Source organism: Paraburkholderia phytofirmans OLGA172, assembly GCF_001634365.1.
Classification (GTDB): Bacteria; Pseudomonadota; Gammaproteobacteria; order Burkholderiales; family Burkholderiaceae; genus Paraburkholderia.
This window is the reverse complement of sequence record NZ_CP014579.1, coordinates 287,987-345,657: the sequence shown is the minus strand read 5'-3', so window position 1 is coordinate 345,657 and position 57,671 is coordinate 287,987. Positions and strand designations below refer to the sequence as shown.

Sequence of the window (57,671 nt, the reverse complement as noted above, 5' to 3'; positions counted from 1 at the left end):
GGCAAAGGTCGCCGCGACGCGCTGCGGCGGCAAAGGCGGCCTCGCACCGCCCGAGGTCGATGCAGCCGCTGTATCGGTGCTCGTGGCAGCCGCACTCCTCTCAGCCGCCTGGCGCAGCGCGGTCACGCTGCGCGCCACGGTCGCCGCCGCCATCGCGGGCGTGAGCGGCACAGCCGCGTCACGTGTCGACGCCGCCGGCTTCTCTTCCGCCGACGCCTCCGCGTCTGCCTTCACATCTCCAAAAGCCAGCTCGCCAGCAGGTGATGCAGCCTCCACGGCCTCCGTCTCCAGCCCGCTCAATTGCGCATTCACCGGCGCGGGTTCATCGGACTTCGTCGCACGAGGCGCGCGGCGCGCGGCCCTTGCCTCCAGCGCCACACCGTCGGCATCGATCGCGCCAACCGCTGCCAGCACGACATCGGGTAATTCAAAGCCATGCAGCGTGCCTTGCCGGATGTCGATGTTCATCGCTTCCAGCGTGGCGCGGGTGGGATCGTCAGGGAACAGGTCGAGCGTGCTGTCGTCGCGTGAGGCATCGCTCAATTGCGCGAGACGTTGTGCCGAGCGCGCGGCGCGCGCCAGCTTGTTTTCAGTTTCGGTCGAGACGGTGGCCTGACGCCGCTTCTTCGAAGCGGCGCGCTGCGGCCGGGACTGCGTAGATGCTGCGGAATCTGCCATAGAGAAAAAAGCGGCCGTCGCCGGAAAGCGGGCGCCGAGCACCGCTCGTCAATGCCATTGGAATTTTTCGAGACCGCATTGTCGCATGGCCGCCCGCCCCTGCCGAAGCCATTCGCCGACGTTTTTCCGTTTTTTAGACGACGCCTCGTCGTGCCGGAACTGCCTGCGTATTCCGCACCTGTGGCAGAGTGCCAGCGGCAGCCGTTTGCTTTATGCTTGGCCGCACGCCGGCGCACCCCAAGCGACAAGCCGAGTCCGCAGGCGTTTCGAATGACCGCGTTTAACCAGCCGAACTATGCAGAGCATGACCCCTACCGCTTCGACCATCACTCTCGCCACCACACTGCGTGATCACTTCACTCGTGTGGTGCTGCCGCTGTGGCGTGGGCCCGGTTTCAATACCGTGTTGAAGCTGCCGTACGAAGCGGTCAGCGCCGAGGGTCCGGCACCGTTGCCCGCAGAACGCTACCGGGCGATGGCGTGCGCGCGACAATTGTTCGTGTTCTCGCAAGCGGGCGATGCGGCTCATGCCCAGGTGCTATTCGACTCGCTGATGCACACCTTTCAGGACACGCGCCACGGCGGATGGTTCTATAGCGTGGATGCGCAGGGCGCGCCGCTCGACACCACCAAAGACTTGTACACGCACGCATTCGTCGTGTTCGCCTGTGCGGAATATGGCGGCCGTTCCGGCAACCGCGACGCGCTGGAAGTCGTGCATCGCACGTCGGCGCTGATTCACTCGCACTTTGCAGCCGATGGCGATCTGTTCAACGCCGCGCTCACGGCGGATTTCGGCCTCGTGACCGGCACGCCGATCCAGAATCCCCTGATGCACCTGACCGAAGCCTGGCTGGCCGCCCGCGACGCCACGCGCGACAACACCTTCGACGCCGCGTTGCGCCGTCTTGCCGGCGCCGTCGCGCGTCACTTCGTGCATGCGCCGACCGGCTGCATCGCCGAATTGCCGATTGGCACCGATGACAACCGTCTGGAACCGGGGCATCAGTTCGAATGGCTCTGGCTGGTCAAGCAGGCGGGCACATTGTTAGAGGCCTCGGGTCTCAAAGAATCGCTGACGCGCGCATTCAGCTTCGCGCAGCAATATGGCGTGGACCCGCGAACAGGCGGCGTATGCGCCTCGCTCGACGAAACCGGGCGAATCAAGGACGCCACCCAGCGGATCTGGGCCCAGACGGAATATCTGCGCGCACTGGCGAGCCATGGCGACCCCGCTGTGCTCGCCGCGCTGCCGCGGCAAATCGAGCTTTTCCGGCAACGTTTCTTGCGCCCGCAAGGCTGGTTCGAATGCAAAACGGCCGCCGGTGACGTGGCGCGTGCCGACATGCCGTCGACCACTCCCTATCACCTCGCGACCGCCTATGACGCGTTGCCGGGCTAAACGCCGGCCGCCGACTTCCGGACATCGGTGTTAAAAGCCGACTGGCCGGTCAATCAATATTCTTCGCGTTGCCAAGGTCCCCAATCGGCGTCGGCAGTTTTAAATCGCGTGTAGGTCGCGCTTTGTCCGGTGGGGGTATCCGATGTTTCGCCGTGCGGCTTTTTGTCGGTGGTATGAAGGGCAAAAGCCTGATGGTCTTCGGTATTGACCGTGATGCGGCCGACCGGGTCCGGGGCGCCTTCTTGAGGTGATTCCGACTCCAATATCGCGAGATAAGGGGTCAAACGACTCCAGAATGAGGTGAGTTCATCTTGCAAATAATGTGTCAATGTTTTTCCTGGAAGAGTAATACAAGCAGTTTACCCTACCGGCTGGAGCACCCTGCAAAATGCTTTCCGGGCCTCAAAAGGGCCCAATCAGGGGAATACCCGAATACTGGTTGATTGGCGTCCATCATAAAGACGTGATACAACTCTCACTTCGCGCTCGATCTCACGTTGAGAAATAGCGGTCGCGAATGCAACACACAACATTTATTGGATCAAAAATGGCAACAGGTACTGTGAAGTGGTTTAACGATGCAAAGGGCTTTGGCTTCATCACGCCGGACGACGGCGGTGAAGATCTCTTCGCGCACTTTTCGGAAGTTCAAGGCAGCGGCTTCAAGTCCCTGCAGGAAAACCAGAAGGTGACGTTCGAAGTTAAGCAAGGCCCGAAGGGCAAGCAGGCTGCGAACATCCAGCCGGCCTAAGTACCTTCCGGTACTTGAAGCACCCTTAGGCGCTCGCGCCTAATGCAAAATGGCCCGCTTTCGCGGGCCATTTTCTTTTGCAGATGCCTTCTTTTAGAGCGCTCGCGTGGCTCAAATCGCCCGCATCCCCGACAGCGCAAACGCCGCCGTCTGGCCGCCCGCTTCCCCAAATTGTTGCGTCCGCAACACAGTTTCAGAAATTTCGAACACGGAAACGGCCTGCTTCAATTGCTGCGTCTGCTGATGCAGCGAGGCTGCCGCCGCGGCTGCTTCCTCGACGAGCGCCGCGTTCTGCTGCGTCATCTCGTCCATCTGCACCACCGCCTGGTTGACCTGCTCGATGCCCGTGCTCTGTTCGAGCGACGACGCGCTGATCTCGGCCATCATCTGCGTGACGCGCGAGATCGACGCCGAAACGTTGCGCATCGCTTCGCCCGCATGTTCGACCAGCGCCGAACCGCCCTGAATCTCGGCGACCGACTCGCTGATCAACGTCTTGATTTCCTTGGCCGACTGCGCGCTGCGCTGGGCCAAGCCACGCACCTCGCCCGCCACCACGGCAAAGCCACGACCCTGCTCGCCGGCGCGGGCCGCTTCGACGGCCGCGTTCAGCGCGAGGATATTGGTCTGGAACGCGATGCCGTCGATCACCGAAATGATCTCGGCGATCTTGTCCGAGCTTTGCGCGATGCCGCGCATCTTGTCGACCACCTCGTTGACCACTTCGCTGCCGCGCGAGGTCGCGTCAAGCGCGGTTTCGGCGAGCGCATTGGCTTCGCGGGCATGATCGGCGTTCTGGCGCACCGTGGCGGTCAATTCCTCCATGCTCGACGCGGTTTCTTCGAGCGACGCCGCCTGGTTTTCCGTGCGTGCCGACAGATCGGCGTTACCGGTGGCGATTTCGTCCGCGCCGAGGTGAATCGAGTCGGCGGATTCGCGCACGGTTTGCACGGTGCGCGCCACACTGGCCTGCATTTTCGCGAGGCTCGAGAACAGGCGGCCGATCTCATTGGTGCCGCGCGAGGCGATCGGCTGGTCGAGACGCCCTTGCGCGATGCGGTCGAAGTGACGGCCGGCTTCTTCCAGTGGCGCCACTACGCCCTTGCGGAGCGCCGCGTACACACCGAACGTGCCCGTCACCAGTAGTACCAGGATCGCGATGCTGACGGCGCGGAACGTCGCCATGCGGGTGTCGATCGAATCGATCGATGCATGGCTCGCAGCGGTGCCGAACTGCACGAAATTATGCGACTCGGCGAGATAGGCGTCCTGCAAGCCTTGGGTCGGCTGGTCCAGAAACGCTTGAATATTGTTCGAGTCGAGAAACTGCACCAGTTCCGAAAGCGCGTCGTGCAGCTTTTTGTAGCGCTCGGCCAGCGCGGTGGCGCGCGCGGTGTTTTCGTCGCTGGTCTTTTGCGCGCTCATGAACGCGGTGAAGGACTGATCGGCGGCCGTCAATTGTTCGCGGGCGTGCTGCACGATGTCGGCCGGCTCGGCGCCGCCGCGCACCATGCGCGTGCCGGCGCGCGACAGGTTGATGCGCGCATCCATCAGACGCTGGGTCGTTTCATTGACCGCGTCCACCTGCTTCAAGGCGATGTTCGACAGATCGCCCACGTCGTCGTGCGTGCGCGTGAGCGACCAGAACCCCAAACCCACCGTGACCAGCTGGAAAACGCAGAACGCGGCCAGGACACACAACAGGCCGGATGCGACCTTGATCTTGCTGAACATCGTGAACACCTAAAGCAAAGAATGACAGGAGCTACGTCAGGGTTAACGGCAAGGCCGAACTTTGCTTGAGATCAATGTCATCAAAAATCGTCTTATGTCCCCTTTTCATCGGTCAACTCCGCAATTCCAATCATTTTTCACAACAATGTCGCGCAGATATTTTGGATTCACCTTGACGCGATGCATCGGCGCTTCCTAGAGTGGGTAGGGACTGCACAACGCACGCCGGTGCAGATGCCACTGCGGGCGACGCCCGAAGGAATCACGATGACCGACATCCTCGACCGGGCGCGCGGCGCACTGCATGCCCAGCCGTTCAGCATGCTGCTAGGCGCGGAGCTGATGCACACGGGCACCAACGAACTGACGCTCTGCCTGCCGATCCGCGACGAGTTGCGGCAACAGCATGGCTTCGTGCATGGCGGCGTTATCAGCTATCTCGCCGACAATGCGCTGACGTTCGCCGGCGCGCTGTCGCTGGGTCCGAAAGTCGTGACCGGCGAGTACAAGATCAACTATCTGCGGCCGGTGGTGAACGGCACGCTGATCGCGCGGGCGAAGGTCGTCTACGCGGGCCAGCTTCAGGCAACCTGCCAGTGCAACGTGTATGTGATGGACGGTGGCCGCGAGAAGCTCGTCGCTGTTGCACAAGGCACGATTAATCGCATCAGCGAGAACGGCGAGCACGAACCGGCGGGCTGAACGACAAAAGGCCGTTCCAGCGTCGCTGAACTGCACCCCAAATCGTTGGACAGGTGTCCAACTTTGCGGGGTCAGTTCACACGCGGGAACGGCCTCTTCACTTTTCGCATCGGCAACGCTTTCCAACAGGCGGGCGAATCACTCCGCCGCGTAAGTCTTCTGCGTCTGCTCGCCGAGACCTTCAACACCGAGACGTATCGTCTGGCCGGGCTTCAGGTACACCGGATTCGGCTTCACACCCATGCCGACGCCCGGCGGCGTGCCGGTCGAAATCACGTCGCCCGGTTGCAGGCTCATGCACTGCGACACATACGACACCAGCTTCGCCACGCCGAACACCATCGTCTTCGTATTGCCGTTCTGATAGCGGTGGCCGTCCACTTCGAGCCACAGATTCAGATTCTGCGGATCGGCCACTTCATCGCGCGTGACGACCCACGGACCGATCGGGCCGAACGTATCGAAGCCCTTGCCCTTGTCCCATGTGCCGCCGCGTTCGGCCTGCCATTCGCGTTCCGACACGTCGTTAATCACGCAGTAACCAGCGACATAGTCGAGCGCGTTCGCTTCGTCGATATATTTCGCCGGCTTGCCGATCACCACGCCGAGTTCGACCTCCCAGTCACACTTTTTCGAGCCGCGCGGAATTTCGACGCCGTCGTTCGGGCCGCAGATCGCGCTCGTCCATTTGTTGAAAATCACCGGCTCCGAGGGCACCGGCAGATTCGATTCGGCCGCGTGGTCCGCGTAGTTCAGCCCGATGCAGACGAACTTGCCGATCTTGCCGACGCACGGCCCGATGCGCGGATTGCCTTCCACGACCGGCAGCGAAGCCGGATCGAGCGCGCGCAGTTTGGCGAGGCCTTCGTCAGTCAGCGCGGCGCCGTCGATATCGCCAACCACCTTCGACAGATCGCGAATCTTGCCCTGCGCGTCGAGCAGGCCTGGCTTTTCCTGGCCTTTCGGCCCATAACGAAGCAGTTTCATCGTTGCACTTCCCTTTATGTTCAGTGATGTTCGGTTCGTGTGTACCGGTTTGCAGTGAGCAGCCGTGTGCGTCAGTTCGACCAGCCGCCGTCGATCACGTGCGCATGACCGGTGGTGAACGACGATTCGTCAGACGCGAGATACAGCGCCAACGCGGCGATCTCTTCCGGCTTGCCGATGCGGCCCATTGGCTGACGCGCGACAAAGGCCGCCTGCACGGCCTCGAGCGTCGCGCCTTGCGCTTTGGCCTGCTCGACGATCCGTTGTTCGAGCGACGGTGAAGCCACCGTGCCCGGGCAGATCGCGTTACAGCGTACACCACGCGTGATGAAGTCTGCAGCGACGGACTTGGTCAGCCCGATCACCGCGGCTTTCGACGCGCTGTACGCAAAGCGGTTGGGCACGCCCTTCACGCTCGATGCCGCCGACGACATATTGATGATCGACCCGCCGCCCTTCTCAAGCATGGCGGGTAAAAACGCGCGGATCATGCGATACATCGCCTTCGCATTCAGGTCGAAGGCAAAGTCCCAATCTGCTTCGCTGCATTCGAGGATCGAACCGGCGTGCACGAAGCCCGCGCAGTTGAACAGCACGTCGATCGCGCCAAGTTCGGCCGCCAGCGCCTTGATCGCCGCGTCGTCGCGCACGTCGAGTTTGCGCGCTTCGACCGGCTTGCCGGCGAGTCCGTCGATGCGGATATCGGTGGCGATCACGCGCGCGCCTTCGCGCGCGAACAGCTCCGCGGTGGCGAGGCCGATGCCTTGTCCTGCCGCGGTGATCAGGGCCGTCTTGCCGGCCAGTCTTTGTGTCATCTACGACTCCAGTTGAATGGGCTTTCGCTTGTTTTCGTAACTTGTTTTCGTCACGCGCGTATCACATCAAAGGCGATAAAACGCGGCGGCGTTGCCGCCAAAAACTACCTCGCGCTCGTCGTCGCTCAAGGACGCAAGCAAAGTATTCGCCACCGAGTGCCAGAGCAAATAGTCGCCGTTCAGATCGAGCACCGGCCAGTCGCTGCCCCACATCAAACGCGTGGGACCGAATGACTTCAGTAGATGCTCGACATAGGGGTGAAGCGTTTCTTCGGTCCAGCCCGGCGACGCTTCGGTGACGAGACCGGAGAGCTTGCAATGCATTTGCGGCAGTTGCGCAAGCCGCGTAATCGCGTCCGCCCATGTTTGCCAACCCGCGCGGCCGTAGCGGATCGGCGGCTTCGCGCCGTGATCGATAACGATGCGCAACGCGGGAAAACGTGCAGCGAACGTTTCGAAAGGCTCGACGTGCCGCGCGTAAATCAACGCGTCGAACGCGAGGTTGTGTGCAATCAGCGCTTCGATCGCGGGCGCAAGATCCGGGTTTGCAATCCACGTATCGTCCGGTAAGTCCTGCAGCATCGGTCGCACGCCTTTGAATTTCGGCTCCTGCGCCAGCGCTTCGATCACCGCCGGCGCTGTCGGCAGCAGCAACGGCACCCAGCCGACCACACCGGCGATCGACGGCTCATGCCGCGCGATGTCCAGCAAGTAACGTGTTTCGTCGAGAGTCGGCGCAGCCTGCACCACCACTGTCCGCTCGATGCCCGCTCTTTCGCGCAGCGGTTTGAGATCGGCGGGACCGAATGTCCGGTACAGGATTTTCAGCTCCGGCGTGAGCCACTCGTAGTCGCCGCGAGCGGGGTCCCAATAGTGCTGGTGCGCATCGATATGCATCGTCAAATCAATCCTCTGGCGCGGGCGCGCGGCTGTCGAGCAAGCCCTTGTCACGCAACGCGGACCACAAGTCCGCGGGAATCGGCTGCTCGAACGAAGCGGCGTTCTCACGCAATTCGTCGGCACTGCGCGCGCCGGTCAACACGGTCGCGACCGCCGGATGCGCATACGGAAACTGCAAGGCCGCCGCAGCAAGCGGCACGCCATGCACCCGGCACACCGCTTCCAGCCGCGCGACGCGCTCGACGACTTCGCTCGGCGCGTCGCCGTAATTGAATTTCAGATCGCCTTCGACGCCGCGCGCCAGAATGCCCGAATTGAACGCGCCGCCTAACAGGATGCTGACGCCGCGTTGTTCACATGCTGGGAGCAGATCGTCGAGCGTGGTCTGTTCGAGCAGCGTATAACGGCCCGCGAGCAACGCGCAATCGATATCGAATTCAGCCATTGCATCGAGTATTACCGCGCCTTCATTGACGCCGAGCCCAAGCGCCTTGACCGCGCCCGAGGAGCGCAGATTATCGAGCGCACGAAAGCCGCCGCCTTCGGTGAGTTGCCGCCAGTAATGGGGGTTCTTGTCGCCATGCGTGAAGCGGCCGATATCGTGTATCAGAAGAATGTCGATATCGACGATGCCGAGGCGCTGCTGGCTGTCTTCGAAGGAACGCAGAATGCCGTCGTGTGTGTAGTCGTAGATCGCCTGGAACGGCAGCGGGTCTTGCCAGCCTTCGCTGCCATCGTAGGGCGTGGTGCGCGGTACGAAACGGCGCCCGACTTTGGTGGACAGCACGTATTCACTGCGCGGATATCCGCGCAACGCATCGCCCAGACGGTGCTCAGCTTTCGTGTGACCGTAGTGCGGTGCGGTATCGAAGTAACGCACGCCGGCGTCCCACGCAGCGGCGATGGTCGCGTGCGCTTCTTCTTCGGACAGGTCGCGATAGAGGCCGCCCAAGGGCGCCGTACCGAGCCCCAATCCGGTTACCTGCAATGCACGGCGACCGATGTTGCGCCGCTGTTTGATCTTCGAACCGACCTTTACCGTCATGGACCACGCCTCCTTTTTAATACGTGCTGACGATGTTGCCCGCCGCGCCGATGGCAACGCAATTGACGCCCTGATCGCTGCACCGATGGCCGCCGAATCGATCGCGGATTGACCGATGATAGACCGCTCAGTGCGGCTCGATCGCAACAATCCGATGCGGCGGTATAACGCCCGACGGCAAACAAGCCGGGCCCACCGGTTCGAAAGTCTTGTACGTCAGGATAAACTCCTGATGACCGAGCGATTCCGATTTCGACGCCGCACCGAGCGACACCGCCACAGTTTGCTCGAACACTTCGCGGCCGACTTCGTCGAGCGTGCCGCGGCCTTCGAGAATGCGGCCTGCATCGACGTCCATGTCGCCGGCGAGATTGCGATACGTCGCGGGATTCGCGCACACCTTGATAACCGGCGAAATTGCCGAGCCGACCACCGATCCGCGTCCGGTCGTGAACAGAATCACATGCGCCCCGCAGGCGATCAGTTCGCCGATTTCCGCGTTGTCGCTGATGTTCGGAAAGCCGAAGCGCGGTTCGCCGTCTGGTACGACGTCGAGGAGATAGAGGCCGCGTGTCGGCGGAACGTCGCCGGGTTTGACGATGCCGACAATCGGCGATGCACCGCTTTTTGCATACGCACCTAACGATTTTTCCTCTTGCGTGGTGAGGCCGCCATCCGCATTTCCAACCGCAAAGCTGCCGTGCCCAAGAATCGAGTAGTAACGTGCCGCCTTCGCCACGCACGCGACAATTTCATCCCCGAGTTCCGGCCTCGCGGCGCGCGTTTTCATATGAAACTCGCAGCCCACCAGCTCGCCAGTTTCTTCGAATATGCACGTCGCGCCCGCGTCGATCAGATGATCGAACGCGCGGCCCACCGCTGGATTCGCCGTAATGCCGCTGGTGCCGTCCGAACCGCCGCAAATCGTGCCGATCACCAGTTCGCTCAGGGCCATCGGCACTTTCTGCTGCGCGGCGAGTTGCTTGCGTGCGCCGCGAATCCAGTCGATGCCGTATTGAATCGTGCTGCGTGTGCCGCCTTTTTCCTGGATCGTCAGGACTTCGACGGGACGGCCACTCGCACGCACGACGTCCACGAGGTAGTGCTTGTTCATGCTCTCGCATCCGAGCGAGACGAACAGCACCGCGCCCACGTTGGGATGCGTGGTGAGCTGCTCGAGCATCTTTTCGGCGTACCCATTCGGATAACAACCTGGAAAGCCGACCAGATGCACCGGGGGTTCGCGCTCGGCTGAAGGATCGTCGAATGCATCGAGCGGTTCGCGAAACTGCGTGACGATCTCGCGCGCGACGTGATGCGCGCACTCGACCAGATACGCTACCGCGACCACATTGCGGATGCCTTTGCGGCCATCGCTGCGCAGATAACCTTGCAGCGTGGGCCGCTGCAAGGCGGCGGATGCTACGGCAGTGTCAGTCATGGTCATTCCAGCGCGGCACGAGGCCACTTCTTTGTGCTCAACTCAGTGAGGGACGAACTCGTGACCCGCGTCGTGCGTATAAATGGGCAGGTAATCGCTTTCGAGGTTGTGTGTATGCAGATGCGCACCGCGCGCTACCACCTCAGTCACGTGCCCGATCACCGCGCCGTAACGCAGCACCTTGTCGTCCTTCGCGAGTTCATGGCGCGCCACCTTGTGGCCGAGGTCGATCGTTTTAGAGAGCGTCACGCGCTCGCCTTCGATCTCGACTTGCGTGCCCGCATCGAGACGCGCTGCCGCGATCAGGCAGTTATCCATGGGACTGAGCAGGATCAGGCGCGGGTCGGTTTGCAATGTTTGCGACGGTTGCAACGGGCGGCTGGTCAAATGAGTTCTCCGCGATGCGTGCGCATCAGTTGTGGCCTTCGCCACTGGCGAGCCGTGCCACCATCAGCGAGCCGAGGATGATCGCGCCATAGATTGCCTGAACCCAGAACGACGGCACCTGGGCCAGCGTCAGCAGGTTCTGCACGACGCCGAGCAGCAATACGCCGGTGAGCGCACCGAGCATAGTGCCCTTGCCGCCGTCGAGCGAAATGCCGCCAATCACCGCCGCCGCGAACACCGTGAAAATCATGCCGTTGCCCTGATTCGCGTTGATCGCGCCGACATATCCAGTGACGATCAAACCACCCACCGAGGCCAGCATGCTGCCGAGCACGAATACGCCCCACGTTATGCGCTCGACGCGAATCCCCGCCGCGCGCGCCGCTTCCGGATTGCCGCCGATCGCGTATAACGCGCGGCCCAGGCGGTGATAGCGCAGCACGAACGCAGCGATCGCGAATGCGACCGCCGCGAGCCACACGGACAACGGCAAGCCCAACACGATGGTGGTGGCGAGCGAGAAGAACGAAGGCGGCATATCGAACAGCGTGCCGCCTTTGGTCGCACCGACCAGCATGCCGCGCAACACGATCAGCATCGCCAGCGTGACGATGAAGGCGTTCAGCCGCAGACGCACCACAAGAAAACCATTGACGAATCCGATCACCGCGCCGACCACGAGGATGCTCAGCAAGCCCGCAGCCGCTGGCCACTGCATTCCGAAACCCGCGGACGCCGCCGGCATCACCAGCATCGCACCGATGGCGGGCGCAATACCCACCGTCGATTCGAGCGACAGATCGAACTTGCCGGTCAACACGATCAGCGATTCGGCGAGCACGACCAACGCCAATGCCGCGGACGCACCCAGCACGCTGATCAGATTCGCCTTCGTCAGAAAGCTTGGGCTGACAAACGCGCCGATCACGAGCAACAACGCCAGCGCAGGCAGCAACGCCAGGTCGCGCAGCCGCGCGAGTTCGATGCGAGCACGTTTGCCACGCGTCGCCTGAGCGATGGGCTGCAGCTGCGCTTGACCTTGTGCGGTGCCGAATGCAGGGCTGGGCGCACTATTCTTCATGGAGACTGACTCCTTCAACGGATGCGATCAGGTCGTGGTCCTGCCAACCCGCCGGAAATTCGCCCGCGACACGGCCACGGAACATGACAAGCACGCGGTCACAAGTGCGCAGATCGTCGAGTTCGCCGGACACGACCAGCACGGCTTTACCGTCTTCGCGCACACGATCCACGACTGACAGCAACGCTTCTTTCGATTTCACATCGACGCCTGCTGTCGGGTCGATTAGTACGAGTACATTGGGATCGGTGGCGAGCGCGCGCGCCATCACGACCTTCTGCTGATTGCCGCCCGATAGACCTGACACGACATGCGCGGGACCTTGCGCGACGATGCCGAGCGCATCGATCATCTTTTGACCGAAGGCGTTTTTCTTCGCCGGTGACGCAATGCCGAATTTGCCGAGAAGACGCGTAATCGTCATCGAGGCGTTTTCAGCAACCGATTGCGTGAGAACCAGGCCTTCGTGATGGCGATCCTTCGGCACGCAGCCGATGCCGTGCGCAAGCGCAGCAGGGACATCGCCTTGCGGCAGCGTTATGCCATCCACGCTGATCGCACCGCTCCGGGCCGCGCGCAGACCAGCAATCGCTTCAGCCACGCTCGTGCGGCCGCTGCTCGTTGCGCCGGTCAGCCCGACCACTTCGCCACGCTTCACCGTGAACGACACACCTTCGTAATCGGCACCGACCAGATCTTTGACCTCCAGCGCAACAGCCGTATCCGCAGGCAAGGCAGCGCGCGCCGCCGCATCGGCGACGGCAAGACCGCCACGCTCGCCGGTCATCGCTTCGATCAATTGCTCGCGCGGCAACGCGCAAACCGGTGCGCTGACGATATGCCGCGCGTCGCGCAGCACTGTCACGGCCTGGCAGATTTCATAGACCTCTTGCAGATGATGCGAGATGAACAGGAACGTCACGCCTTCGCGCTGCAACTCGCTGATGCGTCGGAACAGGCGCTTGATCTCGTCGCCGTCGAGCTGCGCGGTCGGTTCGTCGAGGATGATGAAGCGCGCGCCGTACGACAGCGCCCGGGCGATCTCCACCAGTTGACGCGCTTCTACACTCAGATCCCCGGCGCGCGCATCTTCGCCTACGTCGATCTTCCAGTGATCGAGCAACGCCCGCGCGTCGCGGCGCATCGCGTGCCAATCGATCACACCGCCGCGCAACGGCTGCCGATTGATGAACAGATTCTCCGCGACGCTCAAATCGCGGATGATCGTGGAATGCTGATAAACGCAGGCGACGCGCTCACGCCACGTATCGCGATCCGCAATCGAAGGGGCTGGCGCGCCGTTGAAACATACCTCGCCGGTATCGGGCTTGCGCAGGCCCGTGAGGATCGACACCAGTGTCGATTTGCCCGCACCGTTGCGCCCGACAAGTGCATGCGACTCGCCGGGCATCACCCGGATGCTGACGTCTTTCAGCGCGGCCGTGGAACCGAAGCGTTTGGTGACCTCAAACGCTTCGGCGACCGGAGGAAGCCCCTGCGCCCCGAAGGAAGTCCCCTTGGGGGACGCCCCGAAGGAAGCCCCATCGGAGGGTGGGACGACCGGCACGGAGGGCGTCGGCTCGCTCATTTAACGGTATTGCCCCACAACGCTTTGTCGTCGACATTCGCTTTCGTGACGAGCGGCGCGGGCAATTGATCTTCGAGAATGCCTGGCGCCAACTGGATGATGTTGCTGCCGTGATCCGTCGGGCCCGGCTTGAAGGTCTGCCCGGCCAACGCGGCCTTGATATAGAAGAGACCGTATTTCGCGTAGGAATCGGCGGGCTGGGAAACAGTAGCGTCGATATCACCGCGACGGATTGCGTCGAACTCCTGAGGAATGCCGTCATTACTGACAATCACGACATGCTTCGCATCGCCGGCCGGAAACAGCATCTGCTTGCGGCGCAGGGTCTGCAGCGTGGGCGACAGATAGACGCCGCCCGCCTGCATATAGATCGCCTTCACGTCAGGATTCGCAGTGAGCAGACTGTCGAGCGCGGTGGCCGCGACATCGCCCTTCCAGCTTGCCGGAATCTCCAGCAACGACAAACCCGGAAAGCCCTTCAAACACGAGCGGAATGCCTCAGACCGGTCACGCCCATTCACCGAAGCCAGGTCACCCATGATCTGCACGACTTTGCCCGACTTCACGTGCTCGCCGATGTACTTGCACGCCTTCTCGCCGTAGGCATGGTTGTCGGCGCGCACCACCATCGCGACCTTGCCTTGCGTCGGCGCGACGTCGACGGCGACCACCGGCACGTTCTTCGCGGCGGCTGCATCGAGTGCGCGGCTGATCGCCGCCGAATCCAGCGGGCCGACCACAATGCCCTTCGCACCGAGGTTCAGCAGGTTGTTCATGTCGGTAATCTGCTGCGCGGGATCGCCGTTCGAATTGACCGGCGCGAGGATATCGATGCCCATGTCCTTCGCGTACTTCGGCAGATAGTTGTTGTACGACTGCCAGAACGGCGACGTGAGGAGCGGCAGACCGAGGCCGATCTTGCCGCCGTCGGCGGCTTGTGCCGCACCACTGACGGCGAGACCGGCGACGCAAGCTGCCGCTGCAACGGCAAATAGCGAACGCTGGAACAGACGGCGAGCCGCGTGCGGCCCTTTTGCGAACGACATGGTGTTGTCTCCTTTGTCGGTCCGGAGTTAGCGCTTTAGCTGTCGATCGGAGTTCGCGTGCCGGCTGGAGTAAGCGCTTTAGCGCTTACTCCAGCCCCATAGCGCGCTACTCCGATTCCATGCAAAGCACTTACTCCGGCCCCATGCAAGGTAAGGCGTTATTGAACTGCGTGAACCTGCCATGCGAGTGGCGGGCACTTCGTCCTGCGCTTTCTTATCGTGTTCGTGTATTGGTGCGATTCAATTCACCAATGAACTCATTATTCATATACAAACTTTACGAAGTCAAGGAATGTGCACTGCACCATGCGTCAGTGTTTCCCCTGGACCCGCGCCATCTCGCACTAGATTCACCCCGCACTTACACTCATGCGCCAGATAATGAGAACAACACTCGGAACCTCGCCCACGATGGACGCAGAAGACAAAGACGACGACCGTTACCGCGCCCCCGCGCTGGACAAAGGCCTCGACATCCTCGAACTGCTCGCCGAGCAGAAGGAAGGGCTGACGCGCGCCGAAATCACCAAGCTGCTGGGACGCAATGCGAGCGAGATGTACCGGATGCTAGAGCGACTGGTCGCGCGGCAGTACGTCGTGCGCTCGGCGGCAGGCGACCGTTTTTCGCTGAGTCTGAAGCTCTATGCACTCGGGCATCGTCATCCGCCGATGAACCGGCTGATTTCCGAGGCGCTGCCGCTGATGCAGCGCTTTGCCGATACAGCCGAGCAATCCTGTCATCTGGTGGTGTACGACCGCGGCAATTTGCTCGTGATCGCGCAGGTGGATGGACCGGGCACGTGGGGTATGTCGGTGCGGCTCGGTTCACGGGTGGGCCTGATCGATACGGGTTCGGGCCGCGTGATGCTGGCGTTCCAAAGCTTCGAGCAGCGCGAACGGATGCTGGCCGAGCACACCAAGGTGAAGGGCGAAGTCACGATCGACCGTGATGCGTTGGAACAGGCCTGCGAGCGGATTCGTGCGGCGGGTTTTTCGCAGAAGGACAGTCAGCAGACGTTCGGCGTGACCGACGTCACGGTTCCGATCCAGGGACCGTCCGGTCAGGCCATTGCGGTGCTGACCTGCCCGTACTTGCGGCGCATCGACGAATACGTCGCGCCGACGTTGGAAGCGGCGACGGCGTTGCTGCGCGAGACGGTGCAGGCGCTGTCGATGTTTCGGGAAGAGGCTGTCTAGCGCACATGGTTTAGAATGGCGACCCCCTCAAAAATCACGCCGCATGGGTCCCCTCATGCGCGCCCATCGATAAGCAATGGCGAAACTTCTGACCGATTCCGAATTCCAGCGTTTTTCCGAACTCCAGCAGAAGCAGTCGAGCTTCACGATCACGCCTGAAGAAGCCGACGAACTGCGCGACATCGTCGCTCATGCGCAAAAGCGCCGCGACGACCGCGCTGCGGCGATGCAAAGCATCGAGACCTTCATTCAGCAATTCGACATCAGCCCGGACGAGCTGTTTTCGGCCGAGCAGATCGGCGACGCCGCGCGCACCTTCGGCCTGATTCCGGCCGCGAAGAAAGAGCGCGTGCTGCCGCCGTCGTTCACGTACAACGGCAAGCCGTATCAATGGACGGCGCGTCCGCTGCCGGACGACATTCGCGTGCCGCTGTTCGACGCTTTCAAGGCGGGTGAATCGGTGAAGTCGTTCATCGCGACGCTGAAGGACGCGAACCGTTGCGCCGCGACGATTGCACGTCTGGAACGCGAGACTGGCGCTGTCTACGCTGAAGCGTTGCTGGAAGAGTTGTCCGTGACCCGCACGCAGGTGGATGAAGCCGCGGCGAAGCTTCCGGCCTGAGGCTCAGGTCCTGGCATCGAGGTCCGCGAATCGCCGCGGACACTCGTCGGCGCGGATGGCCTTGCATTCGGCTGCGGCTCATACCCACGAAGGCTGAACGTGGCAGCAAGGGGCAATTCACCGTTTACCCCTGCGCCGGTTCATCCAGCGCCATTCTGAAACCGACCACGCCCGGATCTTCCGTCGGCGTGATGGTGAAGCCGCAAGATCTGGCTAGCGCGATCATGGGCGCGTTTTCCCGCAACGCCTCGCCGACCAGCCAATGGGTGCCGCGCGCCCGCACGTACTTGATGATGCGATCCATCAGCAATTGCCCAAGGCGCCGGCCTTTCTGGTCGGAGCGCACCGCGGCGGCGAACTCTGCGGTCTCGTTGTCCGGATCGGCCACGGCGCGCACCACGCCGAGCGTACGCGTAAAACCGTCTTCGCTCGTCACTGTCGCGATCAGTGCCATTTCGCGGTCATAGTCGATTTGCGTCATGCGCGCGAGCTGCGAATGATCGAAGCTGCCGACCGCGCCGAAAAAACGCAGCCGCAAATCTTCCGGCGTCATTGATTCGACGAAATCGTGATGCGCGGCTTCGTCTTCCGGACGGATCGGCCGGACCGTCACACGTATGCCCTGCCAGTCGAGCGTCTCCTCGAAGCGGCGCGGATAGGGCACGATCGCAAGACGGCTACGCGTGGGCGCAATGCTCAGGGTCGGCTCGACCACCACGACGTGATCGCTGAACAGGCGCAGCGTCAGCGTGAGCGCGACCAGTTCCTTGACGTCGCAGACTGCTTGCGACAACGCCGTCAAAGCGGCCAATGCCGGCTCCGGCGCGGCCAGCCGCGCGTAGCGCGAGCGCGTGACGATGTCGCGCGCCAGCATTGGGTTGAGCGGCGGCAGGCCGTAGACGCGCAGCGGGTCGGACACGCCGTCCGCGGACGGCGTGGTGAAGCGGAAGACCGGGCCGAAGTTGTCGTCGTCGTGAAGCTCGACGGCGATGTCGACAACCGGCTTACGCGACTGCGCGGCAGCCAGCTCCGCGCAATCTGCTGGGGTCAGCGCTGGCGTTGACTTCAGCGTCGATCCTTGCGCGGCGCCTTGTGCTGGAGCTTCCGTCAACCTTTGCGCAACGCCTTGCGCCGACGATCCTTTCGCCAGATCCCCCCCTTGCGTTTCAACACGCAGTCCAAAACGCTCAAGAAACTGTGCGGCCGCTTCGCCGGTTAGTTGGTGCTCACCTGCGGCGATGGCGGCGCGCGCTTGCGCCTGAGCGGCGTCGATCGCTTCCGGAATCTGTGACGGCAAGCCCTCCGGGGTTTGCATCAGCAACTCGCGCCCCATCCGGTAGTCGACCAGACGCGCAAAGGCGCGCGCAAGCCGCTGCGGCGTCGTATGGACCGGAATGCCTTGCGCATGCAGCGCGTCGCGCGTGGCCGCATCCACGCCGCCGAAAAAGCACGCCAGCAGCCCGCGATACGCGAAGCGCTGATTCGCGATCAATGCCTGCGCGACCTCGCCGACCGGCGCGCCATGCGTCGACGCGTGAACCACGAACGCCGTACCCGTGCTGCGATGCTCAGCGAGCAGCTTGAGCGCGGTGCCGAAATGCTCGGGACGGGCATCGTCGCCGAGCCTTAGCGGGTTGCCGGCCACTGCGTGCGGCAGCGCTTCGCTTAGCGCCGCATCCGCTTCGGCGGGCCACGGCGCGAGCGTGTCGCCAGCGGCGGCGAAGGCGTCGCAGGCGAGCGTGGCGAGGCCGCTGTCGCTGGTGATCAGCGTCGCCATCGCGCCCGCCGCCACCCGGCCCACGCCTAGCGTTTCGATTTCATCGAGCAGATCGTCGAGCGAATCGACGCGCACCATGCCCGCGCGACGAAACGCAGCGGTGTAGAGCGCGTCGGCCGGATCTGCGCGGCCCGAGCGTAATGCCAGCACCGGTTTGTTGCGCGCCGCAGCGCGAGCCGCCGACATGAACTTGCGCGCCGCGCGCACCGTATCCAGCTCCAGAAGGATCGCGCGCGTGCCGGGATCGCTCGCCAGATAGTCGAGCACGTCGCCGGCATCCACGTCGGCTTCGCCGCCTAACGCCACCGCGTGCGAGAAGCCAAGCCCGCGCGCGTGCGCCCACCCGAGCACCGCATTGGTCAGCGCATTCGATTGCGACACCCATGCCACGCCACCCGCCTTTACCGTGCACGACGGCGCGCCGAAATGCGCATGCAGCGCCGGCGACACCACGCCGAGACTGCCCGGCCCGACAATGCGCAGCAAATGCGGCCGCGCCGCCGAGAGCGCGTGCCGGAGCTGCAAGCGGTCCTCATCGCACCGCACCTCGCCGACGATGATCGCCGCGCGCGTGCCCAAGCCGCCGAGTTTATGGATGATGCCGGGCCAGGTATCGGGCGGCGTGCAGATCAGCGCGACGGTAGGCGCTTGCGGCAAATCGCCGACATCGCCGATGACCTTGCGTCCGCCGAGCGTCTCGTATTTCGGATTGACCGGCCAGATGGGGCCGTCGAAGCCGCCTTCCAGCACGCGCGCCCACACCATTGCGCCGGTGCTGCCGGGCCGCTCGGAGGCGCCGATCACGGCGACGGATTTGGGGCGGAACAAGGCGTCTAGGTTGCGAACGGTCACGGGCGCTCCGCAGAGTGGGGAAAGCGCACAGGCGGCGAGGTGCGCGTCTTCGTCAGGATAGGCGAAGTCGAGGGCTTGCGCGGCGGTTCCGAATCTGCGGCGTGACGTAGGCGAGTTTCCACTTGATCCGAGCCAACGCGTTTCGGAATTTTTTTAGCGCACTTAAGCAAAATAACGAGCCGAAATGCGACAATCCTACCGGTGCCGAACAGCCCGTTTGCCTTGAAATGAACGGGCTGATGAAGGTCGGCACGGCGCGTCGGAGACACAACGCGTGCTACGAACTTGGGTTCCGCGTGCGCGCGACAGCCGTCGCACTTGCTCCGGATGAACAGAGAGACAGAAGGTGATTTATGCGGCGCCTGCCCTCGCTGATCGCGTTGCGCTTCTTCGAAGAAACCGCCCGCCACATGAGCTTCAATCGCGCCGCCACTGCGTTATGTGTGACGCAAGGCGCGGTGAGCCGGCAAATCAAGCTGCTCGAGGAATCGCTCGGCGCGAAGCTGTTCGAGCGCGATCACAAAGGTATCCGTTTGACGCAGGCCGGCCTGCAATTCCTGCCCTGCCTCTCTGAAGCCTTCGACACGATCGAGCGCGGCTTCCGTCAGATCAATGCGGCCAAAGGGCGGCGACGTCTCGTCGTCGCCGTGCCGCCCACCTTTGCGACGCAGTGGTTCTCTCCGCGGCTCGGTTCGCTCGGTGACGAATTGCCCGATGTTGAACTGTCGGTTCGCACCTCGCCCACGGAAGACTGTCACTGCAACATCCGTTTCGGCCGCGACGCGCTGGCGAGCGGGCATTCCGAATTGCTGATGACCGAGCGCCACGTACTGGTCGGCGCACCCCATTTGCTCAGCGAATCACTCGACATGCTGCTCGAGCATATGCCCGCGCTGCATGTGCTGCATAACGATGCTCGGCTGGACCTGTGGCCGAACTGGCTGGCGAAGGCGCGCCTGCCCGCACGCTACGCGGAAAACGGCATCGAATTTTCTACGCTGGAGCAGGCGATCCGCGCCGCGCGCAAAGGCGCGGGGCTGGCGGTGGTCGATCGGAACATGATCGTCGAGGAACTGGCGGATGGGAGCCTGGCGCGGTTCGCGGAGATCGAAGTAACCGGGCCCTTCGGGTACTGGCTCGACATCCCGCAGCAGCATGTGGGGCTTGAATATGTGCAGGCGTTTGCCGGGTGGATGCGGGAAGAGGTTTTGCTCCCACAGGTCTCGCACTCGGCTAGCGCTAAGTCATCGCAGTCGAAGGTCGTAACTTCGTCGTCCGGCCTGGAATAATCTCTTGGTCCCGTGGCATGCGTGTCAGCTACGGGTACTCGACAAGGCCGCAGTGGCGCTTACTCACGCAAGTTCAATGCGCGCAAGAGCGCCTCGACCTGCCCAAAAGCGTCCCGTTGCCATTGCTCTGGCGTGCGATCACCGAGGATTTGAGAGTCTTCGACGAATCGCCGGACCGAGGTAGGTCCAAAACCATCGAGGACATCAAACTTCGCTGCGATATACCCGAACCCAACCGCACCGCTTGCGTGGTCGAGAAGAGGGTAACAGGCATCTGCCAAGGCCTCCACGCCTCCCGGATAGTTTCGCACGCAGAAGTAGACGTCATAGGCGTCTTTTTGTTTGAGCCGTCCGTTCAGGGCATACCCCTTCATAGCCAGCAAGGCGGGAATAGAACACACCGCGATTTCGACTTTGTTGGTACCGCCGTTTGGCATCGGACCTGAAATCGCCACCATTTGATAGAAACGCGTCGCGAGGTCGGCGCCGTCTGCGCGCTGGACCGCGAAGTTGTCAATCAGCGGCGGAATGTTCTTTTCGATATCGGCCTGACGCGGCATGAGGAAGTCGACAATGACATCGATCGCCGGACCTTCGTCCGTGGGCGGGACCTGACGAACGAGCTGGAAGCGCCTGAGTCCGTCGCGTTGTTGATACCCGTGACCCATCAGCGCTGCGACGAGGGTGGCGTATTCCTTATCGGCAAGGGCCTCGGCGTTCAGGCTCAAATCGACGTCAATCGTGCCGACGTGTCGCATCTCTTCGCTGTCGAGCAGCAGCCAAGGCACCGCGCCGCCAATGACCGCGAACTTGCCTCTAAAGCTGCCAAGTACCTGGCCAATCTCCACCAGCACGGATTTCACGGCATGGGTGGTGCGATCGTCGTAATCAGCCGCCGACTGCGGCTCCTGTGGAACTAATTCGGCCATGTCATCCTTTCCTGGCGGAGATATTGAGCGGCCTCTTCGCCACGCTCACCGGCAATGCTCAGATCAAGATAGGTCTGAACCGGGCTGGTGCAGATGGCGCCGGGTGCCGGTTCGACGGTGTCCGACAGCACGCCTTCGTCTTTAGGGAGCGTGATCATAACGTTCTCTCCCTTCGCCGAAGGCTCCAGTTTCAGAGCCGTCTTGAGCTTCTCCAGCCCTGCGTGGTTTGCATAGAAGTAGTGGGTACTGGTTCGCGCATAGGGTGCCAACCACTTGGCAGCGGAAAATGAAGCGAAGGCCGCCCAAAGATCCTTCTCGCCATTCCCACTCAGCACGTTGCGCGCGGCATCCTCAAGGGCACTGCCGTGAAGTGTCGTGTAGAAACGCTTGTGCTCGCCGGCTGGCGCTTCATAGCTATCACGCCATGCGTCCAGCAAGAGGTCGGGCTGTGACAAGTAAAGTCCATCGCTGCTCGCCGTGGCCCATTCACGATCCAGCAATCCTGTCCGCACATTGCTGACGTGGCCCAGACTGACGCCCGAGGCTTGCGCAAGCTCGGCAACGCGCCAGATACGTGCAGGCGCGCGCAACATCACTCGAAGCACTTGCGCCGACCGAGGCCTGAATAGGGACTTGAGTTCGCGACGTTCAACGACGGGTTTGACGGAAACTTGACGGTCAATGAAGACACTCCCGAAGGAAATCCGCGCATTGCCCTCCAGGTCGAGATAGCCCACATGGTTTTGTTGACAGGCCTCCCTCGTTGCTGGCGAGAAATAGGGGGCAATGAGAATCGGCACAACCTCTGGTCCGCCCCGGGTTACTTCCTCACGCATCTTCAGTAAGGCGTGGTTGACATATCGCGGCTGCCCGCTGGGCAGGATGTCACAGAACAACTGGTAGGGTTGCTCTGCAGTTTGCAGATGCACGATGAGGTCGACTTCGTGACTGGCGAGCGGGAACTCCCATTGCACGTCACGGATGCCGATGACGGGTATTTGCGAGAGCAAGCTCTCCAAGGCCTCACGACCCTGAAGTTCGGTCCTGTTCATCAATTTGTCCACTTTCAGCATTTGTTGAAACTAGCCTAAATACTGAAATCTGGCAAATTTTTCAATAAAAATGACATTTTCAGCAAATGTTGAAATTGATTATTTTACTGAAAATTTGTGCGAGCATTTGCCGGGCGGCTTTCAGCCCCCCCGCCCCGCCAATACAACCGCTGGGTCACAGGCTTTCTCGCTCATGGGTTCGCTGCGCGGGGTTCCCCCATCCTTGAGCGGCCGAATCTTGCTTAATAGCTCATAGATAGGCTGTTAAGCCGCTTAGTGGCCCATATGAGGGACATTAGACGCATCATCTAACGCGCCACGATCGAACGCCAACGAGCGCAAAAGCAACCGACGTCTGCGACCCTTTCCGAGTGCCATCCAGCCGCTGATTCGACCAAAAAACACTTATAAGAAGCACATAAGCCATCCATCGCCTTATCGTGCTACATCTATGAGGCACAAGGAGTTGCCTCATGGATTGCACCCTGCAGATATTCCTGGACGATCGTTGGGTCGACTGCGCGCAGATCGAACGCCTACCCGACATAATGGAGGCACAGGGCGTCGATCACGACATCATCGAGTTCCTGACGCAGTCCATTGATACGCAGGTCCGACAACTGAAAGCCCTTCAACCACAAGAGGCGCATCATGCCCCGTCGGATTCGACCCACCCGTGAAGAGCAGAACGCCCTGCGCCGCGCTTTCTACGAAAGGATCGCCCGGGGTGATATGAACATTCCTGAAGCCATGAAAGCGATGCGCAAGATGACGGGCCTGACCCAGGCGGAATTCGCCGCGCACCGGGGCGTCAGCCGCCGAGTCATCCAGGACATCGAGCGCGGGACCGGGAATCCGACCATCGACTCGCTCAACAGCGTTGCGAAGCTTTTCGGCCTGCAGGTCGGATTCGTCCCAATCAGGCGAAACGAACCCGCTTCACCGACCTCAAGCTAGCCGTTATCAATGTCGCATTTATTGCGGCGCCCTACGACGTCGATTGAGACACCTACCTTATCCGAATGGCCAAAGTCGACGATTTAGCCCGAACAGGCGACAGTCGCCACGCTGCGCTGATTTATAATCATCAAGCTGTCGGGAAACACCCGGCGGTCAGGGTTGGAAGCCTGCTAGCTAAATCCGCACACCCGCTCACGCGGGTCGTGCGTCTACCTCTGCACGTCTATATTCCAATGGGCGGGTCGTGGTGGGGGAGCCGCAAGGCTCGCCGGTTTGGTTTAGCGCCGGTCTTCCAATCCCGCTTCGTGCCCGCTCACCCACTTTGCAAGCGAGTGTCGGGCGATCCAAGCTGTACCAGGGAGGTCGCACCATGAGCAGCAAACCTAAAAAACAATCTCAACCCGATTCACGCCCGCCAGTCGACGCACTCCAGTACGAAAAACTTGCGCTGTCCGCCTTCAATCTTTGCGACCGGCAGTTGAGCCATCTCAACACATTGATAACACTTGCGTCCTCAATGTGTAGGAATCCTGCCGTTACGAGCGACGAAAGACGGCGTCAACAGACCATGCTTGAACTGCTTGTCGACACGGCAGAACAATATCAGCATGAGCTCGAGTGCGACCGTGAGTTGTACCAGGTGATCGCGCTCGATGCGAAGGGCATCCCTCAAAGCCGCATCACCGCGAGCCGTGCGGCGCGCCTTCTTGCAGAGGCTGCAAAGATCAAGGGGCAAGCTTCTACGACGGCCGCAGAGCGGGAACAAGCCCGGACTGAAAGCGCGACAGACCTGGACGCAGATGCAGAGGAAATGCCAGTGGTGCGACACTAATTCATCAAAGGGCTCTGCCGTTGAGCTGTATAAGGGGTGCATCGCTTCACCCTAGGTCGGACCAGCACTCAAGCAAGGCGCCGCAGGGCGCCTTGTCATATTCATAGCGCGATGCCGCCGTTCGCAACTCATCATGCTCGTAAAATCAAGGATTATCAACTTAATGCTCGATTTAAAGTACATTTATCAATGACTGGCAGTTTGACGTCCGATGCCCAGTGGCCTAATATGCTCGATATATCGAGCATTAAGCTCATAATGAGCGTTTTAACGAACATGAAAGTGACCCAAGCTTCCGCCCTTGCGCCGCCCCTCCTCGAGCAAAGCAGGCACCTCGGAGAACTGCTGGCACGACTGCGCATTGCGCGCGGCGTCAAGCAGACCGACGCGGCGTTGCGTGCCGGTCTGTCGCGCAACACCGTCTACCGCCTCGAACACGGGGACCCGGGCCTCGCCATCGGACAGGTTCTGCGGTATCTGGATGCCATCGCACCCGGCACATCACTCGAAAACCTGTATTCGGAAAGAGACCCGGCGTTGGCGGCGTTGGCGGCGCGCGAGCGCAGGTCCCGGGTTCGCGAAATGAGCGCAGCCGAACGTGACGAACTGAATTTCTAATCGTCCGCTTTACCCAACCCAGCTGAAAAAAGGATCTCGATGGCGACTCGCGAATCAAGACTGATAGCTTTCGCCAACATTGGCGCGCAATGGGCGCCATGCGGACAACTCGTCTTGACTGAGGAGGGCTCGAATCTTGTCGCATCGAGCTTCGCCTATGGTCTGAACTACCTCAAGCGCGACGACGCACTGGAGGTGGACCCGGTCAGCCTGAGCATTGCGGAGCGGACATTCATCTCAGGCAAATACCTGCTGCCGGTCAATGCCCTTCATTTCTTTGGTGGCATCCGCGATGCAGCGCCTGACTCTTGGGGGCGGCGCGTTATCGAGGCCAAGCTCAAAGCGCCACCGAACAGCCTCGCTGAATCGGAGTATCTCCTGCACGCGGGAAGTGAACGCGTGGGGGCGCTCGACATCCGTTCCAGCCGAACGGAATTGCCAGCGGCGGGCGTGAGCAACTGGCACACCCTGAACCACCTGATGGAGGCTGCAGAGCGCATCGAGGACGGCCTGCCCGTTCCGGCCCATCTGGAAGCCATTTTCGTAGAGGGCACCGCTCTGGGTGGCGCGCGCCCAAAGGCCTCCGTCCGCGACGATCAAGAGGTGCTGTGGCTCGCCAAGTTCGCGAGCCGCCATGACCGGTTTGATATTCCGGGCATCGAGTACGCCGCGCTCAGGATGGCAGAGAAAGCAGGGTTGACAGTGCCACCCGTGAAAACGCTATTGCTTGGCGACCGCCGCATCATGCTCATCCGCCGATTCGACCGCTACTGGATGACGCCGGGCGGCGCGCCGGCGCAGCACGCCGATCTCCTGAAACTCGGGTCTGGCGATGGGCGGGTTGAACATCGCTCAGGGTTTGTCAGCGGCCTTACGCTTGTGGCCTGCGATGAGGCTGAGTCGCGCGACAAGTCATATGCAGACCTGGCCGACGCCATTCGAAAATATTGCCACCCGAGCGTAATTCGCGAGAACAACGCGGAGCTCTTCAAGCGCATGGTCTATAACATCTTCGTTAGCAACGACGATGACCACCTGCGCAATCACGGCTTCATCTGGGATGCCGCGTTACACGGCTGGCGGTTGAGCCCGCTTTACGATGTTCTGCCTCGCGCCAGCAATGCCACCGAGCGCTATCTTCACCTGAGCATAGGCAATGACGGAAGGCTGGCTACCTTGGACAACGCTCTCAGTTGGCACGACAAGTTCACGCTATCCCAGCGCGCAGCCAGCCAGTTGATTGCAGACATCTGGCGCGTGGTGCGGGAGTGGCGCATCTACTTCGAGGAGTTCGGTGTCGACGCGGCGGAGATGGATAAAGCCGCACCAGCATTTCGCCACATTGACGACATCTCGACGCCGGAGATGCGCAAGCTGTTGCCGTGAAGTGAAAGACTGCTGTGGCGAAAGTACTCGCACGGACCGGGTCACCCGTGTCCGCGCGACATACATACGCTCACATCGCCTTCTTGAACGGCGCGCCGGAATGCTCGCGCAATTCGTTAAAGACAATCTTCGGCCACGCCTTCTGCGCGACTTCGATCTCCGACACATGCGATGCCAGATACGTCGGTGCATCCGATGCATCGAGCGCGATCCGCGCCGCGTACGAATCGGTGAAACGGCGCAATTCGGCCGCATCGTCGCAGGTGACCCAACGCGACATCCGATAGCGCGCCGGCGCCATCCGCACGTCAACCTTGTATTCCGTCGACAAGCGGTGCGACACCACTTCGAACTGCAGTTGGCCAACCGCGCCGAGAATAATCAAACCGCCCACTTCCGGACGGAACACCTGAATCGCGCCTTCTTCGCCGAGCTGCTTCAGCGCCTCGCCGAGTTGCTTCGCGCGCATCGGATCGACCACTTCCACCGTCTGGAAAATTTCCGGCGCGAAGAACGGCAAGCCGACGAACTGCAACAACTCGCCTTCGGTCAGCGTATCGCCGAGGCTTAGCGTGCCGTGATTCGGGATACCGATGATGTCGCCCGGATACGCCTCGCTGACCGTCTCACGACGCTGCGACAGGAACGTCACCACGTTATTCGCGCGAAACGTCTTGTTCGTGCGCGTCACCTTCACTGCCATGCCGCGTTCGAAATGCCCCGAACACACGCGAATGAACGCCACGCGGTCGCGGTGCGCCAGATCCATGTTCGCCTGCACCTTGAACACCACGCCAGTGAACTTCGGCTCGTCCGGCATCACCGGACGTTGCACCGTCATGCGCATCGATGGCGGCGGCGCCAGATCGACCAGCGCGTCGAGAATTTCCTTCACGCCGAAGTTGTTGATCGCCGAGCCGAACAGCACCGGCGATTGCTGACCCGCGAGGAACTGTTCGCGATCGAAATCCGGCGACGCGCCGGTGATCAGGTCGATTTCTTCTTTCGCCTTAACCCAGCTATGGCCGAAGCGGCGTTCGCCTTCTTCGTCGCTGAGCGCTTGCAGCGTTTCGACCGCGCCGCCCGCCTTATCCTGCCCGGCGCGGAACAGGCGCACCTGGTCGTGCTGGATGTCGTAGACGCCCTGGAAGTCCTTGCCCATACCGATCGGCCACGTGAACGGCACGGCGGCGACGCCCAGATGCTGCTCGATTTCGTCGAGCAGTTCGAGAGGCTCGCGCACTTCGCGGTCGAGTTTGTTGATGAAGGTAACGATCGGCGTCTTGCGGCTGCGGCAGACTTCGAGCAGCTTCAGCGTTTGCGCTTCGACGCCGTTGGCGCCGTCGATCACCATCACGGCGGCGTCGACCGCCGTCAGCACACGGTAGGTATCTTCGGAGAAGTCTTCGTGGCCCGGCGTGTCGAGCAGGTTGATGACGGCGTCGCCGTACTCGAACTGCATGACCGAACTGGCGACGGAAATGCCGCGCTGCTTTTCGATCTCCATCCAGTCCGAGGTCGCGTAGCGATTGCTCTTGCGGCCCTTCACGGTACCGGCGATCTGAATCGCGCCCGAGAACAGCAGCAGCTTTTCAGTGAGCGTGGTTTTGCCCGCGTCCGGGTGGGAAATGACCGCGAACGTGCGGCGGCGTTTGAGTTCGGAAACTGACATCGGGTCTGGCGGTCACGGATAGAGGTTCGGGCGGTGTCCGGAAGCTTGTGGCCTCGGGTCTGCCACGTCTGGCGCGGCGGCGGTGGGCTGCGGGAGTTGGGTCGGAGACCCGCGTCACAATGGCAACTCCGCCGCACCGCAACCAACCAGGTTACGAACGAACGTTTGAAAATACGGGAATTGCCGGCACAGAACAGCGCAGGGAACGAATGATACACGTCATGGGGGCGGGCCGCCGCAAACGGCGACGATATCGGGCGCCTTAAAGCGTCGACGGTTGCTCAGCAAAGTCAGCAGCAACCGTTTGCGCCGGACGGTGCGCTATCGCCGTGCAACACCAGCCATACAAACGAAAACGCCGTCCAGTGCCAACTGAACGGCATGAGCAACAACATGCAATCTTATCTGGGCGCGACCATGCCGTTCGCTCTCTCGCAACTCGTGCGCCCCCTGCTACTGGTAGGTCATCGTGATAGTCAGTGTCCCGTTCGCTGAGCCCGCGGTTACGGCTTTCCCGGTCTGATAGTACGAAGCCTTCAACGGAATCGTGTACGAACCACCGGTGGATTTGTTGTAGCTGCTCAAAGTGTAATTCGTGTTGTACTTCAGCGCGTTACCAGAATTATCCTTGAGCTGCAGACCGATACCCGTCGCAGTAGAATTGCTTGACAATGCAATCACACCGGCGGTTGCATTAATCACGCCACTCGGGGCGTCGAATGAATACTGGATCCCATTTAATCCCGCCGGACAGCTATTGACGGCCACGCTGAAATCGATTGGGTTGGACGACGAATTCGGACCCGTGAAGGTGGAAGCCTTGTATGATCCCATCGATACGGGCATATCTGGAATAGTGCAAGACCCAACAGTAAAACTTATCGAATCCACTTTAAACGACTTGCGCATTCCGCTCACGAGAGTGGCTCCCGTACTGAACGGTCCTACGACTGCAGCAGCTTCAAAAAGGACACCTCCACTGGCCGTACCAGGCGTAATTGGGCCGGTTTTAACAAAAGCAATCTGCGCCTGACCACCGACATTCGCGGGTCCGCTACCCACGGTACAGCCATTGGTAAAGACCCAAGGCGCGGGTACTAGAGTAATGCCACTGTTTGGAGTTCCGAGATCTCGAAATGCACTCGTGCTACAAGCACTGATTCCAGACACACCTACAGCGATACCGACTCCGGCAACGCTAGTATTGAAGACCGTGTATCTAACCCCGCCACTGGAAATGGTTAGTCCCGAGGGCGTCTGTAACAGCGGCTCAAATGCAACCCCCGCCATATCGCTGCCGCTGGTCCCAGTGCATTGGTACCAGTTGGAGTCAGCAGTTGACGCTATCCAGCTGGTGAGCAGAGTGCCCACTACGGCATCCCGGGGGATGGCGATTGCTGCCGGCGGGGTCAAAGTAATGGTACTCGCGCGCCCCGAACAACTTGAAGCCCAAGCAGCAGTAGAGCACGCCAGTACAACCATCCCCAACAACCCGCGGCGCCAATGCGACTTCACGGCACCTGTCAGCGCTTTCAGTATCTTCATCATTTCGTTCATTCCTGTATCTGCAAATGCCGCAGTCAGCGGCCCCTCTGCCCACAAAAGTAGGGGCGGACTCGTCCTCACCCCTGCCGGGTCGGCTCGTAGCAAATACTCCGATCAGTTCCCGCAAACCGAGTCCACTACGCTCCATGCGACGGTCTTGCCGTTCTAAAAATCAGTTCGATGTGTTTGTTCTGTTTGGCGAACGGCTGTGCTCTATTGGCCGAGCGTCGCGTCGCCGGCAATGACGCCGCCGTAGTCACTGATCGCGGTGTAGTGAACCTTTGCGCCTGCTGCCACTGCATTCATCTTTTCGACCGGCAGCACTTCTGTCGCGTGCGGCGCAACCATGCCACCCCGTTCGTTCTTGAACGTGTGACCACCGCTCTCGACATCGACTTCGCTGAACGACACGTAGTACGGCGTCGGATTCGATACGCTCACCGCCTGACCCTTGCCATCCGGCGACGCGGCGACCTTCCAACTCAACTGTGCCGGGGCGTCTTCGGCCTTGCCCGGCAGTTTGGCCGGACGCACGAACACCTTGATGCGGGTGCGGTAGGCAAGCTGCAGCACGTTGGCGTCGGGCGCTGCGTCGGCCTTCGGCGGAATGTCCAACACATTGAGCCAGTACACCGATTCGCGATCCTGCGGCAACGCTTCGCCGCTATACATCACGCGCAGCGTCTGCGCTTTCTTTGGATCCATGCGGAAGATCGGCGGCGTAATCACAAACGGCACCTTGATATCCCCTGGTTTCGCCTCCGCGTTGCCATCGTCCATCCATACCTGCACGAGCGATGGGCTGTTGCTGTCGTTATCCAGCTTGACTGTGACTTCGCGCTGCTCGAGCGGATACACCACTCGCGTACCGCCGATCGTCACGCTTGCCTGTGCGCTGCCAGCAAGCAGCGCACAGGCAAAACCGATTCCCGACGTCATTTTTTTGAGCAGTTTCATCACTATCACCTTTAAATTTAATTTTGAAAAATAACCGTTAAAAAGTCGTTCACCCGATTTAACGCCTCCGGTCAACGATTACTGATACTGCGTCGTTCATTGTACTAAGCAATAGTAAAAATTCAGTACAATCTGTTCACCATAGAATGTGGAGAGCGCCTAAATTTTTGTATGCAAGGCAGATAAAAACCTACCGTCTGGCAGATCATCAAATGCACTCTACAAACGAATCCTAATAAAGCAATCTTCGTAGAGGATCGCGAACTGGTTCAGTTAGACTTCGGTGAACGGTGTGGTTTCGTATTCGCTGTCGGTCCGCCTAAACACAGCATAGAAATGACGGGCACGGCACGAAACAACCGCACCGGGTCATGCGGAATGTCGTAAACGCCCTGGAATTCCTTGCCCATGACGATCGGCGTCTTGCGGCTGCGGCAGACTTCGAGCAGCTTCAGCGTTCGCGTCGTCGATCACCATCACGGCGGCGTCGACCGCCGTCAGCACACGGTAGGTATCTTCGGAGAAGTCCTCGTGGCCCGGGATGTCGAGCAGTTGATGACGGCGTCGCCGTACTCGAACTGCATCACCGAACTGGCGACGGAAATGCCGCGCTGCTTTTCGATCTCCATCCAGTCCGAGGTCGCGTAGCGATTGCTCTTGCGGCCCTTCACGGCACCGGCGATCTGAATCGCGCCCGAGAACAGCAGCAGCTTTTCAGTGAGCGTGGTCTTGGCCGCGTCCGGGTGGGAAATGACCGCGAACGTGCGGCGGCGCTTGAGTCCGGAGACTGACATCGGGTCTGGCGGTCACGGATAGAGGTTCGGGCGGTGTCCGGAAGCTTGTGGCCTCGGGTCTGCCACGTCTGGCGCGGCGGCGTCGAGCTGCGGGAGTTGGATCTGAGACCCGCGTCACAATGGCGACTCCGCCGCGTCGCAACCAGGTTACGAACGAGCGTTTGGAAATGCGGGAATTGCCGGCACAGAACAGCGCAGGGAACGAATGATACACGTCATGGGGGCGGCCGGCGGGAAATGAGGATTCAGGGGCAGATGCTGTACCGCCGCAATGATTCCCGGGCAGATACGAAGGGCGGCAGATTGCCGCCCTGTCAGAAACTATTGATATGACATCGTAAAGGTTGCGACGCCGTTGACGGTACCAGCCTTGACTTTGGTGGCCGTCTGGACGTATCTCGCTGTGAGCGGGATGGTCATCGGACCTTCGGAAGAGGTGCCCACCAGCCACTGATTCTTGTTGCCGGGTGCCGCTGAATCCGGTCCGAACGCGACCGGCGTACCTGCGTTGAGCACCTGGAGCCCGACGCCACTCGCGGTTGAGCCTGATTTCAGAGAAAGCGTGGTGCTTGTATTGGCTGGGTTAGCGTTATCCGTCAAAGTAATATAGACCTTAGTTTCGGCACTCGGGCAATTGAGCTTGATTGGAAAAGACTTCTCGCCGGCAGTAGAATCAACCCCCGTCAGCGCGCTCGTACTGATGGCGTCCAACGGGACGTTGGGCGAAGGCGTTGTCACGGTGCACGCCGCTGAACTAACGGACGAGACGTTGCTGAGCATCGTCACCGTGAACACTATGCTACCGCCGTCGCCTGCGAAAAAAACTCCAGCACGACCGGGAGTGCCAGTTCCGCTAGGGTTCAGCGAAAGCTTGCCGGGCGTGATGGGCCCGGTCTTGACTAGATTGACCGTGACATACAACTGAGAGGTGAACTTAGGCATACCAAGTCCGCCAGGAATATTTGCCGCGTTGAGTTTGGTATCCATATTAATGTCGTCACTGAAACCTCCGCCCGATAGTGAAGTCGTATAGCCTATTCCTGGTACAGACGTTGTGCCAATCCGATCGGCGACAACCGGCCCAGCGGCTATCGCCCAATAGAGACTGCCACTTCCAGTACAGTTCGCGTATTGCGTGTTGGCTGTTGCCCCTGTCACAGCAACAGCTCCTGTAGTAGCGAGTACAGTACCATTGGCGGCATCGGGCGGTACATAAATTGTCGCCGGGAAGCTGACCTGCGTGGTGCCGAGCGACCCTTTCGCAGAGCAATCAGCGTGCGCCTCGGGTCCCACTAGAAGCAACGCGAGACATGCGAGCAGCAGCCCCAACCGCCCCATTCCCTGACGGTCCGCTATGATGAATCGCGTTAGTTTACTTGCCATTCCAGATTCGAATTTCATGATGTCCATTCCTTGCGGTGTAAGATTTACTTTTCCTACGGTCCTGCAATTGTCCCGATACTCGAAACACAACGATATTTGACAGTGAGCACGAGTACCTCCTGGCAAGGCCTTCCACCAGGCACTTGCCGTTCTAAAAGTCAGTTCAATGTGCTTGTTCTACTGCATGGTCAGGATTCGACCCGGCAACGTGACTCTGCTCTTCGCGACCCGTCGCGGATGCCGCCTGAAGCGATTCCCCTGTGCCAAGGCAATGTCCCTGCACTGACGTGTATGCAGCACCCGCCTTGCCCGTCGACTTCGGCAGCACATAATCAATCTGGCACTGCTCAGACGCTGCCGCGCCCCACTTCACGAACAGCGAGCCTTTGTCTTCCAGACCTCGCGCAAAAATCCGGCTGTCCTGAGCCACCACACCCACTGTGTGTCCATTGCCATCCACCACATCCACGCCAAACGGCAACGCCCTGTCACCGAGTTGCGGCGCGCGAATCAACGCTGCACGTCCATTCACCGTCTTGTACTTGAGCATCACTACAGAGCCAAGCCGCGGCACGGCCTGCTCTGAAGTCGATTGGAACTCGACATCGGTCGACGTGCCCTTCGGGTCGATATCGACCGTGTTCATCCCGTAAGGCGTCAGGTACGGCACCACCGCATAACCCCGGCTGTTGATCTTGACACCCGACGCACTCGACACGCTTGCACCTTCTGCACCCGGCGCTTCGACAATCCCGAAGGTATCGCCAACCGTCTGCGACAACGTCACGCCACCAGGATGCGCGACGATTGATCCGCTGATACCGGCCGACACCTGGCGTGAACCCGAGCCCGCACTTGCCGAGGCGGTCATCTGCGCATACGGCGCGCGGTACGTGCCGCTCACACCCGTATTGGACGAACTACTGCCGTTACCAGCCCCATACGTACCGTACGCGTTGTACGAATACTGGTTGTTATCACCCAGCGAGCCACTCACGTTGGCCTGCATACTGGTGCTGCCACCCGAGCTCGACAGGCTTGTCGACATCAGCGGCGCATGCTGACTATGACCCAGCGGGATCGTCGTGCTGACCATGTACTGGTTCGACATCGAGCCGTCCGAGTTTCGCGTGCGACCTGCGGTCACGCTGTAGGTGCCGTATTTGTAGCTGTTCGTGTAGCCGGCCTGATAGAACGTATCGCTGCCGCTGTGGTTCCAGTACTGCTGCGCGGATGCGCTCAGAAACACGCTGCCGTGATCCTTGAAATTCTGGTTAACCGTGAGCTGAAAACGGTTCTTCTGCCGATAGACCGAATTGATATCGCCACCCCGCATTGCCTGATCGCGCACCGATGCGGCATCCGACAGATTCATGAAGCCAGCCGTCGAATAGCGGTACGCTGCAACCGCAATATTCGTATCGGTCGAGTCAACGAATTTGTTGTAACCGATACGCAGGCTCGTGCCGCGCATCGTGCTCTGGTTCGGAACCTGAGTCTGAGAGCCCGTCACGTCGGCGGAAACCGCACCGAATTTCGTGTTGAGCGCCACGCCGATGTCGGCCGACACGTAACCATTCGCCGCTATGCCGCCGCCGTAGGCCGTCAGCATGTTCGTCAAACCGCGCTGCAACGTGAACTGCGCGAAGTTCGGCTTGTTTTCAAGGCTGTCGTTACGCAACTGCCCGGCCGTCACCGAGAAGCGCGTGGTGCCCGGCCGCAGTGACTGCGCCACCGAGGCATAAGGCACGGTAAAGGTCTTGGTACGTCCATCGGCTTCGGTGACGGTCACATCGAGATTGCCGCCGTAACCGGTCGCATACAGATCCTTGATCTCGAACGGCCCCGGTGAAACGCTGGTTTCGTAGATCACCTGATTGTTCTGCTTGACGGTCACACGTGCATTCGATTCGGCCGTTCCGCGCACAACCGGCGCATAGCCGCGCAGCGAGTCGGGCAGCATGCGGTCATCGGTGGCAATCTGCGCACCACGGAACTGCACGCTGTCGAACACATCACCCGTCGTGCTACCGTCGCCCAACGTCACCTGCGACTTCAGCGCCGTGAGGTCGTGCTGCACATACGTAGCGATATTGTTGAATTGTGTGCCCTGGCCGGTCGCCTGCGAGACAGACGACTGATGGCGGAAATGCCATGCGCCAATATTCACACCAGCGTTCAGGCCCAGATAGCTCTGGGTCGAATCCATGCCCGAGCCGGCGGTATGGTAGGTGTTCGCGTTGTAACTCACGAAACCCGCGTTCACACCGTTTTGCCACATCTCAGGCGGCACATAGCCACGTGCGGCGTTGCGCATGTACTTCTGCGGCACGCTCAGCATCAGCTTCTGCTCTGAAAAATCAAAGTCGACCGTCGCTTGCGGCACCAGGGCGGCAAGATCGACACATTCGTCTGCATGGGCAACGGCCGAATCGCCGGCTTGCTTGCTATCCGCTCCATGAGCATCGGCGCCCGTGTCAGCAGGCACATGCGCTGCCGCCTTGACGCTGCTATCCGCATTCACCTTGGCAAAATCGACCCCAAGCTTTTCCAGCATCTGCCGGCTGAGACATGCATGCGCACCTTGTCCTTCGCTTGCAGCCACGAAACGCACGTCCTGGTGTGCGACACGCATATCGTTCATGAAGACATCGACGGGATAAACGCCGGGGGACACCGCGTTGCCTTGCGAGAATCGCGAGACGTCCACGGTCTGCGTCGGGTCGGTGCGCAAAAATGTCGTGTCGAACTGGACGGCAGGGGCGGAAGTCGTCTCTGCGGCATTCACGTTCGCCGACTGGACGCCTCCCAGGACCGCGAACACCGACATGACAACCGCGGCGATAGGGTGCAAGCCGAGCGGATCGGGAACTTCACGGGCGCAAACTTGCGATTGATGGCGAGGTGAGTGCTTCATGATTTGACCGACTTCCGATGTCTTCCAACAGGCGTGCGTCATCCCTGTGCGTTGCCTGTGCAACGCACGCCGTATGCGAGAAAGGTTGAGTTGTGGGCGGAAGGCTGCCGCCCGGCGGGCAAGGCTGCGGTCTATTGACCGAGCGTCGCGTCGCCTTCGATGGCGCCGCCGTAGTCACTGATCGCGCTGTAGTGAACCTTCGCGCCTGCTGCCACTGCATTCATCTTTTCGACGGGTAGCACTTCAGTCGCGTGCGGCGCAACCATGCCGCCCCGTCCGTTCTTGAACGTGTGACCGCCGCTCTCGACATCGACTTCGCTGAACGACACGTAGTACGGTGTCGGGTTAGATACGCTCACCGCCTGGCCCTTGCCATTCGGCGACGCGGCGACCTTCCAGCTCAACTGTGCCGGGGCGTCTTCGGCCTTGCCCGGCAGTTTGGCCGGACGCACGAACACCTTGATGCGGGTGCGGTAGGCAAGCTGCAGCACGTTGGCGTCGGGCGCTGCGTCGGCCTTCGGCGGGATATCCAGCACGTTGAGCCAGTAAACCGATTCGCGATCCTGCGGCAGCGCTTCGCCGCTGTACGTCACGCGCAGCGTCTGCGCTTTCTTCGCATCCATGCGGAAGATCGGCGGCGTAATCACAAACGGCACCTTGATGTCCCCCGGTTTCGCTTCCGCGTTGCCATCGTCCATCCATACCTGCACGAGCGATGGGCTGTTGCTGTCGTTATCCAGCTTGACTGTGACTTCGCGCTGCTCGAGCGGATACACCACTCGCGTACCACCGATCGTCACGCTTGCCTGTGCGCTGCCAGCAAGCAGCGCACAGGCAAAACCGATTCCCATCGTCATTTTTTTGAGCAGTTTCATCACCATCACCTTTAAATTTAATCTTGAAAAAGAACCGTTAAAAAGGCGCTCACCCGCGTGAACGCCTCCGGTCAGCGCTTACTGATACTGAATCGTGTATTGCACTGACGTGTTCACGGAACCGGCCTCGGCCTTGCCCGTGGCGAAGTAACGCGCGAAGTATTGCAGGGTGGCATCACCGCCAGTGATCGCCACGCCGTCATCCGCCAGCTTGTTGTTCGAGTTGGTCGTGATATTGATCGGGTTCATGCCCGCGTTCAGCAACTGGATCTGCACGTTCTTTGCGGTGCCGCCAGTGTTTTTCAGGTTGCCGCTGACCGGGTCGACCGTGGTGTCGTTTTCGAAGTTGGCGATTGCCTTCGTTGCGCCGCCCGTGCAGCCGGTCAGCGTGAATGCCAGGTCGGTGGGGATCGACGTGCCGGCAGTTGCGCCCATGGTAGACAACGAACTGGCCGTCATGGGCTGCAGCACGATCTTCTTGCTGGCTTCGCCGCCATTGATCGAGCACGTGGTGTCGGTAATGCTACCGTTAATGGTAATCGTGCCGTCTGCGGCGCTCGCGCCGAACGATGCGAGACCCAACAGGCCGCCGATTGCGAGTGCGGGGAGGATTGCTTTCATGTTTACTGCTCCAGTGAGTTAAGAAATTTTGCGATTCAACGGCGAATCGAAATTGGACAAGACTCGCCATTAGCCCCCGGGCGCTCCAATGTTCTAAGCCAGAAAGTGGCGGTATGTGTTTCGAACTATTGGCCTATCGTTCAGGCGCAAACCAATATTAAGATTCCGCTTTGTCGAAGTACCTAAGACGATTCTTAAAGTCCTAGGACTACCCTTAGGATTGAGTCAAATACATCTGACAGACATGATCTTTACCCTGATCGGCGATTAAGACTTTTCCGAAAAATACCTGGGGAAACTCCGCTCGGCTCTCGCGCAACAAATAAAAAAAACCCCGCCGCATCGTTGCCAATGCGGCGGGGTTTCTAAACAGCGCTAACTGCGGACTACGCGCCGCTGGCTTCGTTCAAGGTCAGATGCTTCGTTTCAGGCGCCCATGCAATCGACACTACCATGCCGATCAGCAGTACAACAGCCAGCACCATCATCGTCGCGTGAAAGCCCAGGTGGAGGATGCCGAGCGGCAACAAAAACGTACCGACCGCCGAACCAAGACGGCTGCACGCAATCGCCAACCCGACGCCGCACGCGCGCACCTCGGTCGGAAAACACTCCGGAGGGAACACGCCAACAAGGTTCGAGAACGCGGACATCGTCAGCGTGAAGATCGCGAATGCGACGATCATCGCGAGCGTTGCGGACTCCGGCAGCAAGCTCAACGCAACCAGCGACATACATGTCACTGCGAACGAGCCAATCAGAAACGCACGGCGCGATAACTTAATGGTGAGCCAGATGCCGATCAGCGCACCAAGCACGAGGAATCCGTTCAACAGAAAATCCGTGCTGGAGTTGTTGTCCAAATGGATCGCTTTAAGAATGGTGGGCAAAAACGTGTAGATCGCGAAATAGGGAATCACGAGGCACACAAAGAACGCGCAATTGAAGATCGTTCTGCGGATCAGGTCTTTCTTGAACAGGCGCATGAAGCCACCAGGCATGTGCGCGTGTTCATCGTTGCCGTCGTTCAGTGTCACGTTGGGGCCGAAGTGTTTGAGAACGATCGCTTTGGCTTCAGCAACGCGTCCCTTGCCATGCAGCCAGCGCGGCGATTCAGGCGTGCCCATACGCAAAATCAGCACGATCAGCGCCGGAATGCCGGCCGACGCAAGCAGCCACCGCCATGCATCGGGCGACGCGTCCGCATACTGCATGCCGAGCACGTTGGCCACCACATAGCCGATGGTCCACACCACGCTGAACGACCCGAGCAAGGTGCCGCGATGTTTGCGTGGCGAGAATTCGGCGAGGATCGCATGCCCGACCGCGAAATCGCCGCCCATGCCGAAGCCGATCAACACCCGCAACAGACACAACTCGAATGGCGAACTCACGTAGAACTGCGCAAACGCCGCCGCGGCGATGATCAGGAAGCTCAGCAGAAAGATCTTCTGTCGTCCCAGGCGATCCGACAGCCAGCCGAACACCAGGCTGCCGACAAAGATGCCCATCAGCGCGGAACTGCCGATCATGCCCATCCAGAACGCGTCGAGCGGCATCTGGCGATTCAGCGACGCCAGCGCATAGCCGATCGTGCCGAGTGCGAATCCTTCAGTAAAGTGGGCACCGAACGTCAGCCCGGCGATCTTGACGTGGAACGCGTTCAGCGGAACGTCGTCGAGAGGAATGGGGCCGTGCACGGCCGACGCTGCGGCGGACGGCAAAGTGGGGGCGAGGTCGAGAGTGGCCGCCTGGCTATCCTGATTGCTCACGCTGTCTCCTTGTAGGTATGTGTCGGTACGCGCAGCACCGGCGTGATGCCAGTGCCGCGCCAAACCGGGCAGTTCGGCTCGTTATTCGCTTCGCTGTTTATCTGGTCGTTCGCCTCGCTGTTCGCCGCATGCCTCGACATGCGATACGCCAGGCGAACGCGTGAGATGAACGCGTGGGACGAAATCAGCGCCCGAGCCCGCCCATCATCATGTACTTCAGTTCCGTGTATTCATCGAGCCCATACTTCGAACCTTCACGGCCGAGGCCCGATTGCTTGACGCCGCCGAACGGCGCGACTTCGGTCGACAGAATCCCTTCGTTAATGCCGACCATGCCGCTCTCCAGCGCTTCCGCAACGCGCCATGCACGCGCCAAATCACGCGTATAGAAATAGGCGGAGAGGCCGAACGGTGTGTCGTTGGCTGCCGCGACGGCTTCGTTTTCAGTCTTGAAGCGAAAGCACGCCGCCACCGGGCCGAAGGTTTCTTCCGCGGCGATCAGCATCGACTTCGACGCATCGATCAGCACGGTCGGCTCATAGAATGTGCCGCCGAGTGCGTGCGGTTTGCCGCCGGTCAGCACCTTCGCGCCTTTCTGCAACGCGTCGGCGACGTGCGCCCCCACCTTCTTCAGCGCCGCCTGGTTGATCAGCGGGCCTTGCTCAACCTCGCCTTGCAGCGCGTTGCCGATTCGCATCTTCCGCACGGCTTGTGTCAGCTCCTGCGTGAACGCGTCGTAGACGCCGTCCTGCACGTAGAAGCGGTTCACGCACACGCAGGTCTGCCCGGTGTTGCGGAATTTCGACGCCATCGCGCCCTGCACGGCGGCGTCGATATCTGCATCGTCGAATACGATGAAGGGCGCATTGCCGCCAAGCTCCAAAGACAGCTTCTTCAGCGTATCCGCCGACTGCTTTGCGAGCAGTTTGCCGACGCGCGTCGAGCCGGTGAACGACAGCTTGCGCACCACCTCCGACTCAGTCAGCACGCCGCCGATCGCGACTGCATCGCCGGAAACGATGTTGAACACGCCGGGTGGAATGCCGGCCTTCTCTGCCAGTGCCGCCAGCGCCAAGGCGGACAACGGCGTTTCTTCAGAAGGCTTGAGCACCATCGTGCAGCCTGCCGCGAGCGCCGGGCCGGCCTTGCGCGTAATCATCGCGAGCGGGAAATTCCACGGCGTGATCGCCGCGACCACGCCGACCGGTTCGCGTGTCACGATGATCTTCGCGTTCGGATTCGGGCTCGGGATCACGTCGCCATAACTGCGCTTGGCTTCCTCGGCGAACCATTCGAGGAAGCTCGCCGCATAGCCGACTTCGCCACGTGCTTCGGCGAGCGGTTTGCCTTGTTCGCGGGTCAGCAGTTCGGCGAGCGCGCCGCGGTTTTCGAGCATCAACTCGCCCCAGCGTCTGACACGCGCGCCACGTTCTTTGGCTGTTATCGAGCGCCATACCGGAAAGGCTCGCTCCGCCGCGGCGACGGCTTGCATCGTTTCCGGGGCGCCGCCCTTGGCGACTTGAGCGATCACCTCGCCCGTTGCAGGATTCAGAACGGGATACGTGCTCGCGCTTTCGTACCACTCGCCATCTATGTAATGCCCGGTTCGAAGAAATTCGTTCACGCTGCCTTCTCCAGGTTCTCGACAAACACGCCTTGCGCAAGCCGCGCTTCGCGAGCGATGCGTTTTCCCGCGGTGTAGTCGTTAATCAGATCGCACGGTGTGTAATTGCGTTCGAGTTCGAACAGTTCGTCGGCGGAGAGCTTCGTACCCAGCGCGGCCAGCGCGCTGTCGAATTGCGCCGGCGTATCCGCGCCGACCAGCATGCTGGCGACGCCACCATGATTGAGCACCCACGCTTGCGCAATCTGCGCCGCCGACACACCGCGCCGCGCCGCCACGCGCGCCACCGACGCGGCAATCTCAAGCGATGCCGGATCGCCGTACATTTGCGCGGTGAAGAAATCGGTCTGGTTACGCGTCGAGTTCGGATCGCAGGTCAGCAAACCACGCGCCAAAGGACTGAACACGGACACGCCGATGCCCTGATCCTGGCAGTACGGAATCATTTCGCGCTCTTCCTCGCGATAGGCCAGGTTGAGTTGCAACTGCATGTTGATGGGCTTATGCCAGCCGTTTCGCTCGCACACTTGCATGATCTTCGCGAACTGCCACGTGTACATCGTCGATACGCCGATGTAGCGAGCCTTGCCCGCGCACACAATATCGTTCAACGCACCCATCGTTTCTTCGACCGGCGTATTCACGTCGAAGAAATGCAGCATGTAGATATCGACGTAATCCATACCGAGGCGCACGAGCGACGCGTCGATACCGTCCATGATGTGCTTGCGCGAATGGCCACCGGCGTTCTGATACGTGCCCATGTCGTAGCCGACCTTGGTCGTCACGACAATCTCCTCACGCCGCGCGACGCGCTTCAAAATGCGGCCCACCACTTCTTCACCCACGCCGGTCGAATAGAAATCGGCGAGGTCGATGAAATTGACACCGGCTTCCAGTGCGTGGCGCACGATCGGCTCGCTCTGCGCTTCGTCGAAGATCCACGGCTTCCATTGCGGCGTGCCCATGTTCATTGTGCCGAGGCACAGACGCGACACCTTCAGGCCCGAGTGGCCGAGGCAAATGTATTCCATAGTGCTTGTCTCCTTCCTGATCGCATTCAGTCGCGCACCCAGCAGCACGCCCCTCACGGCGCGCGACCGCATTGCGCGTGATTAACGTTGTTTCGGGGTATAGAACGGGTTCGATACGTCGCGCGCAGCGGCGAACACTTCGTCGCGATGCGGCAGACCCTTCATTGCCGCGAGAATCGCGTTCTTGCACGCGCGGTAGTTGTTCTCGAAAACGGCGTCGAGATCGTCGGTGCCCGGATTGACCCAGTTCGCCGACACCACCACCCAATCGTTTTCCGCTTCCGGCGGCAGCGTGCCGTTCTCCAGCGACTCGGCCACTGCCTTGGCAATACCAGCCTGCGAGGCGCCCCACGTTGCGTTGCCGTGGAAGTCGCTGCCGATCTGCGCCTTGTTCACATACAGCGTCAACGGCTTGGTCGGCACGCCCGGCCTCGCGATCACGACAAACGGTGCATGCCCCGCAGAAGGAGTAGCCAATGCGGTGGCGAAGGCCTGTCCCGCAGGCCCATTGCGCGGACCGACGAGTACGTTGATGTGCGCGAGGTTGACGCCGGGGCCTTCGAATCCTTCGCCGATAAAGAGTTGGTTGTCCGTCGATACGCTCATGGTCTTTCCGTCGGGAGTGAGTGGATGACCGATTGTGCTGTCCGCTCTTCGCGACCCTGTATCGATGAGTTTTGATCCGGGGTATGAGGTGGGCTCATCTCCGGGTTTGCCTAGGGGTGCCTTGGGTGGCGATTAAGTGGTGCAGCGAGCCGTTGATTGAGTGGCGCATTGGCCTGCGCATTCAGACGAACGCAAAGGTGAGCGTTTTCGGGACTCGCGATTGCGAACCTCGAATCGAGGCGAAAAGTGAAGACACGGAAGGCCGCTCACGCACCGACGGTGCGAGGATCAGCAGCCAGGTAAACTCCGCGGAAAAGGCGGCACGAGAACCGAACGACGGGCCGCGCAATCCTTCGCATAGCCTGGGAACGCCCACCAGCAAAGGCTGGCGCGGGTTTCGAGGAAAATGATGCAGCCATGAGGGACAGAAGAGGCAATCGCACCGCAAGGTGCGTCATCCGACAAAACCAGGCTCACCGAAACAACGAATTCCGGTTCGAGGCGCCTCGCGAAACTCAAGGCGCGCGTTGCAAACTCACGCGACAGGTGAGCGTTTTCGGGACCCCTCAGCGGTGCGAAAAAAACCCGACGCAACTTCACTTCAGAAAAATTCGGCGCCTTTCGAGCGAAAGCGCCATGCACGGCGGGGCTTCAGCCTTCGATCAGAAAGCGCTCGCGATTCTTGCCCGCGAGCCAGCCAGGCGAGCGGCCACGGCCGCTCCACGTCTCGCCGGTTTTCGGGTTGCGGTACTTGGCTACCGAAGCCGTTTTGCGTGCCGTTGCACGCATGCTCGTAAAACCCAGTTCTTCCGCTGTCAGGTCGTATTCGGCGACCTTCTGCTTGATATCGGCGATCGCCTGCGCGATTTCTTTTTCGCGCGCCGCCGCGACTTCCTTGTGGAGTTTTTCGAGCTGAGCAGTCAACTGTTTATATGAGGCCATGGCGGGTACTCCGATCGATTTGACGAACTGCCGGGCGGGCACCCCGGAGGAAGTCCCCCGTGGGGGATTGGGGGACACTATCAGACGAATAAGATGCCGGATAGGGTGGCCCGCACAGGGTGGGCCGCAGAGGGTGGGCCGCAGAGGGTGGCCAGCGCAGGGTGGCCCACACGGGGCGGCCAGCGCAAGGTGGTCTTCGACTGACTGCCGTTCAGGGCGAGCGGCTCACGGCTGTGGTCATCGCATTCAATCGTCGATTGCATCGTACACGCGGCGTTCGAAATCGACCGGGCGATGCGACGGCGAACGAGTCGAGCCGGCGCGCCCTCAGGCGTTTTGTTCCCTTATTTTTGCGGAAAACGTTACCCAATCAGACGGTGCACGTCATCCTCGCCCCGCGAACGGTCAGCTTTCTTCCGCTCCTCCAATGCCGATAGGGCTGCATCTAGCCGTTTGACGCGATTGGCCTGGGCCGGCACCAGTGCCGCCCCGGACACCAACGCGATACGGTTGCGCCAATATGACAGTGGGATCCAATCTTCACCGGAGATATGCGAGATTACATGTTCAAGATGTTCGATATCTTTTTCGAGTTGATGGTGATTCATTGCTTTCCCCGGACTTACTCATTGAATTCGCTTAAAAATCATGAAACGTGCCGTTATTACTCGACCCAGCACACTTAAACGGAAAATCTTTCTTGCGCCGGTAATCCGGCCCGCTGCAACCGGCAAAATCTGCGTATATGTTTTAATGTTGAGCCGGCCAGACGAGATTACTCCGAAGAATCTTCGCGCTCCGTTAGGTGCCGCACCGACTGGGCTTAATGGAGAAACCGGCGTGCTCTGCCAAGGGCGTAAACAGTATGAGTCATATTCTGGGAGCGGCTCGATAAATATCCAATACGCATCATAGCCGTTTTGGCAATGCGCATTAGAGGCGGATATTTATGACGGCCATATGCCTATTGTGTGACACCAGTTCGCCATATGGCCGGGTTTGGTCCGTTCAAACGAACTCTGCGCCAGGGAGGACACGCCCGCCGTCATGCCGGGCGGCGGGATAAAGGCAGGAAATTATCAATCCCGTTATGCCAGCAGCCGGCTGGCATAACGTCATTTCTTCCGGCAGGCGTATATCAGACTGAGCGTGCCATTGTCACGGGACTGGCGCACGACATCGAAAGCGCCGCCGCAAGCCGCGCTTGCCTGCTGCGAGCAGGAGTCGGAGCCTGCTGGGCATTGAACCAGCGTAGTCGGGCGGCCGTCGGACAGAAACAGCGGTGCGCTGCTGCTGCAGCCGTTCAGCACGGCGATTGCGGGAAGCGCCAGCACAGCACAAGCCCGGCGCGCGAAAGAGGAGAGACTGCGTTTCATTAGAAACCCCGATCACATCTTGTTTTTCGATCACGCGATTGTGCCACGCGGCAATTACGCTGCGTCACTCGGTGCCACCGGACTTTGTCACACCTCGATGCCGTATGCCGCGATCTTCTTGTAGAGCGTCGCGCGGCCCATGCCGATCTGCACCGCCGTCTCGATCACGCGTCCACCGTTGGCGCGCAAAGCGTCGCTCAGGAAGCGCTTTTCGAACGTAGCCATGGCGTCGCTCCACGACGTCGCTTCAGACAACCCCGAAGTCGCCCCGGCAGCCGCGTCTAAAGCGTGCGCGCCAGAGACCGCGCTGGACAGGTGCGGACGATGGCCGCCGTGTGCTGCCGGACCGATGAACGGCGCCAGCGCACGCGCATCGATTCGCTCGCTGTCCGAGAGCACCACCGCCCGCTCCAGCGTGTTGCGCAACTCGCGCACGTTGCCAGGCCACCCGTACGAACACAGCAGCCGCAACGCGTCGTCCTGCAATTCGAAGTGACTGGCGCCGCGCGCCTGCATCGACAGGTCCTCGAGCATGGCGTAGGCAAGCGCTTCGATATCGGACGAGCGCTCGCGAAGTGCCGGCGCCTGGATCGTCAACACGTTCAGCCGATAGAACAGGTCCGCGCGAAAACGACCTGCCGCGACCAACGCTCGCAAGTCGGCCGAGGTCGCGGCGATGATCCGCACATCCGCGCGCACGATCCGGTTCGAGCCAAGCGGCTCGAACTCCTTGTCCTGCAGCACGCGCAACAGCTTGCCCTGCAAAGGCAGCGGCATGCCGCCGATTTCATCGAGAAACAGCGTGCCGCCGTTCGCGAGCTCGAACTTGCCGACACGTCCCTTCCGGTCGGCGCCGGTATAGGCGCCGGGCGCGGCGCCAAAGAATTCGACTTCGAGCAAGGTGTCCGGAATCGCCGCGACGTTGACGGTCACGAACGGCTGATTCGCCCGCGCCGACCCGCCGTGAATGGCATGCGCCAGCAGTTCCTTGCCCGTGCCGGTTTCGCCGAGCAACAGCACCGGTGACTCGAGTTGCGCAGCGCGGCGCGCCCGGCGCTTCACTTCGAGACTGGCCGCGCTCGTGCCGACAAAACTGCCGAACGTGTACTTCGCCCGTCTTGCCTGCGCGAGCGACCGGCGGGTCGCGATCAGTTCCTCCTGCACGCGCGAGTAGTGGGAAAAAAGCGGCGTGAGCGCCTTCAGCTCATCGAACAACGCGAAGCCCACTGCGCCGACCGTTTCGCCCGCATCGTCTTTAAGCGGCAGCCGCGTCACGACGAGCGGCTCGCGGTCCGTTTCGAGGATGTCGAGCAGAATCGGTTTGCCGGTGTTCACGACCTCCCGCATCAGGCTGTTGGGAATCACCTCCTCACAATCCCGGCCGATTGCCTGCTCCGGGTCCGCAAAACCGAAGCGCGCCGCGTAGCGCTTGTTGATCCACACGACGCGCGCCTCGGCGTCGACGATGAACGTCCCTTCGCTGAAGTTTTCGAACGTACGGAAAAGCGAATCCATCGCCCGGCGGAGTACGTCGCCGTAGGTGGCAGGAAGGCCCGCCCAGTCGTTCATCATGGTGTCGCTGTCTCCGGCTATCGTTTATTTATGCTTGTCTCATTTCGTAGACAAGATTATCTCATCGCGGAGATCGCCGGTAAGCACATTGCATAAGGGTTTAACCTCAATTCGGTCTATGTTCCGTTGATTTACGTCCCGTTTTTGAGACGTTTGGGTACAATCGGCCGCATCGCGTTTCGAGCTTCAGCCTGCGAAATCAACAGGCAGGCTGCAGCAGCGTGCGTGGCATGGAATCTGCGTTTGCGGGCGCCGGGCCGTCGCACGCACTGGGACGGCGTACACGTAGAACAACCAAGCTTTGGAGACTCAATGTCCTTTGTTATCGTCCTCGCCGCGCTGGCGTTTCTGATGTTTGCCGCGTATCGCGGCTACAGCGTCATTCTGTTTGCGCCGATCGCCGCCCTCGGCGCGGTGCTGCTGACCGATCCGGGCGCCGTCGCGCCGGTATTTTCCGGCATCTTCATGGAGAAGATGGTCGGCTTCGTGAAGCTTTACTTCCCTGTGTTTCTGCTGGGCGCGGTGTTCGGCAAGGTTATCGAACTCTCCGGTTTCTCGGAGTCGATCGTGGCTGCGGCCATCCGCTATATTGGCCGCTCGCGCGCCAATGCGGTGATCGTCGCGGTGTGCGCATTGCTCACTTATGGCGGCGTATCGCTGTTCGTGGTGGTGTTCGCCGTGTATCCGTTCGCGGCCGAGCTGTACCGCCAGAGCAATATTCCGAAACGCCTGATGCCTGGCGCGATCGCGCTTGGCGCGTTCTCGTTCACGATGGATTCGCTGCCGGGTACGCCGCAGATCCAGAACATTATCCCGACCACCTTCTTCAAGACGACGTCCTGGGCCGCGCCCACGCTTGGCGTGATCGGCTCGCTGTTCATCATCGCGGTTGGCCTCACGTATCTGGAATGGCGCCGCCGCGCGGCGATGGCGACCGGCGAAGGCTACGGCACGGATCTGCACAACGAGCCGGAGCGCGTCGAATCGAAGCAACTGCCGCATCCGCTGCTGGCGGTGGCGCCGCTGGTGCTGGTCGGCGTGGCGAACTTCCTGCTGACCCGCTGGATTCCGAACTGGTACGGCGCGGCTTACACCATCACACCGGACATCCTGCCGGGCATCCATGCGCCTGTTACAACGACGATCAAAAGCGTGGTCGCAATCTGGGCCGTTGAAGGCGCACTGCTGCTCGGCATCGTGATGGTCGTGGTGACGGCGTTCGGCCGCGTTCGCGAACGTTTCGCGGCCGGCACCAAGGCAGCGGTGGCAGGCGCACTGCTGGCTTCGTTGAATACGGCGTCGGAGTATGGCTTCGGCGGCGTGATCGCGGCTTTGCCGGGCTTCCTCGTGGTCAGCGATGCGCTGAAGAGCATTCCGAACCCGCTCGTCAATGCCGCGGTTTCGGTGAGCTCGCTGGCCGGTATCACGGGTTCGGCATCGGGCGGTATGAGCATCGCGCTCGCGGCCATGTCCGACACGTTCATCAAGGGCGCGGAAGCGGCGCATATTCCGATGGAAGTGCTGCACCGCGTCGTCGCCATGGCGAGCGGCGGGATGGATACGCTCCCGCATAACGGCGCGGTGATTACGCTGCTAGCGGTGACGGGGCTGACGCACCGCCAGTCGTACCGCGATATCTTCGCGGTGACGGTGATCAAGACGATGGCGGTTTTCTTTGTGATCGCGGTGTATTACATGACCGGGCTGGTTTGATTGCTCGACAGGCTGGCGTCACTCTGCTGGCACAACTAAAGTCTGTCATTGCCGACAAACTTATGTTGTCGTTGCTCGACAAAATCCGGTAAAAATTCCTCGCTTGTCAGAACCTTGGGCCAGTTCCATTGATTTTCAAGGCGTTGGCCCAGCTTGACCTAGGATGAACGACTGAGGGCTGCCGCCCTCAGTCGTCCGCCGGCCCGATGGCTGCGAGAACGAGACTAAACAGTCGCTCGTCGGAAGATGCTGCAATACAGCACTGTTCCCCATACCTGCCTGGCAGATTCCAAGCATCAAATCGCCCGTCGCGGTGTAACATTCGCCCGACAACCTCTAATTTTCTATATATGCCTCGTCGATGCGTATCGGCTCGGGAGCGCTTTGCCGCGTCCGTAACTTTGATAAGGGAAGGCCAAGGGATGTCAGGGGATGAACTTGCGCGAATTGCTGGTGTTAGCCGCAACACGGTTTATCTCATTGAAAACACATCCTCGAACGTTCAGTTAGGAACCGTGTGTAAGCTGGCAAGAGCCCTGCAGACGGATCCAAGCGCGTTCTTTTCAAATGACCAGTATCGGGCGCCGACGGAGCTAAGGCTTGGAAATTTACAGATGGTCGTCGCACGAAATGTTCGCGCGCATCGCGTCCGACAGGAAATTTCCCAGAACCAGATGAACAGAGACCTAGCAATGGCACCCGGATACCTAGGGGTGATTGAGCGTAAAGCGCCGGACCTTTCGCTCGACGTTCTCGAGAAAATCGCCTTCTATTTGGCGTGCCCACTGGATGAGATGTTACTTGACTCAAAAAGGCGGCTGATACGATGAAGTCGCTAGCGTTCCGGATGACATGCGAGCATCAAGCGCGCATTGGCCCTGTCGAGAGATTTTGAGACAGACGCTGCGGATTTCCTCTCCTGCAGTTCGTGATATATGCCGAGCTCCTATGCCGTCAGGAAAGTGCAGGGCCCCCCCTCAGCACGCCCCGTTATTTGGGAAACCTGCAACGGCGGAGCGGGCGGCTTTCAGCTTCGAGACAGGACAGTCGCCACGGCAACAGAACGCCAATGCTCTCGGTTTTCGAAATCTAGCAACCGGCAACTCTTCCGATACGCGAACGAAGCCGCCCTGAGCTCGCTGACGAACACCTTCGCATCCCCGACCGCTCAAAGCAGTCGCTTACCTCCATAAGATGGCGCGTCAACCGGACGCGACACCCTGAATCGGCGATGGAGAATCACTGAGGATGTATCGCGCAAGTTTGCGCCTTGCTTCGTCGACCATTCGAAGCGCAGCATAGGAGCGAGCAGCGACCGCTGCGATTGGGATGACTGAGTCAGGCGTCCGTCCGCGTTGAGTCCAAAAGCATCGTGGGACGACGAAATCGCGAACGTGGCCAGTGAGCAAACGCAAGCATCATGTGAAGTCTGCGTCTTTGACCACAACGGGGAGGGCGCGAGTCGTATTCCGTAACCCGAACATTCAAGGGGAAGTTCATGGCTGAATCGCGACTGACAACTAGAGGCCGTACCACCGTGCCTGCCGGGGTCAGGAAAGCGTTAGGCGTGAAGCCGGGCACGCGGCTGGTGTGGCATGTCATGCCCGATGGCAACGTCCTGGTACGGGCAAAATCGAAGCCGCTTCTGGAGCTCGCTGGAACCGTGGAATCCCCGGTCCAAGGGGTTACCATCGAGGACATGAAAGCGTGGCTACGGTAACAGGGCCATGACCGGATTACATCTGCTGGCGAAAGTTTGCGCCGGCTGCACAGATTCGCAGGAGCGGGGCGCAAAGCCACGTTGATCGGCCTACGCAGACTCGTTGAGGTGAGGACCGCCTGCACACCGCACTCACCGTTTTTGACGCTCTGGCGCACCCTCGATATCAATTTCTTACGAGAACCGACGCTTCGATTGCATCATCTCAGTCGCTCGCGATCTTCTTTTGCAGTCTCAGGCGTTTCTCGGGTTTGCTCTCGCGATGGGCGACCTCGCCGTAGCAGGCCACGAACATAGTCACCTTCCCGCATTTTTCTTTTTGCTTCCGCTTTTGCCCGCGCCACTGTTCAGGAAGGCGTCACGATTCGGGGCGTCCTTAATCCACGACGGCGGCCGCCCTACCCCGCTCCATGTCGCGCCACTATCCGGATCAAGATACTTTATCGTCTGCCCGGACGTCACTTTTTTCGCGCCAGATTTCGCGGCCGTCGCCTTGCCAGAGGTATCCGTTGTCGGCCGTTTAGAACCGGAAGCTTTAGCGGTCCGTTCAACTTTCTTGCCCTCCTTCCGGCGAGCAACCCTTTCGATATCTGCGAGGGTCAACCCGAACTCTGACATCAAGCTACAGATGTTCATTACGACTGCGTCAACCCTCCTCTGACGCATCAGCTCAGCCTGATCTGTTAATTTCTTGATCCGCGACTCAAGTTGCTGAAACGTAGCCATACACCCTCTGACGGTTTGCCTTGCGACTTTACTAATATTCAGTTTGACGTGCCGTACGGCACAAACGATGGCACGATTTGAGCGCCTTCCCTATAGCCCAACGACGCCGACCTGCATCCAGCTCAACTGCATGTGGGCGTGCGTCGTGAAAGCCTCAAACGCGAGACGTCGACAGCCAATGTTGCCTGCGTCCCCACTGAATAGCAGTCGACCTCGAGCCTGTAGTTCTAATGACTCAGCCGCCGTCATCCGGTGCACCGTGACGCTGATCAACTCTCACGAGCTCTTCCATATGGAAAGACCGGCTCCAGTCTCCTGGAAGCCGGCCTCCAATACGCCAGAGTTGCTTCAGCGGAATGAATCCGTGCCCACTTGCGCCGTCGGCAATTACCATTCCTCCGCAGCAACTGCTTCGCTACGACCTCCGCTTTCGCGGAGAAGACATCCGGCAAATTCCAACTTGCTTGAATTCACCCGCTCACCTCCGCTCGCGCGGAGAACACTACACAAGATGTCTGCATCACTCGCCGCCTTACCAGATGGAGAAGATGCACCACCTTTATAGATGGCATCTGGACGAAATGCAAGCACTTCATGACGTGTTTTAAAGTAACCTGTATCTGAAGGTAAACTCAAGTACGGGAACTCAACCGGGCGTTCGCGCGGTGCGGGCGGATACAACGCGGAAATGCCCGCTCACACTAAACCTTATGGAATGCAGTGCCTCTTACGCGGCCCCTGCGACGGCCTGATCCAATGAACCGCTTTGACATTACGATGGCTGGCGAATATCTGAGGCAGAAGTCGTATGTCGATGCTTTACAGTTGCTACACAATATATCGATTTCGCCTCCATGGACTTCGCCATCGCACGAGCGAGTGCTAGCGTAACTGTTCACCCAGGACCGCACAAATGGACCAAGCTCTCGACTGGATCCTTTCCCGACTAACAACAGCAAATACGATATGGCAAAGTCTTGGCAACAATCTCTGCTCTCCTCTGGTCCGCCGCTGGAAAACGATGTGCGAACTTACCTCGAGTCAAAAGGATGCATCGCTGATTTTGAGTACTCGTATCTCAAGCCTGACGACCTGACAATCGAGCGACAGTTTTCGTACGATATCGACGCCTCGTACATTCGAGGTCGGAACTTCGTTGATTTGATGGTGGAGTGCAAGTACCGGTATCCCGGTACCCGCTGGGTTTTCACACCGGACCACTACGGGGGACCCGAGGAGTTTGGGCAGAACGCCTTTATGCATCCGTTTGATCATTTTGTGCCGCACAAATTTCCTTTCCCGGGAAACTTTCCGCGCGAATTGGCACCTGCGTGCAGCAAAGCGGTGGAGCTTCTACCAGATGGTCCCAACGAAAAGACTGTCGTGCAAGCGCTTAATCAGCTCGCGTACGCGATTGCGCCCAAGATCGTTTCGGCGATGGACCACCAGATAAACAGGTTGCTGGTCCAGGACCATATTTTTTACCACGTCCCCGTCATCGCCACGACGGCAGAACTCTTCCGCCTGAACGATGGCGTTAGAATCCAGCAGATTCGGGATGCGAACGACTTGGAAGAGGTTGCGACCAGACAATCCTGTCTCGTCATGAGTTACAAGCCCGGAGTTGAACTGGGCCGGTACAACGCAAAAGTTATTAATTCAATCGCAGCTCTGGTCGATCAAAAAGCATTGAAGAAGTGCCTAAATTCCTTTACGAATGATCTCGGTCATCTTCTTTCGGTGATATCGACCACATATTGCCCACGTGCCGTCGTCTTCGTGACCGTCGATTCACGGCAAAGTGGATTCGAACAGCTGTTCGCGTACATTGATGACCTATTCGAGCCGCCTCCCTGCCTTCTCGCTGACCTGGAGAAGCAGCAAAATGAGCTAGTGGAGCTACTTGACGGATTGCCTGATGTCAGGTTGCGACAACCAAAACCGCGATCGAAAAAGACGGCGAAATGACGCATCTAGTCAATCGCGTCCACACCCCAGAGCACACCGTCCACTCAACAGCGCAACGTGCCAGTGAATGGCGGAATCTCACCTAAGATGTTGGCCAACGAAGGAGGCAACTTGCCATGCAGGATAGCGACGATAAACGCAAACAGCAGACGGCCGCACTGTTGCAAGTCCTCGCCTCGGCGTAACGCGACGTTGAAGAGGGAAACTATTGTGATATCGACGAATTTTTTTCTAAACTGGATTCAGATGACGGAAATCTTATCAGCACCACTAAACATGGACTCTCAAACCAGGCTACCCCCGTAATCTCCACTGACACGAGCACACTTCCCGCATACCCTGACAGAATGCTTTTTTGAACCTTAGCGCCGCCCTTCCCTAAAGCCGCCGCCAGATAGAGATGTCTACGCCTCGAATACGGCTAGCAGTTCCCCCGCATCGCCCCGCCGGGTGCCGTCAGCACTGATGGAACGTCGTGCTGCGAACGTGAAAATTTTCGCGCCCGCATATAACTCCCGTGCTGCCGAGCAGTCGTGATTCGAAATCACAACCGGCACACCCGCCCCTCTCAGCTCTCTGGCAAGCTCGGCGAGCTCCTGTTGCCTGTCCATGCCGAAACCAGCCGGCCCGTACGCCGTAAAACTCCGGGCGCCGTCAGGGTCCACATACGGCGGGTCGCAATAAACGACGTCGCCTAGTACCGCCCTTCGCATAACGGCCGCAAAATCGTCATTGACGAATGTGGCCTTTCGCGCCTTCTCGACAAAATTCAGGATTCCCTCTCGAGGAAATCGGGGAACGCGTACCGGATGTCCGTACGGCACGTTTAACTTGCCACGTTTGTTATACCGACACAACCCGTTAAAACCGTGCCGGTTCAGATAGAGAAATAGCGCTGCTCGGGTCAGGCTGTCTGGCTCGCAATTGAATTGGGTACGCAGTTCGATGTATCGACTCGACGAACGGTTATCGTCGACGAAGAACGAGGACGCGAGGTTCATGAACTCGATCGGCCGTTCCGACACGGCCCGATACAGTTCAATAAGATGGACGTTGCTGTCGTTGAGCAGGTACTCCTCGAACCCGGTCCCCAAGAACACAGCGCCACCACCGACGAACGGTTCAATAAGCCGACGGCCGTGCGGAAGTCGCGGAACGATTTGTTGAAGAATGCGGGACTTGCCCCCGACCCACTTGAGGAATGGCCTACCAGGTAGCGCCGCTTTTGAGATTGGATGTACGTGCATCCAACGTATGGCGACGCCGTTTTATCCCGGCTTCCGAACGGCTTTGACTCCGTGCGTATAAAGGTGCAGACATCGCGATGTCTCGCAGGCCGCGCCTTTCTTGCACATCTGCGGATCAGCTATGCGGCTACGAACGCTCCTGAAACGGGAAGCGCATGACGGCTTAGCCCAGCAACTAGCGGGCTGAAGGCAACCCAACCCATGCATCACAGCCCGATACCCCGGCCATGCTTCCTGCCGGACATATGACATTGCGCTAATCAGCGTCCCGATTCGGCTCGCGTAGTCGCGGTGACATTGAGTTACGCGCCTGGACGCCAGCGCCGAAGGTCGGCCCGATCCCGTCCGCGCGTCCGATACACGAGATAATTTGCAAACCAACATTTGCAAATTATCTCGGGCAATAAGGCAATACTTGCCTCACCACGAATCGTGCAACATCACGCCGGAGCCACGATGATCATCCGGCAGGGTGAATATGCAAATCATGATCCACCCGATTCGAGCAATATCGAATTATATAATCAGATGATTTTACTCAAATTATTCAAATATCGCATCCCGTAAAATCATTATCGAATTATTTTCCATCTGGCACGTATAAATATTTGGATATTTTCCAAACCCCCTTGTTTTATACGAAAACTGCAAATACCATTCGTTCACTCTATTAACCGCAATCGAGAGTTCTTCTCGAACGATTCCACCAAAGTTAGTCAGTTTATGAACGCGACATCATTTATCGGCGCCCGAATCAACACTTACCAACCGGAAGACTCCGCACCCCAAGCGCTCAGGGCACTCGCAGGCGAGCCCTACCTTTTTATGAAACCGGATTCCCCGCGCTGGGCACGGTATGCACGCAAAAAAATTGCGACTTCGTTGCTCGTCTTTCAGACGCCCGATGGGCCTGTGCTCGTCCTTGGCTACCGTGTGCGTGCCGACTTCTTTTTCGTCGTCTGCGACTTTGGCGACCCCGAGGTATGTCAGCTGCTCGATTCATGGAAGGCCAAAGGCGTACTGCAAACTCGGATGGCCCTTGGTAGCAAGATTGTTACTGCTCTGGAGCCAGCGAAAGACCTGCACCTCTTTGACAAATTCAGGCAAGAGGCGAGACATCGTGACCCGGTCGCATTTGTACGAAGCTCTGCATTTCTGCGCGAAGCCGAAATCTTTGAGCAATATGCGGTTGAGGTGGCGAGTCAAGGACCGGACCGCGTCGTCAGCGGGTCCTTGGACATCGACGTGAAAATGCTTGCAACCGAACAATTCGCTGACGCTACGGTCAGGCATCTCATACAGGAGCGCCCCGATGTGGTCACCGACATCCTTCAATCGGTAGCGAAGGATTTCGGCATGGTACCGAAGTCCAGCGATTCCACAGTAGATACGGACAAAAGCGAATAAAAGTTGCGCGCGTCTGTACGTGTCTGGTTGCGCGCAAGTCTGCGTCTAGCAATTCAATCCATTGCAAGACGAAGTCTAGCGTTAGCTATACAAACTCCAGCTGCCCGAAAGCCTATTGGACGGCAGTCGATACAGGAAGCACGAAATCAGGAAAAAATATGCAAGCGGTTCAGAAATCCGTCAACCAAAAGGAACTCTCAGCAGCCGACCTCGATGTCGAATTGATGGGTTTCATCACCGACTATCTCGCGACGGTCGAACACCCATGTTCATTTTTTGTCCACGCTCGCGAGCTGTTGACAAACGAGGACGTATCGCCCGACGACTATTGCGTCCTCGTCGCGCTTCACAACAAAACGGCGTCAGAATTTCCAGCGACGGCTGCGAAGTACGAAGCCAAGGTCATCACCACGCGTGAGGACGAACATTTCGCGGCTCTGTTTCTTCGCGACGAGACCGTCGTCCTGCCAGACCACGCGCTTAAATCTTACTGGAACGCCCCGTTTGCCCGGCGTCTGCTCATTGTTTACCAGTTCGCCGACGCAGCAATTCTGGAGAACGTCCCGATGACTGAGTCGCTCATTCACGACCTATGCATTTGTGGGGTGACCGCCCAGTCTGGAAGTCGGCCAACATACGCCGAATTGGGCGGCGATGCGGTTGACACCACCTGGGATAGGCCAATCTATGTTCTGGACAACCGACATATCCAAAGAAAGGATATGGAGCAGGACAAGTCCTTGTCCACATAGGCAAACCGAAGCTTTCCACCCTCTCATCCCAATCTTAATTGTCGAGCAGCGAGATCCCCTCTCGCTGCCATTTTTATCGCCGGCGTAGCGGGCCCATCCCACCGTGCATCAAATTATCGCAACCATGCCGACGTTGTCCGAGACAATTCATAGCCACGATACGTGCGCCCCTGGTGACGAAGTTCAATCGTCCGAGCAGTCAAACAATACAGTCATCGCGACCGGTCCTGCCACAGTCCGAAGGTTCCTCAGCGGACGATCAACGCCCATGCTTGACCAGATATGGCACCTGTCGCGACGACATTGCGATACATGTTTCCTGATACCGCGAACGGAATTACCAGATGAACTCGCGCAGCAATTCACGGAGAGGAAATGCCTCGTCGTCCGGGCGAAAACACAATGGGACATCGCGGCGATTGTGTATTCTAAAGACGCGTCGATTGGCTACGCTGAGCTTGCGCTGCAGTCTGGCGACACAAATGACCTCAAAGTCGTTTTAGCCCTCAACAACAAAACTCTCCTCATCGATTTCGATGGCCTCGAGCGTGCGTTTCAGGCATTTGAAACCGAACTGCCTATCGTATACAAGGCGCAAGACTCATGTGCATTGGTAGTTCATCCTTATCGTCCACATCAGCTGGACCTGCTCCTCAAGGAAGCGAACGCATCGCTCATCACAGATTGGCACGACGCAGGACTTTCGTTCGAGGACGAAATCCGACGTCGACTACGCTGCAACCTCCCGCGCAACATCATTGTCATTACCAACTGCGTCGATATGGCTGGCGCGGCAGAACACGATTAATCCGGACATCGCTCCTCGATGTAGCTTTCCCCCGTGTCCAAGATGCCATCCGATATTCTCGGTCCAGTCGACACTACGAAGTTGCCGCGTCGGTAGCGAACGCAGACGGCGAGTGACTCTCGGGGCTAGGAATGCCCTCTCTTTCGCGTTTTCCACGCGCCCTCACAGGTTTCCGGATAACACCGCCGCTCGGCATCCGGGTCCAGCCTTAACCGCACTCCACTTCCACCATCTCATGTCGTCGGCATGATTCGAAAAGTTTTCGAGAATTTTCGACGAAAGGCTAAAACCGATCGCTTCACCTGTTTCCACCATCGCAATAAGGAAACAGGATGTCGTACACGAAGGACAACGCCACACTTAAGGTCGCAGAACTGTTCGCAGGTGTCGGCGGATTCAGGCTCGGCCTGGAAGCCGTTCATGGAGCACCGTTTGAGGTCACATTCAGCAATCAGTTTGAACCGTCAAAAAAAGTCCAGCACGCCAGCACAATTTACAAGACGCATTGGCCAGAAGAAACGCATATCAACGAAGACGTTTTCGCCGTCCTCGCTTCCGAATCAGGCCAACAGACAATACGAGAAGCATCACCGGACATACTCTGCGGTGGCTTCCCCTGTCAGGATTATTCTGTAGCAAAGCCTTTGTCGCAATCTGATGGGCTCGCCGGAAAAAAGGGCGTTTTGTGGTGGTCCATCGCCGCATTGCTCAAACAGCGAATCATGGATGGCGAACCCGTCAAATACGTAATGCTCGAAAATGTGGACCGACTGATTTCGAGTCCGGCGTCGTGCAAGGGACGTGATTTCGCAGTCATCCTTGCTACTTTGAATTCGCTTGGGTACGCAGCTGAGTGGAGAGTCGTCAACGCAGCGGACTACGGCTACGCGCAGCGCCGCCGACGCATTTTCATCGTTGCTTACCATGAGTCCACAGGCGTCTACGAGAACATGGAGACTGCCAGCCTTGCGTCCGCCAGTTCCGGGTGGCTTGACCATTCAGTCCTCAACGACGCACTTCCCTGCGTTCCTCGCAATCCACTTGACGGTGCCACTCCGGCGTTAAACCTTCATTCAGACCCGTTCGACGAACAGCTCCATTACCGCCCCCTCTCGAATGGCAAATCGCGATTTTCAAAGTGCGGATTGATGCTCGACGGCGCAGTTCGAACCTTCGCTGTCGACGCGGCAGAAATCGCTGACTTCACCGAGTTCACCGGTCAAGCAACACCGCTTACGCTCGGGGACATCGTCCGCAAGACTGGTCCAGTTCCGACAACTTTCTACATCAAGCAAGAAGACGAGGAAAATTGGCTTGCCGCGAAGGCAGCAAAGAAAACTCCCCGAACGAAAAACGGTTTTGCATATAACTATTCAGAAGGTGCAATGTCGTTCCCCGACCCCTTAGACCGTCCGTCGCGAACGGTCATCACGTCAGAAGGCGGGACCACCGCAGCGCGCACAAAACACGCAATTCGCGAGTCCAGCGGCCTACTTCGCCGCCTGACTCCAGAAGAGCTGGAGGCCCTCAATGGTTTCCCTCGCCGCTTTACCGAAATGCCCGGTGTGT

General features: G+C 59.7%; 52 protein-coding genes and 1 pseudogene (2 of these 53 running past the window's edge). 19 read left to right on the top strand and 34 right to left on the bottom strand.

What is annotated here, in order from left to right:
- Nucleotides 1-678, bottom strand: the beginning of a protein-coding gene (locus AYM40_RS21915) for a hypothetical protein (RefSeq protein WP_063500618.1). Its footprint begins 681 nt before the window's first position; 678 of the gene's 1,359 nt are visible here — the first part of the coding sequence; the start codon lies at nucleotides 676-678; its stop codon lies beyond the left edge, outside the window.
- Nucleotides 679-973: 295 nt separating this feature from the next.
- Here AYM40_RS21915 and AYM40_RS21910 point away from each other — a divergent pair, with 295 nt between their 5' ends.
- Complete coding sequence (locus AYM40_RS21910; RefSeq protein WP_063498374.1) at nucleotides 974-2,080, top strand: AGE family epimerase/isomerase; 1,107 nt, start codon at nucleotides 974-976, stop codon at nucleotides 2,078-2,080.
- Nucleotides 2,081-2,133: 53 nt separating this feature from the next.
- Here the strand turns inward: AYM40_RS21910 and AYM40_RS21905 are convergent, their stop codons facing one another.
- Complete coding sequence (locus AYM40_RS21905; RefSeq protein WP_063498373.1) at nucleotides 2,134-2,409, bottom strand: hypothetical protein; 276 nt, start codon at nucleotides 2,407-2,409, stop codon at nucleotides 2,134-2,136.
- A gap of 218 nt (nucleotides 2,410-2,627) precedes the next feature.
- Here AYM40_RS21905 and AYM40_RS21900 point away from each other — a divergent pair, with 218 nt between their 5' ends.
- Nucleotides 2,628-2,831 (top strand): cold-shock protein, encoded by a 204-nt coding sequence (locus tag AYM40_RS21900; protein ID WP_007178724.1) that lies wholly within the window; start codon nucleotides 2,628-2,630, stop codon nucleotides 2,829-2,831.
- 111 nt (nucleotides 2,832-2,942) lie between these two features.
- Here the strand turns inward: AYM40_RS21900 and AYM40_RS21895 are convergent, their stop codons facing one another.
- Nucleotides 2,943-4,565 (bottom strand): methyl-accepting chemotaxis protein, encoded by a 1,623-nt coding sequence (locus AYM40_RS21895; protein ID WP_063498372.1) that lies wholly within the window; start codon nucleotides 4,563-4,565, stop codon nucleotides 2,943-2,945.
- Nucleotides 4,566-4,832: 267 nt separating this feature from the next.
- On the opposite strand from AYM40_RS21895, the gene AYM40_RS21890 reads away from it, so the two are divergent.
- Nucleotides 4,833-5,267 (top strand): PaaI family thioesterase, encoded by a 435-nt coding sequence (locus AYM40_RS21890; RefSeq protein ID WP_063498371.1) that lies wholly within the window; start codon nucleotides 4,833-4,835, stop codon nucleotides 5,265-5,267.
- 138 nt (nucleotides 5,268-5,405) lie between these two features.
- Here the strand turns inward: AYM40_RS21890 and AYM40_RS21885 are convergent, their stop codons facing one another.
- The 9 genes from AYM40_RS21885 to AYM40_RS21845 all read right to left on the bottom strand — a co-directional run bounded on the left by AYM40_RS21885 (nucleotide 5,406) and on the right by AYM40_RS21845 (nucleotide 14,557).
- The gene (locus AYM40_RS21885) at nucleotides 5,406-6,254 is read right to left on the bottom strand and encodes an ureidoglycolate lyase (protein WP_063498370.1); all 849 of its coding nucleotides are present in this window, start codon (nucleotides 6,252-6,254) and stop codon (nucleotides 5,406-5,408) included.
- 71 nt (nucleotides 6,255-6,325) lie between these two features.
- A complete protein-coding gene (locus AYM40_RS21880; RefSeq protein ID WP_063498369.1) occupies nucleotides 6,326-7,069 on the bottom strand; it encodes an SDR family oxidoreductase in 744 nt (247 codons plus the stop codon).
- Nucleotides 7,070-7,135: 66 nt separating this feature from the next.
- On the bottom strand, nucleotides 7,136-7,966 hold the full coding sequence (locus AYM40_RS21875) for an amidohydrolase family protein (RefSeq protein ID WP_063498368.1): 831 nt from the start codon (nucleotides 7,964-7,966) through the stop codon (nucleotides 7,136-7,138).
- Between the two features lie 7 nt (nucleotides 7,967-7,973).
- The gene (locus AYM40_RS21870; protein WP_063498367.1) at nucleotides 7,974-9,014 is read right to left on the bottom strand and encodes an aldo/keto reductase; all 1,041 of its coding nucleotides are present in this window, start codon (nucleotides 9,012-9,014) and stop codon (nucleotides 7,974-7,976) included.
- 127 nt (nucleotides 9,015-9,141) lie between these two features.
- Nucleotides 9,142-10,455, bottom strand: coding sequence for a UxaA family hydrolase (locus AYM40_RS21865; protein ID WP_063498366.1), 1,314 nt, complete (start codon nucleotides 10,453-10,455; stop codon nucleotides 9,142-9,144).
- A gap of 42 nt (nucleotides 10,456-10,497) precedes the next feature.
- Nucleotides 10,498-10,842, bottom strand: a complete 345-nt coding sequence (locus AYM40_RS21860; protein WP_420488500.1) for a UxaA family hydrolase — start codon at nucleotides 10,840-10,842, stop codon at nucleotides 10,498-10,500.
- A gap of 25 nt (nucleotides 10,843-10,867) precedes the next feature.
- Nucleotides 10,868-11,923, bottom strand: a complete 1,056-nt coding sequence (locus tag AYM40_RS21855; RefSeq protein WP_063498365.1) for an ABC transporter permease — start codon at nucleotides 11,921-11,923, stop codon at nucleotides 10,868-10,870.
- Complete coding sequence (locus AYM40_RS21850; protein ID WP_236721056.1) at nucleotides 11,913-13,511, bottom strand: sugar ABC transporter ATP-binding protein; 1,599 nt, start codon at nucleotides 13,509-13,511, stop codon at nucleotides 11,913-11,915. Before AYM40_RS21850 ends, AYM40_RS21855 begins: the two co-directional genes overlap by 11 nt.
- Nucleotides 13,508-14,557, bottom strand: a complete 1,050-nt coding sequence (locus AYM40_RS21845; protein WP_063498364.1) for a sugar ABC transporter substrate-binding protein — start codon at nucleotides 14,555-14,557, stop codon at nucleotides 13,508-13,510. Before AYM40_RS21845 ends, AYM40_RS21850 begins: the two co-directional genes overlap by 4 nt.
- A gap of 411 nt (nucleotides 14,558-14,968) precedes the next feature.
- On the opposite strand from AYM40_RS21845, the gene AYM40_RS21840 reads away from it, so the two are divergent.
- Nucleotides 14,969-15,754 carry an IclR family transcriptional regulator gene (locus AYM40_RS21840; RefSeq protein ID WP_063498363.1) on the top strand — a complete coding sequence of 262 codons (786 nt, stop codon included), beginning with the start codon at nucleotides 14,969-14,971 and terminating at the stop codon, nucleotides 15,752-15,754.
- Nucleotides 15,755-15,830: 76 nt separating this feature from the next.
- A complete protein-coding gene (locus tag AYM40_RS21835) occupies nucleotides 15,831-16,376 on the top strand; it encodes a hypothetical protein (protein ID WP_063498362.1) in 546 nt (181 codons plus the stop codon).
- A 124-nt stretch (nucleotides 16,377-16,500) separates the two neighbouring features.
- On the opposite strand, the gene AYM40_RS21830 is transcribed toward AYM40_RS21835, so the two are convergent.
- Nucleotides 16,501-19,005, bottom strand: coding sequence for a GNAT family N-acetyltransferase (locus AYM40_RS21830; protein WP_063498361.1), 2,505 nt, complete (start codon nucleotides 19,003-19,005; stop codon nucleotides 16,501-16,503).
- A 353-nt stretch (nucleotides 19,006-19,358) separates the two neighbouring features.
- Between AYM40_RS21830 and AYM40_RS21825 the strand changes: the two genes are divergently transcribed.
- A complete protein-coding gene (locus AYM40_RS21825) occupies nucleotides 19,359-20,294 on the top strand; it encodes a LysR family transcriptional regulator (protein WP_082855236.1) in 936 nt (311 codons plus the stop codon).
- A 59-nt stretch (nucleotides 20,295-20,353) separates the two neighbouring features.
- Here the strand turns inward: AYM40_RS21825 and AYM40_RS21820 are convergent, their stop codons facing one another.
- A complete protein-coding gene (locus tag AYM40_RS21820) occupies nucleotides 20,354-21,223 on the bottom strand; it encodes a nucleotidyl transferase AbiEii/AbiGii toxin family protein (protein ID WP_063498360.1) in 870 nt (289 codons plus the stop codon).
- Nucleotides 21,211-22,275 (bottom strand): type IV toxin-antitoxin system AbiEi family antitoxin, encoded by a 1,065-nt coding sequence (locus tag AYM40_RS21815; RefSeq protein WP_236721055.1) that lies wholly within the window; start codon nucleotides 22,273-22,275, stop codon nucleotides 21,211-21,213. The genes AYM40_RS21820 and AYM40_RS21815 overlap by 13 nt, the downstream gene beginning before the upstream one ends.
- 473 nt (nucleotides 22,276-22,748) lie before the next feature.
- Here AYM40_RS21815 and AYM40_RS21810 point away from each other — a divergent pair, with 473 nt between their 5' ends.
- The 5 genes from AYM40_RS21810 to AYM40_RS21790 all read left to right on the top strand — a co-directional run bounded on the left by AYM40_RS21810 (nucleotide 22,749) and on the right by AYM40_RS21790 (nucleotide 26,071).
- Nucleotides 22,749-22,955, top strand: a complete 207-nt coding sequence (locus AYM40_RS21810) for a hypothetical protein (protein ID WP_063498358.1) — start codon at nucleotides 22,749-22,751, stop codon at nucleotides 22,953-22,955.
- Nucleotides 22,927-23,232 (top strand): helix-turn-helix domain-containing protein, encoded by a 306-nt coding sequence (locus AYM40_RS21805; RefSeq protein ID WP_063498357.1) that lies wholly within the window; start codon nucleotides 22,927-22,929, stop codon nucleotides 23,230-23,232. Before AYM40_RS21810 ends, AYM40_RS21805 begins: the two co-directional genes overlap by 29 nt.
- Before the next feature lie 373 nt (nucleotides 23,233-23,605).
- Nucleotides 23,606-24,067 (top strand): hypothetical protein, encoded by a 462-nt coding sequence (locus tag AYM40_RS21800; RefSeq protein ID WP_063498356.1) that lies wholly within the window; start codon nucleotides 23,606-23,608, stop codon nucleotides 24,065-24,067.
- Nucleotides 24,068-24,343: 276 nt separating this feature from the next.
- On the top strand, nucleotides 24,344-24,685 hold the full coding sequence (locus AYM40_RS21795) for a helix-turn-helix domain-containing protein (protein WP_063498355.1): 342 nt from the start codon (nucleotides 24,344-24,346) through the stop codon (nucleotides 24,683-24,685).
- Between the two features lie 114 nt (nucleotides 24,686-24,799).
- The gene (locus tag AYM40_RS21790; RefSeq protein ID WP_158515306.1) at nucleotides 24,800-26,071 is read left to right on the top strand and encodes a type II toxin-antitoxin system HipA family toxin; all 1,272 of its coding nucleotides are present in this window, start codon (nucleotides 24,800-24,802) and stop codon (nucleotides 26,069-26,071) included.
- A 70-nt stretch (nucleotides 26,072-26,141) separates the two neighbouring features.
- On the opposite strand, the gene AYM40_RS21785 is transcribed toward AYM40_RS21790, so the two are convergent.
- The 17 genes and pseudogenes from AYM40_RS21785 to AYM40_RS21710 form a co-directional block, all read right to left on the bottom strand.
- Complete coding sequence (locus AYM40_RS21785) at nucleotides 26,142-27,743, bottom strand: peptide chain release factor 3 (protein ID WP_063498353.1); 1,602 nt, start codon at nucleotides 27,741-27,743, stop codon at nucleotides 26,142-26,144.
- Nucleotides 27,744-28,196: 453 nt separating this feature from the next.
- Nucleotides 28,197-29,291, bottom strand: coding sequence for a fimbrial protein (locus AYM40_RS21780; RefSeq protein ID WP_158515305.1), 1,095 nt, complete (start codon nucleotides 29,289-29,291; stop codon nucleotides 28,197-28,199).
- Nucleotides 29,292-29,501: 210 nt separating this feature from the next.
- Nucleotides 29,502-30,245, bottom strand: a complete 744-nt coding sequence (locus AYM40_RS21775; protein WP_063498351.1) for a fimbria/pilus periplasmic chaperone — start codon at nucleotides 30,243-30,245, stop codon at nucleotides 29,502-29,504.
- A 369-nt stretch (nucleotides 30,246-30,614) separates the two neighbouring features.
- A pseudogene (locus tag AYM40_RS21770) lies at nucleotides 30,615-31,039 on the bottom strand (GTP-binding protein).
- A 321-nt stretch (nucleotides 31,040-31,360) separates the two neighbouring features.
- The gene (locus AYM40_RS40455) at nucleotides 31,361-32,440 is read right to left on the bottom strand and encodes a fimbrial protein (protein WP_158515304.1); all 1,080 of its coding nucleotides are present in this window, start codon (nucleotides 32,438-32,440) and stop codon (nucleotides 31,361-31,363) included.
- A gap of 145 nt (nucleotides 32,441-32,585) precedes the next feature.
- The gene (locus AYM40_RS21760) at nucleotides 32,586-35,339 is read right to left on the bottom strand and encodes a fimbria/pilus outer membrane usher protein (protein ID WP_063500614.1); all 2,754 of its coding nucleotides are present in this window, start codon (nucleotides 35,337-35,339) and stop codon (nucleotides 32,586-32,588) included.
- A 131-nt stretch (nucleotides 35,340-35,470) separates the two neighbouring features.
- On the bottom strand, nucleotides 35,471-36,214 hold the full coding sequence (locus AYM40_RS21755; RefSeq protein WP_063500613.1) for a fimbria/pilus periplasmic chaperone: 744 nt from the start codon (nucleotides 36,212-36,214) through the stop codon (nucleotides 35,471-35,473).
- Between the two features lie 78 nt (nucleotides 36,215-36,292).
- Nucleotides 36,293-36,835 (bottom strand): fimbrial protein, encoded by a 543-nt coding sequence (locus AYM40_RS21750; protein ID WP_063498349.1) that lies wholly within the window; start codon nucleotides 36,833-36,835, stop codon nucleotides 36,293-36,295.
- A 386-nt stretch (nucleotides 36,836-37,221) separates the two neighbouring features.
- Entirely contained in the window at nucleotides 37,222-38,607 is a 1,386-nt protein-coding gene (locus tag AYM40_RS21745) for an MFS transporter (protein WP_063498348.1), read from the bottom strand.
- Nucleotides 38,604-38,747, bottom strand: coding sequence for a hypothetical protein (locus tag AYM40_RS41460; protein WP_158515303.1), 144 nt, complete (start codon nucleotides 38,745-38,747; stop codon nucleotides 38,604-38,606). The genes AYM40_RS21745 and AYM40_RS41460 overlap by 4 nt, the downstream gene beginning before the upstream one ends.
- A gap of 44 nt (nucleotides 38,748-38,791) precedes the next feature.
- Nucleotides 38,792-40,231 (bottom strand): NAD-dependent succinate-semialdehyde dehydrogenase, encoded by a 1,440-nt coding sequence (locus tag AYM40_RS21740; RefSeq protein ID WP_063498347.1) that lies wholly within the window; start codon nucleotides 40,229-40,231, stop codon nucleotides 38,792-38,794.
- Entirely contained in the window at nucleotides 40,228-41,265 is a 1,038-nt protein-coding gene (locus AYM40_RS21735) for an aldo/keto reductase (protein WP_063498346.1), read from the bottom strand. Before AYM40_RS21735 ends, AYM40_RS21740 begins: the two co-directional genes overlap by 4 nt.
- Nucleotides 41,266-41,346: 81 nt before the next feature.
- On the bottom strand, nucleotides 41,347-41,871 hold the full coding sequence (gene fae, locus AYM40_RS21730; protein WP_063498345.1) for a formaldehyde-activating enzyme: 525 nt from the start codon (nucleotides 41,869-41,871) through the stop codon (nucleotides 41,347-41,349).
- 651 nt (nucleotides 41,872-42,522) lie between these two features.
- On the bottom strand, nucleotides 42,523-42,813 hold the full coding sequence (locus AYM40_RS21725) for an H-NS family nucleoid-associated regulatory protein (protein ID WP_063498344.1): 291 nt from the start codon (nucleotides 42,811-42,813) through the stop codon (nucleotides 42,523-42,525).
- Nucleotides 42,814-43,175: 362 nt separating this feature from the next.
- Nucleotides 43,176-43,421, bottom strand: a complete 246-nt coding sequence (locus tag AYM40_RS21720) for a hypothetical protein (RefSeq protein ID WP_063498343.1) — start codon at nucleotides 43,419-43,421, stop codon at nucleotides 43,176-43,178.
- 507 nt (nucleotides 43,422-43,928) lie between these two features.
- Nucleotides 43,929-44,189 carry a hypothetical protein gene (locus tag AYM40_RS21715; RefSeq protein ID WP_063498342.1) on the bottom strand — a complete coding sequence of 87 codons (261 nt, stop codon included), beginning with the start codon at nucleotides 44,187-44,189 and terminating at the stop codon, nucleotides 43,929-43,931.
- Nucleotides 44,190-44,276: 87 nt separating this feature from the next.
- A complete protein-coding gene (locus tag AYM40_RS21710) occupies nucleotides 44,277-45,761 on the bottom strand; it encodes a sigma-54 interaction domain-containing protein (RefSeq protein ID WP_063498341.1) in 1,485 nt (494 codons plus the stop codon).
- A 312-nt stretch (nucleotides 45,762-46,073) separates the two neighbouring features.
- Here AYM40_RS21710 and AYM40_RS21705 point away from each other — a divergent pair, with 312 nt between their 5' ends.
- The 3 genes from AYM40_RS21705 to AYM40_RS21695 all read left to right on the top strand — a co-directional run bounded on the left by AYM40_RS21705 (nucleotide 46,074) and on the right by AYM40_RS21695 (nucleotide 49,194).
- Nucleotides 46,074-47,474: a GntP family permease gene (locus AYM40_RS21705; protein WP_063498340.1), complete on the top strand. Its 1,401-nt coding sequence runs from the start codon at nucleotides 46,074-46,076 to the stop codon at nucleotides 47,472-47,474.
- 206 nt (nucleotides 47,475-47,680) lie between these two features.
- Nucleotides 47,681-48,304 carry a helix-turn-helix transcriptional regulator gene (locus tag AYM40_RS43765; RefSeq protein WP_082855235.1) on the top strand — a complete coding sequence of 208 codons (624 nt, stop codon included), beginning with the start codon at nucleotides 47,681-47,683 and terminating at the stop codon, nucleotides 48,302-48,304.
- A 668-nt stretch (nucleotides 48,305-48,972) separates the two neighbouring features.
- The gene (locus tag AYM40_RS21695) at nucleotides 48,973-49,194 is read left to right on the top strand and encodes an AbrB/MazE/SpoVT family DNA-binding domain-containing protein (protein ID WP_063498338.1); all 222 of its coding nucleotides are present in this window, start codon (nucleotides 48,973-48,975) and stop codon (nucleotides 49,192-49,194) included.
- Between the two features lie 297 nt (nucleotides 49,195-49,491).
- Here AYM40_RS21695 and AYM40_RS21690 read toward each other — a convergent pair whose 3' ends face one another.
- Entirely contained in the window at nucleotides 49,492-49,920 is a 429-nt protein-coding gene (locus tag AYM40_RS21690) for an H-NS family nucleoid-associated regulatory protein (RefSeq protein WP_063498337.1), read from the bottom strand.
- 966 nt (nucleotides 49,921-50,886) lie between these two features.
- On the opposite strand from AYM40_RS21690, the gene AYM40_RS21680 reads away from it, so the two are divergent.
- Nucleotides 50,887-51,888 carry a hypothetical protein gene (locus tag AYM40_RS21680; RefSeq protein WP_148662273.1) on the top strand — a complete coding sequence of 334 codons (1,002 nt, stop codon included), beginning with the start codon at nucleotides 50,887-50,889 and terminating at the stop codon, nucleotides 51,886-51,888.
- A 404-nt stretch (nucleotides 51,889-52,292) separates the two neighbouring features.
- Here the strand turns inward: AYM40_RS21680 and AYM40_RS21675 are convergent, their stop codons facing one another.
- Nucleotides 52,293-53,135 (bottom strand): DNA adenine methylase, encoded by an 843-nt coding sequence (locus AYM40_RS21675; RefSeq protein WP_063498334.1) that lies wholly within the window; start codon nucleotides 53,133-53,135, stop codon nucleotides 52,293-52,295.
- 723 nt (nucleotides 53,136-53,858) lie between these two features.
- Here AYM40_RS21675 and AYM40_RS21670 point away from each other — a divergent pair.
- From AYM40_RS21670 to dcm, 4 genes are all read left to right on the top strand, one after another.
- Nucleotides 53,859-54,542 carry a hypothetical protein gene (locus AYM40_RS21670; protein WP_063498333.1) on the top strand — a complete coding sequence of 228 codons (684 nt, stop codon included), beginning with the start codon at nucleotides 53,859-53,861 and terminating at the stop codon, nucleotides 54,540-54,542.
- A 158-nt stretch (nucleotides 54,543-54,700) separates the two neighbouring features.
- Nucleotides 54,701-55,294 (top strand): hypothetical protein, encoded by a 594-nt coding sequence (locus tag AYM40_RS21665; RefSeq protein WP_063498332.1) that lies wholly within the window; start codon nucleotides 54,701-54,703, stop codon nucleotides 55,292-55,294.
- A 268-nt stretch (nucleotides 55,295-55,562) separates the two neighbouring features.
- A complete protein-coding gene (locus tag AYM40_RS21660; protein WP_148662272.1) occupies nucleotides 55,563-56,102 on the top strand; it encodes a hypothetical protein in 540 nt (179 codons plus the stop codon).
- Nucleotides 56,103-56,434: 332 nt separating this feature from the next.
- Nucleotides 56,435-57,671, top strand: partial view of a DNA (cytosine-5-)-methyltransferase gene (gene dcm, locus AYM40_RS21655; RefSeq protein ID WP_063498330.1) — the 5' portion only. It continues 110 nt past the right edge of the window; the window shows 1,237 of its 1,347 coding nt (coding positions 1-1,237); the start codon lies at nucleotides 56,435-56,437; its stop codon lies off the right edge, out of view.

Coding starts and splice junctions, on each gene's coding strand:
- AYM40_RS21910 (WP_063498374.1), top strand. CDS start 974: ATGCAGAGCATGACCCCTACCGCTTCGACCATCACTCTCGCCACCACA.
- AYM40_RS21900 (WP_007178724.1), top strand. CDS start 2,628: ATGGCAACAGGTACTGTGAAGTGGTTTAACGATGCAAAGGGCTTTGGC.
- AYM40_RS21895 (WP_063498372.1), bottom strand. CDS start 4,565: ATGTTCAGCAAGATCAAGGTCGCATCCGGCCTGTTGTGTGTCCTGGCC.
- AYM40_RS21890 (WP_063498371.1), top strand. CDS start 4,833: ATGACCGACATCCTCGACCGGGCGCGCGGCGCACTGCATGCCCAGCCG.
- AYM40_RS21885 (WP_063498370.1), bottom strand. CDS start 6,254: ATGAAACTGCTTCGTTATGGGCCGAAAGGCCAGGAAAAGCCAGGCCTG.
- AYM40_RS21880 (WP_063498369.1), bottom strand. CDS start 7,069: ATGACACAAAGACTGGCCGGCAAGACGGCCCTGATCACCGCGGCAGGA.
- AYM40_RS21875 (WP_063498368.1), bottom strand. CDS start 7,966: ATGCATATCGATGCGCACCAGCACTATTGGGACCCCGCTCGCGGCGAC.
- AYM40_RS21870 (WP_063498367.1), bottom strand. CDS start 9,014: ATGACGGTAAAGGTCGGTTCGAAGATCAAACAGCGGCGCAACATCGGT.
- AYM40_RS21865 (WP_063498366.1), bottom strand. CDS start 10,455: ATGACTGACACTGCCGTAGCATCCGCCGCCTTGCAGCGGCCCACGCTG.
- AYM40_RS21855 (WP_063498365.1), bottom strand. CDS start 11,923: ATGAAGAATAGTGCGCCCAGCCCTGCATTCGGCACCGCACAAGGTCAA.
- AYM40_RS21850 (WP_236721056.1), bottom strand. CDS start 13,511: ATGAGCGAGCCGACGCCCTCCGTGCCGGTCGTCCCACCCTCCGATGGG.
- AYM40_RS21845 (WP_063498364.1), bottom strand. CDS start 14,557: ATGTCGTTCGCAAAAGGGCCGCACGCGGCTCGCCGTCTGTTCCAGCGT.
- AYM40_RS21840 (WP_063498363.1), top strand. CDS start 14,969: ATGGACGCAGAAGACAAAGACGACGACCGTTACCGCGCCCCCGCGCTG.
- AYM40_RS21835 (WP_063498362.1), top strand. CDS start 15,831: ATGGCGAAACTTCTGACCGATTCCGAATTCCAGCGTTTTTCCGAACTC.
- AYM40_RS21825 (WP_082855236.1), top strand. CDS start 19,359: ATGCGGCGCCTGCCCTCGCTGATCGCGTTGCGCTTCTTCGAAGAAACC.
- AYM40_RS21820 (WP_063498360.1), bottom strand. CDS start 21,223: ATGGCCGAATTAGTTCCACAGGAGCCGCAGTCGGCGGCTGATTACGAC.
- AYM40_RS21815 (WP_236721055.1), bottom strand. CDS start 22,275: ATGAACAGGACCGAACTTCAGGGTCGTGAGGCCTTGGAGAGCTTGCTC.
- AYM40_RS21810 (WP_063498358.1), top strand. CDS start 22,749: ATGGATTGCACCCTGCAGATATTCCTGGACGATCGTTGGGTCGACTGC.
- AYM40_RS21805 (WP_063498357.1), top strand. CDS start 22,927: ATGCCCCGTCGGATTCGACCCACCCGTGAAGAGCAGAACGCCCTGCGC.
- AYM40_RS21800 (WP_063498356.1), top strand. CDS start 23,606: ATGAGCAGCAAACCTAAAAAACAATCTCAACCCGATTCACGCCCGCCA.
- AYM40_RS21795 (WP_063498355.1), top strand. CDS start 24,344: ATGAAAGTGACCCAAGCTTCCGCCCTTGCGCCGCCCCTCCTCGAGCAA.
- AYM40_RS21785 (WP_063498353.1), bottom strand. CDS start 27,743: ATGTCAGTTTCCGAACTCAAACGCCGCCGCACGTTCGCGGTCATTTCC.
- AYM40_RS21780 (WP_158515305.1), bottom strand. CDS start 29,291: ATGATGAAGATACTGAAAGCGCTGACAGGTGCCGTGAAGTCGCATTGG.
- AYM40_RS21775 (WP_063498351.1), bottom strand. CDS start 30,245: ATGAAACTGCTCAAAAAAATGACGTCGGGAATCGGTTTTGCCTGTGCG.
- AYM40_RS40455 (WP_158515304.1), bottom strand. CDS start 32,440: ATGAAATTCGAATCTGGAATGGCAAGTAAACTAACGCGATTCATCATA.
- AYM40_RS21760 (WP_063500614.1), bottom strand. CDS start 35,339: ATGAAGCACTCACCTCGCCATCAATCGCAAGTTTGCGCCCGTGAAGTT.
- AYM40_RS21755 (WP_063500613.1), bottom strand. CDS start 36,214: ATGAAACTGCTCAAAAAAATGACGATGGGAATCGGTTTTGCCTGTGCG.
- AYM40_RS21750 (WP_063498349.1), bottom strand. CDS start 36,835: ATGAAAGCAATCCTCCCCGCACTCGCAATCGGCGGCCTGTTGGGTCTC.
- AYM40_RS41460 (WP_158515303.1), bottom strand. CDS start 38,747: ATGTCGAGGCATGCGGCGAACAGCGAGGCGAACGACCAGATAAACAGC.
- AYM40_RS21735 (WP_063498346.1), bottom strand. CDS start 41,265: ATGGAATACATTTGCCTCGGCCACTCGGGCCTGAAGGTGTCGCGTCTG.
- fae (WP_063498345.1), bottom strand. CDS start 41,871: ATGAGCGTATCGACGGACAACCAACTCTTTATCGGCGAAGGATTCGAA.
- AYM40_RS21725 (WP_063498344.1), bottom strand. CDS start 42,813: ATGGCCTCATATAAACAGTTGACTGCTCAGCTCGAAAAACTCCACAAG.
- AYM40_RS21720 (WP_063498343.1), bottom strand. CDS start 43,421: ATGAATCACCATCAACTCGAAAAAGATATCGAACATCTTGAACATGTA.
- AYM40_RS21715 (WP_063498342.1), bottom strand. CDS start 44,189: ATGAAACGCAGTCTCTCCTCTTTCGCGCGCCGGGCTTGTGCTGTGCTG.
- AYM40_RS21710 (WP_063498341.1), bottom strand. CDS start 45,761: ATGATGAACGACTGGGCGGGCCTTCCTGCCACCTACGGCGACGTACTC.
- AYM40_RS21705 (WP_063498340.1), top strand. CDS start 46,074: ATGTCCTTTGTTATCGTCCTCGCCGCGCTGGCGTTTCTGATGTTTGCC.
- AYM40_RS43765 (WP_082855235.1), top strand. CDS start 47,681: ATGGCTGCGAGAACGAGACTAAACAGTCGCTCGTCGGAAGATGCTGCA.
- AYM40_RS21695 (WP_063498338.1), top strand. CDS start 48,973: ATGGCTGAATCGCGACTGACAACTAGAGGCCGTACCACCGTGCCTGCC.
- AYM40_RS21690 (WP_063498337.1), bottom strand. CDS start 49,920: ATGGCTACGTTTCAGCAACTTGAGTCGCGGATCAAGAAATTAACAGAT.
- AYM40_RS21680 (WP_148662273.1), top strand. CDS start 50,887: ATGGCAAAGTCTTGGCAACAATCTCTGCTCTCCTCTGGTCCGCCGCTG.
- AYM40_RS21675 (WP_063498334.1), bottom strand. CDS start 53,135: ATGCACGTACATCCAATCTCAAAAGCGGCGCTACCTGGTAGGCCATTC.
- AYM40_RS21670 (WP_063498333.1), top strand. CDS start 53,859: ATGAACGCGACATCATTTATCGGCGCCCGAATCAACACTTACCAACCG.
- AYM40_RS21665 (WP_063498332.1), top strand. CDS start 54,701: ATGCAAGCGGTTCAGAAATCCGTCAACCAAAAGGAACTCTCAGCAGCC.
- AYM40_RS21660 (WP_148662272.1), top strand. CDS start 55,563: ATGCTTGACCAGATATGGCACCTGTCGCGACGACATTGCGATACATGT.